We start from the raw sequence: 57,671 nt of genomic DNA, 5'->3' as shown, positions 1-57,671 counted from the left end.
CATTAACAGGTGGCGACTGTAGATCGGTAATCGCAAAAGTAAACGAAGATTTAACGGATAATTTTTCAGTTACTGCTGAATTGATTCCCAACCCAAAATTGTATTTCTTCAGTTCATTTCCTGGAGTAAAGCCTTCCTCATCAGTGTATCCGAAACTTGCATTGTAACTGGTGTTATCCGACCCCCCAGCAACCTGAATCGAAGTATTGCTGATTAGTCCCTGACGGAAGAACACTTCAGAGGGATCAGCATAAGCCTTGTATTCATATTGAACTGGAGTCCCATCCGCATTGAAGAACTCAGGGAATGCATTTCGGATAGATGCAAGGGATGAGGTAGCATAAGGATGATTAACAGTTAATCCCTGATCCATTCTTGGTCCAAAATTGGAAAAGAAGAATCCTGGTGCCTGCTGAAATCCATTACCGTAAATTTGACCGTAGGTAGGCAAAGAAGCTGCCTCATTGGTAAATACAGATTGATTGATGGTTACTTCGGCAGCTTTTCTTTTAGATGCACCAGACTTGGTGGTAATTAAAATTACACCATTTCGTCCTTGGTCACCGTAAAGAACCGTAGCAGACAAGCCTTTCAACACTGACATGGACTCGATATTATTCGGGTCAATATCCAAGAAACGAGAGGAGGTCGTCGCTCCACCTGTAGTAAATCCATTCTCAGCATTAGTACTGGTGTTAAATGGCACTCCATCCACAACGAATAAAGGCTGATTGGAACCGGTTGCAGAGGAATACCCTCTGATCACCATGTTCGTTCCCGAACCTGACATCCCGTTAGTGGAAGTAATGTTAACACCCGGCACCTTTCCTTGCAATACGCGGGCAACGTCTTGCTCTGGACGATTCTCGAGTTGCTCGCTACCCACAGAGGTAACTCCATAACCCAAGGCTTTCTTTTCCCTTTCGATCCCAATCGCTGTTACTACCACCTCGGATAGTTGAGCCGCATCGGCGGTAAGGGTAACATTGATCACGGTTCGATTTCCGATCACCTCTTCTTTAGGCTCTAGGCCCACAAAAGAGAAAATCAGGACATCAGAACCCGCAGGTACTTCAAGAGAGTAATTACCATCCAAATCGGTGGTAGTACCCACTGTCGTACCTTTTACGAGGACAGTTGCACCTGGCAAGCCTAGTCCATCTTCGTCGGAAATTACCGTTCCGGTAATTACCCGCTGCTGCGCAGACACCTCATAACTGAGTGTCAGGGTGAAAAGCGCAACAACAAAGAGTAAAGCTTTTCTCATAAGGTATTTAGTTTAGTTGATACGTAAATAAAATCCCTTTCAATTGAATTTCAAAATGAGCTCATATTCTCAAAAAAATATTTTTAATACTAATTTTTATATTTTTATTTATATTTTTTTAGATAAAAAATTGATTAAGTTATATCATGTTACCCCTATATTACTTTATTAAGATTTTTTGCAGGCAGGCGGTTAAAAGTTTGTTTAAACGGCGAGAGTAATTGATTATTCTGAATAAACTGGATTATTAACAAAAATTAACTGAATCATCCTTATAATTTAACTTTCACAGAATATTATTCTGTATTAAGGAGAATCGTAAATTATTTCAAAAAAAAATTTTCCTTGGTATATCTTTATTTCATTTACCAAAATTTACATCTTACTTGAAAATATAAAATTTCATCTAAGAAGAAGGTGTTTTTAACAAAAAAAATTTTGTAATTCAACCTCTCAAAAAGATCTTTTTTGAAAAAAAATTAAATTTTTCTCAATCCTGATAAAAATTCAAACAGTAAAATCGCAATTCATTGAAAAAATCAGAATTTTTGGGCTCATTTCTAACCATTATTACCAATTTAAAAGGAATATCTTAAAGTAAAGGCTGCCTCATCTTCCCAAAGTGTAGTAAAGTCTTCAAAATTATATGCGGGTTTCCAGTAAAAACCTACATAAAAATTACTTCGATTAATATTATATTCTAGCCCCACGATCGCATCTACCCCAAATACTTGATAATCCTGATCAATTTTATACACCCAAGGTGGTTCTCCTTTACCATCCTTCCATATCCCGTAATGCGCTCCTCCCCCTAAATACCATTCCAACCCTTCAAACTCCCGAATGTCCATGTGATGCTCATATAACAGAGCTCCAACCCAGCCTTTCCAGCGATTGTAAACCAAAAGATCAATAGCCCCCTGCTCAGAAATAAATTGCTTTACGGTGCCTCCTACATTGGTGCCACCGGTGACTCCAACCATCGTGTTGTATGCGCCTACTTGAGCTTTTGCCTCTTGGCTATTCCAAAAAATAAGGAAACTGACTGCAAATGATAGATATAAAACTCGTTTCATAAAGCTTGATTTTTCACAATTTGGTCAAAAAGTAAAAACTTTTTCCGGGCTTATACAATAGTCCAGAGAAATATCATGTGATTCTTTAGGAAGCCGATCCTCTGGGGGGAAAAAGCTTAAACCGATTTTTAAGACCTTTGGGCTTAATTTTGCTAAAAACACATCATAATAACCTTTTCCAAAACCAATTCTTCCCCCTTCTAAATCATAGGCGAGCAAAGGGACAAATACCAAATCGATGGCCTCAATACCCACCACATCAAAGGTTTCAGGAATCGGAATTCCCCAATGATCTGGGATCAATTTCACCCCCCGTGGAATCGTCAATACTTCCATCTCCAAGCTTCCCCGCTTTACTTTAGAAGTGAAAAGCATCAAGCCTTTATCCCAAAGAAACTGAAGAATTGGCAGCGTATCTACTTCCACTTGTCGCTCAATGGGCAAAAAAATATGAATCCCACTGACATCAGGTCGTTTATTCAAAAAATCAAAAACTTTTTCCTGAATTCTTTTGTTCCTGGCCGCCCGGTCTTGCCCGGAAAGCATCGCGCGCTGAAGGGTGTATTTTTTACGGACTTCCGTTTTATCCATAGTCAATATTCCAAAACCACCATTCTAAAGTCCAAAGGATCAAAACTTGCTTGTAATTTTTCGATCAGCTGCTCATCTGCCAAATAAAATTGCATCATATTTACCACCCGCTCTTGAGGAGATCCGTCCGGTTTGATGTATTCTTCTACTGCGACAGATCGATCCAGCATAACTTTTTGCTTTCGCTCCTCTGCTTTTCGGATTTTATTCCCCATCTGGTCCAAAATTTTAAAGGCTCGCACTTTGGCTGCCTCAAAAGACTCTTTCAAACTTTTTTCCAACAGCGCAGCACTTTCACCTCGGGCATCAAACAAGGATTCGATCGCCTCCCGCTCCACAGTCATTGCCAAGTCTTCCTGAGCGTGTTTGCAGACAAAATCCCTCCTCCAGCGATCCATATCCCCAAAGAGGTCCTCAGGAGTGAATTCCAATTGTTGAATTTTTCGCTGAATTTCAGTGCCTAGAATTAAAGCAAAATTTCGAGGTAAAAGAATGGGAAATGCTTCCTGAAACAACTCAAAAACACCGCGCAACTGCAACCAATATACCACTTCAGCTGGTCCCCCCAAATAAGCTATGTTGGGTAGAATCATTTCTTGATATAACGGTCTCAGCACCACATTAGGACTGAATCGCTCGGGATGGTTTTCGATTTCCAAATTCAATTCTTCCTTAGAAAAGGTCCAATCAGAATTCAAGACATAATACCGATCTTTCCGTTTTTCAATCCGTTCACGAATGCCTTCTTTCAAATAGAAAAAATTAATCTCCCTGGGAAAAATTTGACCTCCGTAACCAAGAGATTCCAGGGATTCGGTCTTTTGGATAGCCGCTTTGTAAGGACCGTGATTCAATAGATCCTCCTTCATCACTTCCTTAAACTCTGCTTTGAGGGGAAGGTCATGTCCGTCAATGATGAGCAATCCTTTTTCGCCGAACAATTCATGGATATATTTCCTAACCGCTTCTTTGAGTGTTTTTGAATTCGAATAGGCATTCCTAAAAACCTCTGGTGCAAAAGAAACCGTCTTTAGAAATTCCTTAAACGATTCATCCAATTTAAAATCTCCCACTGCCCCGGCCTGATCACTTTGCCAGCGGTATTTTTTTCCATCCAGTTTAAAATAATTAATCTCGTCAAAATCATGGTCCTCAGATGCCATCCAATACATGGGGACAAAGTGGTAGTCGGAGTATTCGTGGTTGAGTTTTTCAGCTAAATTTATCGTAGAGACGATTTTGTATATAAAATAAAGCGGCCCAGTAAAAAGATTAAGCTGATGCCCTGTGGTAACGGTAAATGTATTTTCGGAAGCCAGTCGGGAGAGCTGCTTTTTTTCTGCTTCAAAAAGAGAAATACCCTCATATTGATTTTCAAGACTTCGACAGAGAATCATTCGGTTTTGAGAAGTAAATTTTTTCTCCTTTATCGCATCCGGAAAACTCCCGAGTTTTGGCAAATGACGATAAAACGGCCTGAGTTCTTCCTTACCCTGGATGTAATCCAGAAAAAACGAGGAAAATTGGCCGGTTTTCTCAAAGTCAATCAAGTGCTTCTTCATGCGAATAGGGGGAGGATGATGGTCTTAGCTTCAAACTTTTTGGTTTTGACCAAAGTTCGACTTTTTTCTTAAAAATCGGGAATCTTCCACCAACGGGAAAAAATAAATGACAAATCCCATATTTTTGGAACAAAAGAGCCAGAAACGCATTTCTTTTTCAGCATGCTTAATTTCAAAAAACTTAGCTTTGCCCCCTATGATGTTACCCTACCAACGCTTTTTTCTGGAGAATGGACTCGAAGTGATTGTCCATGAAGACTCCAGCAGCAAAATGGCCGTTTTCAATCTTTTGTACAAAGTAGGTTCTAAAAATGAAGTTCCCGGAAAAACCGGCTTGGCGCACTTTTTTGAACACTTGATGTTTGGTTCGTCCAAAAATGTCCCCGTATTTGATCGGGAACTGGAGCGGGTTGGAGGGAGCTGTAATGCTTTTACGAGTCCAGACATTACCAATTATTACATGAGTTTACCTGCAGCCAATTTGGAAACGGCTTTTTGGCTGGAATCAGATCGCATGCTTCAGCTTACCTTGAGTGAAAAAACCATAGAAACCCAGCGAAAAGTCGTTATTGAAGAGTATAAACAGCGCTACCTCAACCAGCCCTACGGAGATATTTGGCATCACCTCCGCGATTTAGCTTATCGGACACATCCTTACAGGTGGCCGACCATCGGCGAAAAACTTGCCGACATCGAAGGCTATTCCCAAGACGATGTATGGGATTTTTATCAGAAAAATTATGGCCCGAACAACGCTATTTTAGTCGTAGGTGGAGCCGTAAACACAGAACAGGTAAAGATACTAGCCGAAAAGTGGTTTGGTCCTATTCCACCAATCCAAATACACGCACGTTCGGTTTTGAAAGAACCCACTCAGGAAAGCAAGCGAGAAAAAGAGGTCTTTTATCCCGTACCCACCGCTGCTCTGTATAAGGCGTATAAAATGCCCGGAAAAAACGAACCTGGCTATCTACAAGCGGACTTGATTTCTGATGTTTTGGGATTTGGAAAATCTTCTATTTTAGAGCAACGATTGGTCAAGTCTGGAAAACTCTTCGCCTCGGTGGGTGCCTATGTTTTGGGTTCTATTGACCCGGGATTATTGGTTTTTTCTGGGAAAATGGAAAGTGGCATCGATGCCAGGGAAGCCGAAAAAGCACTGGATGAAGTAGTTGGTGAGTTTTTGACAAAAGGAGTCGCCGGGCATGAGCTCGAAAAAGTCAAAAATCAAGGTGAAGCCATGAAAACCTATGAATCCATTCAGCTAATCAACCGGGTGATGAATTTGGCATTTTATGCTAATCTGGGTCATCCCGATCTGTACTGGAGAGAATACCAAACAAAATCAAAAATCACAGCAGAAGAAGTTAAAACCTGGGCTGATCAATTGATCCGGGAAAATCAAGCTTCTGTCTTGTACTATCAACCCAAGCACTCATGAACACATTTCGAATAGGATTTGGATATGACGTCCATCAACTCAAAGCGGGTTACGATTTTTGGCTCGGGGGAATCAAACTCGACCATGAAAAAGGAGCAGTGGGGCATTCGGATGCAGATGTGTTGATTCACGTCATTTGTGACGCCTTACTTGGGGCAGCGAACATGCGGGATATTGGCTATCATTTTTCAGACAAAGATCCCAAATACAAGGGAATCGACAGTAAAATTTTGCTAAAAGAGGTCATGAAATTACTCCGAAATGCAGGTTTTGAAATCGGAAATCTCGATAGTACCCTTTGCCTACAAAACCCTAAAATCAACCCCCACATTCCCGCAATGAAAACTTGCCTAGCCGAGGTAATGAAGGTAAGCGAGGACCAACTATCCATCAAAGCTACCACCACCGAATGGCTTGGTTTTGTGGGTCGAGAAGAAGGCGTTTCAGCCTATTGTACCGCCTTAATTTATAAGCCATGACCATGCCGCTAAAGATCATCACCACAGAAGATGGCTCACACTCTCTTTACCATGAGGAACTGAAGGAGAGCTACCACAGTTTTCACGGCGCGTACCGAGAATCCCTCCATGTGTTTTTGATTTACGGGCTTGATTCTTGGCTTGCGCAAAATCCCAAAAAATACCCGATCCGTATATTTGAAGTCGGTTTTGGCACCGGGTTAAACGCCTGGCTAACCTTGGTTTGGGCAGAGCAAAATCAAATCCCTGTGCTCTATCATACGATTGAGCCGTTTCCGATTTCAAAAGACATCTATTCTCAGCTCAATTATATTGATCAAAATGATGCGATTTGGCACTACCACAAGTATTTTCAAGCCCTCCATGAGATAGCTTGGAATCAAGGCGGTCCGATTTCGGAATATTTCAATTTCAAAAAAGATCAAGTCCCCCTAGAGGATGCACAACTTTATCAATCGGATGTAGTTTTCTTCGATGCCTTTGCTCCAAGTAAGCAGCCCGAACTTTGGCATATCGATTCGATTCGAAAAGTAACCGATGCCCTAAGACCGGGGGGAGTACTTACCACCTATTCGGCCATGGGGCAATTCAAACGGGATCTGAAAGAACTGGGACTTTTTGTAGAAAACCCTCCCGGCCCTCCCGGCAAAAAAGAAATGACCAGAGCTTGGAAGATCAATCCAATCCATCCGAGGGGATAATTTTAGTTTTTATTGCAAAATCCTAAGCTTGGCTTAGGATTTGTTTTTCTTCCCCAAAAAGAACAACCATGACGTTTTTATTGATTTTACTCTTGTTTTTCAGTCCATTTCAGGAAGAAAAATTAGGTGGCGCTAAACTGGAAAAACTGGTTAACGAACGGGAAATATTGATGAAGCAATGGCAGTCTTCTGAATCAAAAAAATCAGGCATTTTTGGTAATCGCACCAAAAAAGACATGACAGAGACGAATGAATGGCTCAAACGAATTTTAGCCAAAGACACCCAAATCATTGAAGAACTCAAACTCAGCGGAAGAATCGAAACTGCGGTCATCGGCCAGGAAAAGGATGATTACAAAACAATTACCTTAAGTCTGGAGCAGGATGTACAAGCACTCAAGCGAGCCCTAAATGAGCGCGACAAAACCATAGAGAAAATATCCTCCTCAAGAAGAACCTTTGAATGGAGTACGCTGATATTGTTCCTCAGTACAGTAGGGCTGGGTTATGGAATCTACAGAAATAGAAAAAACACTTAATTAATCCGAATATACTCTCTGAGTGGAAACTCCGTACAATCACCCTCAGAATTTGCTCGCAAACATTCCTCCTGAAATTCGAATTTTCTATTATCCTGAGAAAAAATTAAATCTCCTTTTGGTATTCTAAAGAAATCTACAATCCCAGCACTCAATTCTTCTTTGGGAGCGTAGGGAAGCACATCTGAGTCTGATCCTTCCCCAAAATAAATTAATGCATCGGAGTAATAATATTGAAAGGTATTCCCTTTCAAATTGTACCAACCTTCGGAGATCATTCGGTAGCCTAGTGTCGGGCCAGTTTCTGTTTCTCTCACCGTGTGTTCAACACCCATGATGCTGTCATTCCTGAAAGTCAAAGACTCCACAAACCAAAGTTGATGAGTTTGGTCAAAAGTTCGGTGTTCCCAGGTTCCCAGTAAAGGAGATCTCGGCAGCTCATCTTCTTGGCAAGAGAACAAACCGAAAAGTAGAAATACGAGCGCAAAGGATTGAAAAGTTTTCATAAACGAATAATTGGTTGACATTACGTATTACGCAACTCACTTCTAAAACGATACATTCTCCTCAAATTTTAATTTTTCAATCGTGCCAATCGCGTTTTTCCAGCCTTCGTTTTTTGATCCATCTCACAGAGAATTTCTGCATCCAGGGGAAGGTAAACATCCACCCGTGAGCCGAATTTAATAAAGCCAAACTCTCCTCCCTGCTCCAAAATTGAGCCTTCCTTTACATACCATTTGATCCTTCTTGCCAATGCCCCTGCTATTTGACGGACAAGAATTTTGACTCCATTTTCTGTCTTTAAAACCATAGTGGTTCGCTCGTTTTCCGTACTTGATTTCGGATGCCAAGCCACTAAGTATTTACCGGGATGATATTTGAAAAATTCCACGACCCCTTTAATCGGAGATCGGTTGATATGTACATTGACCGGAGACATGAAAATCGAGATTTGCTTTCGCTTTTCCTTCAAATATTCATCCTCATAAGCCTCCTCAATGACCACAATTTTCCCATCAGCAGGAGCAAAAATCACTCCCTCCTCATTGGGCAGCTGTATGATCGGATTTCTAAAAAACTGGAGAATCAATAAATAAAAAATAATACTAGCAAGCATGCTGACATTAAGCCAAAGCCGCTCATCGGGTAAAAAATAATACAGTAGGTAATTGCCGGCAACCAAAATGATCATCAGCCAAAACAACAAAACACGTCCTTCGCGGTGAATAGTCATAAGCAGATAAATAAGAAAAGGCGTGAAATCACTTTCACGCCTCAAAGATAAGGTATTCTTTCGAATGCTTCCCGATTAGAATCCTCCCCGGAAGGTATAAGTTTTGGCCACTTTATCGATGGCCACGATGTAGGCTGCTATCCGCATGGGCACATCGTATTTTTTGGAAGCTTCATAGACATGCTCAAAGGCATCTTTCATGATTCGGTCAGATCGTCTGTTGACTCGGTCAGCAGTCCACTTGTAGCCGAGACGGTTTTGTACCCACTCAAAATAGGACACGGTCACTCCGCCTGCATTAGCCAAAATATCAGGAACAGCCATAATTCCTTTTTCATTGATGATCGCATCTGCTTTGGCAGAAGTCGGTCCATTAGCTCCTTCTACGATCAGTTTGGCTTTAATTTTATCCACATTCCGAACAGTAATCACATCTTCCACAGCTGCAGGAACCAGCACATCCACATCCAATTCCAAAAGTTCTCCTGGATCATCCAATCGGTCAGCACCTTTAAATCCATCTAAGGTTCCATTGTTTGTGTCGCGATATTCGATTGCTTCTAGGATATTGATGCCATTTTCATTGTAAAATGCGCCTGTATGGTCTGAAATAGCCACAATTTTAAGCCCTCTTTCCTCCAGTAATCGAGCGGCCCAAGACCCTACGTTTCCAAAGCCCTGGACAGCACAGGTGGCTTGGAATGGATTGATTTTAAGCTTCTGCATTGCAGCAAGCGCTGATACCATTACGCCTCGTCCGGTTGCTTCCGTTCGCCCTAAAGAACCTCCCAGAACCAAAGGCTTACCTGTCACGACTGAATTTACGGTCATCCCTCTTGCCCTGGAATATTCATCCATCAACCAGGCCATTTCACGGGGACCAGTTCCCATATCAGGAGCTGGAATATCTTTATCCGGACCAAAAACGTCTATCATTGCCATGGTATAGGCTCTCATCAATCGCTCGATTTCACCTTTGGACATTTCACGGGGATTGCATCGCACCCCACCCTTTCCTCCACCATAGGGAATATCCACTACGGCACATTTCCAAGTCATCCAAGCGGCAAGTGCGCGAACCTCATCAATGTGCACATCCGGGGCAAAACGAATTCCGCCTTTGGCCGGGCCAAGAATATTGGAATGAATTACTCGGATACCTTCAAAAACTTGAATTTTACCATTATCCATCGTTATCGGAAGCGAAACGATCACTTGCTTTGCCGGATTCTTCAAAACATTGTAAACTTCATCCGAAAGTCCCAGCTTTTCCGCTGCAATGTTGAATCGTTCCATCATTGACTCCAAAGGATTTTCTTTATCCTTAATTGGAGCCGGTTCAATGTAAGCCATATTGGGTTTTTATTTGAGTAGTGAAATGCAATGCGAAATTAAGTAGTTTTTCAGATAAGGCAGGATAGAATTAGAAGATTTTCAAAAAAGCGGTAATAAAAGGTGCCGATAATAACAATCCGTCAAATCGATCCATAAATCCTCCATGACCTGGCAATCCCTGACCGGAGTCTTTGATCTCGATCGAACGCTTAAACAAGGATTCAATGAGATCTCCATAGGTACCCGCGATGATAATAATTCCTGCGATAACCAACCACTTCCAATCCTGTATGGTGTGAAAATATCGTGCCACCAAAAATGCCACAGCTATCGCAGAGAAAGCTCCCCCCAGGAAACCTTCCCAGGATTTTTTGGGAGATACCCGCTCAAATAACTTGGTCTTTCCAAACTTGGTTCCTGCAAAATAGGCTCCGGTATCACTAGCCCACAAAATCAATAAACAGCCTAAGATAATTTCATAATGATAGGTCTGATCTACTGAAAAAACCGCCAGATTGATGAGCGAAAAAGGAACCGCTACGTAGAATATCCCCAGGTAGGTAAAAGCCACCCCCGTAAAGGGCTTTTTATCTGTTTTTTTGTAAAGTTTGATAAAGAAGGTTAGTGAGACAATCGGGAAGATCAGATACAAATATTCATTGGGAAATTGCTCCTTTTCAATCAAGAAGGTCAAAGAAAAAATCATCAGGCCTAAAATGGTTCCAAAACTTTTTAGCGGCAACATACCATCTAAGCCACAAAGCTTGTAAAATTCCATTTGAGCAAAGCCCAAAATTGCAGCAAATACCAAAAAATAAGTCCAGTCGGAAAATAGGATTGAAGAAATCACCACCACCGCACCCACTGCCGCAGTAATGGCCCGCTGACCCAAGTTGCTGTAGTTGTTGATATTAAAACGAGATCTCATTCTTGATCAGATTATTGGCTTCTTCGATGGATACTTCATTCACCAAAACTTCATATTGACCCAAAAATTGATAAGCTACCTCTTTTTTGCTTAAAACTACCGCAGCAATTCCATGCTCTTCCAACACGCCCCTGACAATTTCGCAGCGGATTTGCTGAGGACTTTCAAAAACTTTAATCCAATCGTTCATATTCTTGAGGCTTGTTTCTCTTAAAGTAATAGATTCCTCCCAAAAGAACCAAAAATCCCAAAATTGAAAGCGGGTAGGAAAAGGAATCACTTGATTCGATATCAAAGTCAACCATCCCCTGACCCGCTGCATAAACCAAAATTACGGTAAAGGAATTATTGAAAATATGAGCCAATATCGGATAGGTTAAACTCCCGGAGTACACATATAAATATCCAAACAGCGCCCCTAAAAACATCCGGGGGAAAAACCCATAAAACTGCACATGAATCGCAGAAAAAATAATTGCGGTAAGCCATATCCCCAAATGGACAGATCCAGTATATCGATGCATTTTAGGCTGCAAAAACCCTCTAAAGAACACTTCTTCTCCAATGCCTGCCAATACTCCAATCACGAGCACTCCCATAAACAATTCGGGAATGGATTGAAAATCGGTCAGAAACTTGGTCATTTCCATCAACTGATCTTCCATCGCTTTCATCCAACCTTCCAGTCCAGACATAAAACCGGGCAAACTCATTTGCGAATTCCAATACACCAGCAAAGCATTAAAAAACATGGCTCCTAAAGTGATTAACACGGTCAACCCCATTTTTTTGGAATCATAACGTTTCAATTGAATTCCCCATTTTAGATCAGCTCGATCGATCCAACGGATTAAAATCCAAGCTGCCACCCAAAATCCAATACCAGAACCAACTCCCTGCACAAAAAGCATGGCCATTCGGCCATTGGGAACAGAATAATCTCCTGAAAACAAGCCTAGGACCTCATTAAACTCCATATTGAACAAAAATGGGGTCAGTGCTAAAGCTATCCCCTGAAGCAGAATCAGGACTCCAAATGCAACTAAAACTGTGACTACCAGTGACAAAAGCCAATTCTTTCTTTTGGCTATTTCGGATTGGGTTTCGTAAATCTCCATATTTGAGCGTAAATTTACGCCAAATTTAGAATAAGCAGTGGTAAAGATCGGAAAGTTAGAGTTAGGAGAGTTCCCCCTTTTGCTGGCACCCATGGAAGATGTGAGTGATCCTCCCTTTCGTGCAGTTTGCAAACAAAATGGTGCGGATTTAATGTACACCGAGTTTATCAGTTCGGAGGGACTGATACGGGATGCGGCCAAAAGTGTGCAGAAGTTGGATATTTTTGACTATGAGCGCCCCATTGGAATTCAGATTTTTGGAAACGAAATTGAATCCATGCGGGAGGCAGCTGCTATCGCCAAGGAGGCTGGACCGGATATTTTAGACATAAATTATGGCTGTCCCGTACACAAAGTTGCCTGCAAAGGGGCGGGTGCAGGAATCTTACTGGATATCGAAAAAATGGTCTCCATGACCGCTGAAATCGTCAAGGCTGTCAATATTCCCGTGACCGTGAAAACCCGTCTAGGCTGGTCACAGGATACCATCCGCATCGTAGAAGTTGCCGAGAGACTTCAAGATGTGGGAATTCAAGCCATTTCGATTCATGCTCGAACTCGACAGCAGATGTACAAAGGAGAGGCTGATTGGTCTTATCTTAATCTGGTCAAAGAAAATCCAAGACTTCATATCCCTGTTTTTGGCAATGGAGACATCGACTCCCCTGAAAAAGCAGCTGAATACAAGGCAAAGTACCACGTAGACGGCATGATGATTGGAAGAGCATCCATTGGTTATCCTTGGATTTTCAATGAAATCAAACACTACCTCTTGACGGGAGAAAAACTTCCGGGACCAGACTTGGAGGAGCGGATCGCCATAGCAAAAAAACATTTGGACTTTTCGGTAGAGTGGAAAGGGGAAAAGCTGGGAATTCTGGAGATGCGTCGACACTATACCAATTACTTCAGAGGGATGCCCAATTTCAAACCATTCCGAACCGAAATGGTCACTGCAGAAACCTATGAACAGGTCTGTGAAATCCTAGATCAAGTGGCCCATATTTATGCGGATTATGAATTTTAAAATCAGCTAATGACCAAACCTCAGGAATTATTACCTGAGGTCTTTTTTTAGAAAACTTTTATTCTTCTTTGCGCTTTCTTTTACAAAGCTCTCGAATAGTCAACCCAAGCCATGCACAGCTCTGAGAATACCGCTAAAAACTGGGGATTTCTGATCATCCTTGCCCTGATTTGGGGAAGCTCTTTTATTTTGATCAAACGTGGCTTGGGAGTCTTTTCGCCCGGTGAACTAGGAGCATACCGGATTGTAGCTGCAGCGACCTTTCTTTTGCCCCTTTCACTTCCTAGGGTCAAATTTCTAAAAAGTCAGCAAGTCCAAAACTTGATTTTGGTTGGATTGGTAGGCAGCTTTATTCCTGCTTTTTTATTTGCGAAAGCTCAAACCCAACTCAGCAGTTCACTCACTGGAGTACTCAATGCCTTGACTCCACTTTTTGTAGTTATGGTCGGAGCAGTTTTCTTCAAAGCCAGAATCACCCGAAGGAATGCTTTGGGGCTATTGATCGCATTTCTAGGGGTGATCGTACTGGTGATGGTAAAAGAAGGAAACGGGTTTGGTGGTTTCGGGGATATTAATACTTACGCGTTTTTTGTACTGTTGGCCTGTTTATGTTATGGCTTTAACCTCAATCTGATCAAATACCGGTTTGTCGAACTCAAGCCCGTGGAAATCACCGCCATTTCTCTGCTGATGGTCCTTCCCGTTGCCTTGATTTATCTGATGGCAGGAACTCAGTTTGCCTACAAATTAGCCGCAGTAGATGGGGCATGGCGCGCGTTAGGTTACGTGACCTTGTTGGGTGTCTTGGGAACTGCACTGGCCCTAATTTTATTTAACATGATGGTCAAAGTGGCAAGTCCGGTTTTTGCAAGTTCGGTGACCTACCTTATTCCCATTGTCGCTATCCTGTGGGGAGTTTGGGATGGGGAAGTTCTGCTCTTAGGACACTACCTAGGTATCGCAGCGGTAATTTTTGGAGTTTGGATAGGCAATCGCAAAAAATAATCAGTTCGCTTTACTTCTATTTTTCAACTCTCGTTTGCTCATTTCCATAGTAATCACCTCCTCAGGATGCGTCACGGTAGCCTCAACTGGTTTACTTAGCGTGCTGAAATTTTCTTCGATGACAAAGGTTGACGGGAAAATTTCAGCATAGATTTTCCCTTGACTGTTTTTGCTTACTCGGGTACAAATTACGCGGATATGTCTGCCATTTTGGTAATTTTCTCCCGCCGAAACAGCGAGGGGATCGCCTGGAAAAACCTCCTGACCGATTTTTACCAATTGAGAATTGGCTTTCAAAACTTTGAGTTGGGTAAGGGTACCGTCCTGATGATAAATCTCAATAAAATTCTCTGACCTGGAAAAATCCAGGTCATTTTTCCCAGCCGTATAATCCATCTTCATATCCGAAATGTAGCCTTTCCTCGGGGCCAGGATGGTCAGCTCCTCAGGCATAAAAAAGGACACACCAACATGCGCATCATTTTGCTCATCGGGCTGGAGGCGGTTTTCTATGTGAGTCATTGAAACACCCCTGACTTGGGTGCCCGCCGGAAGTGGTATTAGGTAAATGGGTTCCTTTGTTCGCTTTCCATAAATATTCCCTTTGATATAGGCATATCGGAAGGAAAAATTAGTGCTTTGAGAAGAACTTACTCGCTTAAGAGTAGCTACTCGGCTCGTACCTGGGTTTGCAATGCCTATTGGACTACTTCCGCCCACAGGAGTCAGATTCTGTAAATTGGAAAAATCAAACTGCAGCGTGTAAGGAATCGAACTCGTATTTGTCGCAGTGATGATCACATTTCCTTCGTTATCCCGTTCACTTTCAACTTGGATTTGGGCAAAGGAATGAAGAGAAATGAAAATTAAAACAAGTGAAAAAAAAGACTTCATGATAATTTGATATTTTAGCTAAAAATATAGACAGGTAACTACCAATCCAAAAATACCTCAGGTTATTTCATGTGTTTATAATTGATTTTCAAAGGTCACATGGAATCTCGCAATTCTAATCATCCCGGTGTGTGACGGGTACGTCGTGCTCGATTTCATCAATTATTCATGCGCTCCCTCCAGGCATAGGCAAGCATGGGAAGCTGTTGATAGCTATTGATTCCTGCTTTGACACCTTGTGATTTCAAAAACACATCGTTGGTTTTTCGACTAAGTTCGATCGAAAAAGGCTGGTATTGTGCCGTTCGCATCTGAATCGCCTGAATGTCATTTCGGATTCCGATATCAAGATTTTTCAACCAGTCTTTATACCCCTCGGAGTCCATGCGGTAAAAATCCCGAATCTGATACAACAGCAACCTCAAATGCCCCGAATAGCGTAACAGTGGATCTGGAGAATTGGTACTGATTACCCAAGCGATGAAATTGGCTTCCCCCTCATCAGTGACTCCGTAGCTGTGCGCCATTTCGTGAGCGACCGTAAAAGGCTGCTCTAAAGGATGAAGTGTGGGATCAATATAACTTTCTCCTGTAAAAGGAAAATAAATACCTAAAATTCCCATTTTTCGCATGAATCCCGGTGGAGGAAAAAGTTTGGTCCTAGGATTCCCTGTGAAATTCAACCCCAGCAACTCCAAGTTTTCATGCATATTTTCCCTGACCACCTGCTCCAAATCCGAGTAGCCTAAAATCTCCTCAATGGCGATTGTATCCCTGGTCAATTGATAGCGATTTTGTCGTGCCAATCGATGGGTAATTTGAATTTCTTGGGTCAGTTTATCCAAATTCAAAGCTTTTGGCTCCAACCCTAACTGTCTAAAAACTGGCACCCTATGGTAATTATACCCCCACAAGACCAAGAAGAAAAAAATCAATCCTCCTGCGAAATTCAAAAAAGCCCGAAGAGTGAACAGGGACTTTCGTTTCAAACTGTTCTTTTTTCTTAGAAGAAGGATAAACCTCCCCAACAAAAAAAAGATCAAGAAAATAAATAAATAGACGCTGGGAAAAGGAAGATTTCCCAGCGTCAAATCAAACACATTCCTGATCACAGGAAAAAAAGTGTGTGAATAGATTTCTTCGGTAGCTTCAGGGTGACGAATGGCTAGCCATCGAATTCCCAGGGCCAAAAGTCCTAAAATGGCCCAAGACCAGTCTTTTTTGGCCATAATGCTAGGATCAAACTCCCTCGGCCTCTACCTCTTTAACCTCAGGAAGCATTCGAGTCAATAAATTCTGAATGCCCGCTTTTAAGGTAATCGTACTGGAGGGACATCCCGAACAGGACCCCTGCAATAATACTTTTACCACGCCGTCCCTAAACGAATGAAAGACAATTGCTCCACCATCCTGCTCTACTGCCGGACGAATATATTCATCAAGGATACCTTTGATTTTCTTCACGACTTCTGAGTCACTTTCGTCAAATAGTGGATCTTTGTCAAACTTAGCTGTCACAGCTTTCTTGCCACTTTCCAAATATTGTTTGATATGATCTCTGATAATGGTCTGGATTTCTGGCCATTCGACCTCATCTGACTTGGTCACCGTAACAAAATTGGAAGCGATGAAAACGCGCTTAACAGCGGCAAAATTAAACAGCTCCTGAGCCAAAAGACTGTTTTCAGCACTTTCCAAATCAGGATAGTCGAAACTTACCCCGTCTTCTGTCAACATGAAATTAGCTACAAATTTCAAGGAATTCGGGTTGGGATTTGCCTCCATATAGAGGTGAACAGGTTTGGCTTGAGCTTGAAGCATAATCAGTTTCTTTTTTGATGATACAAACCAAAGTTGTGGTCGAAAGTTCCTATTCCGACTTCCTTTTTTTTATTGAGTTGGGTTTTGGCCGGTTGCCGCATACCAAATTCCCCCATAAAGATGCTTTAAAAAATCCGCGTCCTGATACGCCGACTCTACGTGCCCCAAAGCGGTATAAAAGACTCGACCGCCATCAAACTCATGGTACCAAGCCATCGGATGGCTTGCACCCATGGGTCTTGCAGCCTCATAAGTTGTTTCATCGGCATTGATCAGCACCTTGATATTGGGATTAATATCACGGAATTCATAAAGCTCATCAGTCCAAAGCCAATTTTTGGGAAGATGCCATGTGGAAGGGTGACTTGGATCCATCACTTGAAGCCTTAGGGTCTGCTGCTGAGGATGTGCCAAAAAATACGCTCCGATCAATTGATTGTACCAAGGCCAATCGTATTCGGTATCGGTCGCAGAATGGATCCCTACTACGCCTTTCCCACTCTGAACAAATCTTTGAAATGCAGCTTTTTGCTCCTCATTTAGAATTGTTCCGGTTGTACTCGCTAAAATAATTACATCAAATTTCGATAGATTTTCATCCGTAAAATAACTGGCATCCTCGGTAGTATGAACCGAAAAAACCTGATCCTTTGCCATTTTTTTTAAAGCAACCACAGCATCTGGGATGGATTGATGACGAAAGCCAGCTGTTTTACTAAACACCAAGGCTCTAAATTGTTGAGCTTGAAGGTCAGTCATGAAAAAAAAGCCGATCATGGCTAGGATCAAATTGAATTTTAGTTTCATAGGTTTATTGGGTTTGATGTTAGAATCAAAAACCAAAGTACAAAATGGATAGGGTGAAAACCAACTTTTTATGTAATCGGCAAACAGAGGCTACTGATCAAACCACCATTCTGGGATTTCGTTGCTACTGTTGCCAAATGCATTACAATTTCTACAGGTTTGCGGATAGTCTATCACAGGTTTGTTTGGGTCATAGAGACAAACCTCCTCCAGCTCAAAAGGAACATCGGCCAAGGTGGTATAAATCCTCTTTTGGGATACTCTCGCTACCTCGACATAGCCCAAAACCTGCTCGTTTTCATCCTCGACATTGACAATATTTCCCCGGATAGGGGCAGGCGGCGTATCGAAAACAGAACCCGTATTATTAACCAATTCCCGAACATTTCTCCAGTATTCAAAAGCAGATTCGCTTAAACTAACCTGCCTGATGGTAAAATAATGCCTGCTGAGAAAAGATTGATCCACCTGTCTTTTGGCCAAAAGTTGCCGCCCTCCTAGGGCAGTTTCACTTAAGGACTCTCCATTTAACAGTGGGATTCGCTCCGGATCTGGGGTTTCAAAAACAAAACAAAGCGGAGGTGCTTGATTAAACGGGTTGGGAAAAAAGGTTAACTGCCAAAAATAAGCCTCCGAGACTTCCCATTTCAAATAATAGGGTTCTGAGGTATCCGGTAAGGTAACCTCTGAGTAAATTGAGATCATAGCCAAATCGGGAGTTCCATCCAATTCCCCACGACTAAATTCATAACTCAATTCATCCGAACCTACCGCCGAAGGTAATTCTTCTGGGCTACTTCGGTAGATTTTTCCATTTACTCGGATCTCGACCCCATAAGCGACCCCGTTCAAAATCGGAACATTCCGATCCAACTCATACCTTCCTTCTGATCGATGAATAAAGGGCACAAAAGAATTATCACTCCCTATTAAAAAAACTTGGGCATTGGTTACCGGTCTGGGCAAATCATTCAAAACCAAGTAATCTCCCGAAGGAAGCGGCTGACGGTCTTCCGAGGTAGTTGATGAAAGGTAAATGGTCTTTTCCTCGGCAAGATTGGTAATTTGCCCAAAAACAATTAGTTTTCCTACTTGACGATTTAAAGGAAAACTGATTTGCTCTACGCAGGCAAAGGGAAAACAAATCAATACCAGCAATAATCCAATCCAAATTTTCTTAGTCATTACCATCTCCCCCAAAATTTAAAGTATACGTAATCGATGGGAATATCGAACCCAAAATAGCCAAACGATAAGGCCGGAGCTGTCTGCTATCCCCATCTTTTTGCCAAAAAACGGAATAAGCATTTCTTCTCCCCAGCAAATTGTAAATGCTAAAATTCAAACTGTCCCCCTTTTTGGCAAAAACCTTTTCGACGGTATAGGATAGATCGATTCGGAAATAATCGGGTATTCGGTATCGGTTTCGTTGACTATATTCTGGGATAATCAACTCATTAATAATATAGCTGCTATTAACTGCACTTACAGGTCGTCCCGTACTGTAGTTTACCGTAAAATTAAACAGGCCTCTTGGGTAGATTTTATGGCTTAAAATAAAATTAACTTCGTGCGGTTTGTCATAATTAGAAGGAAACCAAGCTCCCCCATTAATTTGCTTGTCTGCGAACTGTTCCTGACTTCTAAAAAATGCCCTCGAATAGGTATAAGCCAGCCAACCGGTCGTTCGTCCAAAATTCTTTTTAATCAAAAACTCACCACCGTAGGCTTCGCCCTCCCCAAATACAAGCTCGGTTTCTAAATGCGGATTGAGAAAAATCTGGGCAAAATCCCGATACTCTACCTGATTTGCTGATTTTCGATAAAAGAAATCCATTGAATATTCCCATCGGTTTTCCCTGCTGTTTTTAAATATTCCCAAAGAAAAATTATCCGACCGTTGAGGAGCAATATATCGGGTACTCAGCTGCCATAAATCAATGGGGGTAGGACCAAATGTATTACTAATTGATTGAATGTATTGAAATAGGCGAGAATAGCTACCTTTGATCGAAGTGCTACCAGTGATCGAATGGCGAACGGAAATGCGTGGCTCCAAACCGGAATAACGCTGTATAATTCCGGTTTCTGGGGAAGAACCAGTAATTTGGTCTGCTGTCAATCGGTCGACAAACCGATATTGATACACCGTATCAGGTCCAAATTGCTGGTAATTACTCCAGCGTAGACCCGCAACCAATCCAGTTTCTGGACTTAAATCCCATTCCAAACTTGAAAAAAAAGCAATTTCTCCGCCCTGCTCCTTTCCTACTCGCTCCGGTAAGATGGAAGATTGGGAATGGTAAGGGCTTCGGCGCTCATCTTTTCCTCGGTATAAAATCCCCTCAATTCCAGATTGAATTGAAAGTTCTTCGTTAGCCCAAGTGGCGGAGATCTTTCCCTGCTGATACCGCATTCCATTGCTGACACTTGCTGCATCCAATCCCTCCGGGTCAAAAAAGGAATTGTCAAAATCCCCATCTGCAAATAAGGCCTGGAAGGCCCAGTTTTCTCCAAGAATCCCTCGGTAGCGCAGCGAACTCACTCGGTTGGCCCAATCATACCCAAAATTATCCGAGAACTTGAAATAATCTCCTGTCATCAAAGTGTTTACCTCCAAACTGTGACCTTGCCTAATTCTCCAACTCACCCCCAAATAACCATCATAAAAATCCAGTTGGGAGTTTTGAATATCAAAATCCTGCACCTGCCTAAGTAGCCAATTGGTATTGGAAATTCTTCCTCCAAAAATCACACTTACTTGGTCTTTTTTCAGCGGTCCTTCCAAGAGTAATTTACCATTGGAACTACCCAAGCCGACTTGGCCTCGCCAGTCTTCCAAATTTCCTGGACGCATCTGAATATTCAATGCCGAACCTGTTCTTCCCCCAAAGCTTGAAGGAAGATTCCCTTTGTACAAAGTGAAGTTTTCTGTAACATCGGTATTAAATCCAGAAAGAAACCCCAGCGCATGGTTGGAACTGAGCACGAGTGCCTCATCCATCAACAGCAAGTTTTGATCAGTTTTGGCACCGCGAACATTGATACCTGAAGTACCTTCCCCTACCGAACTGACCCCTGGTAACAGCTGTAGTCCTTTAAAAATATCAGCTTCTCCAAGAAAGGCAGGAATAGCTTTTAATTCCCGAGTAGTCAATTTGGTGATTCCGGTAATGGGATTTCTTACGTTTCGGTCCGGCTCCTCGGACATCACCACCACCCCATCCAATTCAAAGTTTTTCTCCTTCATTTTCAAATTGACTACCCCATTGTCAAAAAGGAAAATAGTCGTGGCTACGGAAATTTTGGAAACATGCCTAAAAGTAACGCGATGTTCACCAGGGGTTAAAGCCAAATAATATGTTCCAAAGCGATCCGAGCTAACCCCAGTATAGAGTCCATCTACATGGATCCCCACCCCTTCAACTGCGTCTTGGCTGTCGATATCCAAAATTTTCCCCGTCAAAATATAGGATTCCGGATGAGGCCCTTCGATTTTGCCGAAAGTAAACCGAAGGGAATCTGAGTCAGTCTGTGAAAAGCACATGCCTGCATTCAAAAGAAAAGCCGAAAGAAAAAAAATTCGCTTAAAACACATAAAATTCATATTTGCTTGAAATATTGGAATTTTAAGCTTCTAAATCAACGTTTTATTGAAGTAGAAAGAAAACAGGTAGGCCAAAACGGCCGCTTTTCTTAACGGGTTCTAGTTAGTTCAGAACAAAAGAATGGATTTTTTTAGGACAAAGTCTCTTAATTTAACATCTCCCGATCAACTCAGTCATTATTTTTGCCATGATAGGTTCTGCTTTGGCTGCGGCTTCGAGCACATCCTTAATGCTGACTTCTTTGATTTTGCCTTCTACCCCTAGATCTGTAATGGCCGAAATCCCAAAAACTTCCAAACCAGCCTGTTTGGCCACGATCACCTCGGGAATAGTGCTCATGCCAACCGCATCTCCTCCTATAATTCGAAGGTATTTGTATTCGGCGGGAGTCTCTAGATTGGGCCCGGTCACTCCCACATAGACACCAGTATGCAACTTTAAACCTAATTCTGAACCGATTTCCAATGCCATTTTAATCAGTCGTTTCGAATAGGCTTCGCTCATATCCGGAAATCGCGGACCAAACTCCTCCGGACTGGGACCTCGAAGTGGATTTTCGGGGAAAAGATCAATATGATCACTCAAAATCATTACTTCTCCGACCTCCTGTGCCGGGTTGAGTCCTCCGGATGCATTGGAAACAAAAAGTCGTTTGGCACCCAACTCCTTTGCCACGCGAACGGGAAAAGTTACTTGCTTCATTGCATATCCCTCATAATAATGAAACCTTCCCCGCATGGCAACCACACTTTTTCCATTTAGCTTTCCAAACAATAATTTCCCAGAATGGCTCTCCACAGTAGCCACTGGAAAATGTGGAATATCTGCGTAATCCACCTCTAAATCCACCTCAATTTGGTCCCCCAACCTACCTAATCCAGTACCTAAAATGATTAGGTTTTCTACGGCTTCAGGATGAAGATTTTTTAAAAAATTGCTGGCCTCGCTGATTTGAGTCAAATAGTTCATAGGATATCTCAATTTTGGACGGTAAAGATAGGAATCTTGGACTATCTACGAACTTTTACCCCACTTAGCTTGTATCACTTTCAAATTATTTTGAAAAATGATCAAAATCATCGTCGGGACAAACCGAAAAAATTCAGTCTCCAGAGTAATCGCCTCAATCTACCAAGAGGTTTTGAATGAAAAAGGACAAGAATCGGAAATTTTAGAATTGAAAGACTTGCCAGAGGATTTCTCCCACACAGCATTGTATGAAAACTCTGGAAAAAATAAAGATTTTAATGATTTTCACGACCGAATAGCAGCAGGGAAAAAGTATGTTTTCATAGTCCCTGAGTACAATGGATCTTTTCCGGGAATACTGAAAACCTTCATTGATGGGATGACCTATCCCAATACTTTTAGAAATAAGAAGGCCGCTCTGGTTGGCCTTTCTTCAGGTATCGGAGGAGGTGGCATCGCATTGAGCCACCTCACCGATATATTTCATTACTTGGGAATGCATGTTCTTGCTCTCAAGCCAAAGCTTGCCAAAATCGAGCAAAATATGTCAGATAACCTGCTCACCAACAGGCTGTATACAGAACTACTGCACACCCAAGCTGAAATGCTGATTGAATTTTAACCTTAATCTACGTTGTCGTGTAGAAATCGGTTATTCCCCAGAATTTCATTGTCATCGCTGACATTGAATTTACTGATATTATTCTCTGAACTATGGGTAGGCTCACTGAGAGAAACATTTTTCCTCAAGTAGGCAGGCACTTCCAGTTTTTCTTTCAATTCCTCAGGGGTAGGATTAATGGACCTGCTACCCTTCAGTTTTTCAAATCGCTCATGCGCCCGCTGAATAGCTTTCTGCTTCATCTGCTCGTAATAGTCATTGGCATATCCGGGCTTGACTGGTTCTGATTTTTCAGATTTGGCAGGCGTGGTATTTTCTTCAACTTCTTCTTCATACAGGTCATGGACAATCTTCTCCGGAGCACTTGGCTTTGCCTCAGGCTTAGACTCCACTTTTTTGAAATCGAACGTAAATGACTCTTGCTTTGGAGCAGGCATGGTAGGTTCCTGCTCCATTTTTGCAGGCGCTGGATTTTTTGGACTATTGAAAATAAAGGTATTTCCAATCGGTTCCTCTTTGACTTTTTCAGATTTTCCCGAATCCAAATTGATTACTGTTTTCACATCCCCCTCTTCCACTTTTGGTTCAGGTTTTGGAGTTGCTGGAGCGAGAGCAGCTTTTGTTTCTTGCTCTACTTTGGGAAGCGTACCCGAAAGTCTATCCATTTCAAATCCCGTCGCAATGACAGTCACCCGGATAGCCTTACCTAGTTCAGGATCAATACCCTGGCCAAAAATCACCTCAGCATTGTCTCCTGCTTTTTCCTGAATGTATTCTGTGATCTCACTTAACTCATCCATTGAAAGTTCTTCATCCTCGCCAGACATAATAGAAAGGAGAATTTTCTGAGCACCTTTGATATCGACATTGTTAAGAAGAGGAGAAGAAATCGCAGCTCCAGCTGCCCGAATTGCACGACCTTCGCCTTCCTCGGTTGAAGAACCCATTACCGCCGCTCCAGCTTCCTTCATCACAGTCTTCACATCTTCAAAGTCCACATTGACATCCTGATGAATCGTAATGATCTCCGCGATCGATTTAGCCGCTGTGGTCAAGATATCATCCGCTTTTCCAAAGGCCGTACGGATTGCCAAATTACCGTAGATTTCTCGAAGTTTGTCATTTAAAATAACCAATACCGTATCACAGTTTTCGCGAAGCGCTTCGATGCCGGACTGAGCGACAGACATTTTCTTTTTACCCTCAAACATAAATGGGGCAGTCACAATGCCTACCGTAAGAATGTTGAGTTCTTTTGCAATTTTAGCGATAATAGGAGCTGCACCTGTACCGGTACCTCCCCCCATTCCTGCGGTAATGAATACCATTTTGGTGTTATCGGCCAAAAGCTCCCGGATTTCATCCTGAGATTCAATGGCCGCATTTTTCCCCTGTTCAGGATTAGCTCCGGCACCTAGACCTTCGGTTAGATTTGCACCGAGCTGAAGCCTAAGCGGAACTGGACTGGATTTTAGCGCTTGTGCATCGGTATTGACTACAACAAACTCTACGTCTTTAATTCCCTGAGCAAACATGTGGTTTACGGCATTGGAGCCGCCTCCACCCACACCGATTACCTTGATAATCGATTTTTGATTTTTTGGAAGATCAAATCTGTAATCTTTCATGTTATCTGACATATTTATTGTATTGGTGAATTAGAATTTCGTATTGATAAGGAATGAGTAATAAGGGAAATAAGCAGCAGGACCGCTTATCTCCCCCAATCATAAGCCCTAGTAATCGTTATCGTCTCCGATATCATCGTGAATGATGCTTTTGAGCTTGTCGCCGATGTTTCGGAAAATATCTTTTGGATTAAATTCTTTTTTAGATTTTCGGATGGTATTCCCACCATTGGCGATTCGTTTGTTATAGTTTTCCTCTCGGTCATCCAGTGCCTTGAATCCGGCCAAAACAAGCCCTACAGAAGTGGCATACATGGGACTTTTGACTTCATCGATCACTGATTTTCCAAGGTGTTCATTGGGATATCCGATTCGGGTATCCAATCCAGTGAGGTATTCGAAAAGCTGAGAAATACACTGAAGCTGAGAACCTCCTCCAGTGATGACTATCCCCCCTGCCAGTTTATTGTAATGGTGGCTTTGCATGATTTCATTCTGAACGATCTCGATGATTTCCTCCATTCGTGCCTGTATGATAGAAGCCAAGTTCCGTATAGAAATTTCTTTCGGAGGCCTGTTTCTTAAACCGGGAATAGAGACAATTTCATTGGGATTTGCTTCCTCAGCAATTGCCTTACCAAAGCGGGTTTTCAGCAACTCGGCTTGATTTTGCATCACCATGCAGCCCTCTTTAATGTCTTTAGTAATGATGTTACCACCCAGCGGAATCACAGCGGTATGGCGAATAATATTCTCATAAAAAATCGCAATATCCGTCGTACCTCCACCGATATCCACTAGACAAACCCCTGCTTCTTTTTCCTCATCACTAAGAACGGAAAGGGAACTCGCTAAAGGCTCTAGGATCAACTGCTTGGAAGTTAAATCCGCTCTGCGAACACAGCGATTAATGTTATTTATGGCGGTAGTTTGTGCGGTAATGATATGAAAATCGGCCTCTAGCTTAGATCCAGACATTCCTACAGGATCTTTGATTCCTCCTTCATAGTCTACCGTGTATGCCTGAGGCATCACATGGATGATCCGGTTACCCGGAGGCACAAGGATGTTTTCCATTTCGGAAGAAAGTCTCCGCACATCTTCAACAGTAATCTCATCTTCGGTCGGGGGACGCATGATGCTTCCACTTTGAATTTTGCTTTGGATATGCTGACCGGCAATCCCAACAATTACCTCGGCGATTTCCACATCCGCCATTTCAGATGCTTCTTCCACAGCTTTTTGGATGGCATGGACAGTCTTGTCTATATTGGTCACCACGCCTCTTTCCACTCCATCAGAGACCGCCTTTCCCATACCGAGAACCTCCAGTTTTCCGTATTCATTTTTCCGACCTACGATGGCACAAATTTTTGTGGTACCGATGTCCAAACCGACAATTAATTTTTCGTTTTCCATATCCAAGCTATTATTCACAAACTATTTGATCCTTAAATTTTACACTGACCCGATCATAGGCATCCCAACCTTTTCTCGGGAGAATTTCCTCGTAGAAAATTTTGACTCGATTGAACTTGTCCTCAATATTCCTTGCATCTCCAAAATCGATCACCTGACTGCCTACCTGCTGATACATTCGAATAGTTGTTGGAGAATTGATCTCCAAACTGGTGATTTGGGCCCTCCAAAATTCATCTTCTGAAATGAAGTGAATCAAGTCCATCAACTCTGGCATTTCACTGGCCACATCTCCCTTTTCCATTAATTTTTCGGCATGAGCCCCCTCCAGAATTAATACTCGGCTAGTATAAGAAGGTGAGGTAGGAACCACTTTTCCCTCGCTGGTAATATAACCGTCCGCAGCAGTGGGCCGAGCAATCCGAGCGATTGGCTGATATTGATTGATTCGAAGATGAAGAATCCCCTTCTGCCCGACAGTGGCCTCGGTCAATTTAACGAAGGGGTGACCTGAAATTCGATCTTCTATACTTTTAAGTGGAATGTCCTCCAGCCTCAACCCGACTTTTAATTCTGGAAAAGCCTCTTCGATTATTTTCCTTACTTCGGATTCTTCTACGAAATACACCCCACTTTCTCCATCAATTGATACTTCCAGACCTTGATAGGTCTTGTACAAACTTTGTTTCTCGACAAAGCCAATAAAGCCAATCAATACCAGACTGAGTGTTACGAATGTCACGACCTTTTTTAACCTGGCTTTCTTCATGCTTCATTGAGGTTTGTACGTGAACGTGTCCATTTGGCTATAGCAGGGACCAATCGATCAATATCACCAGCTCCAAGTGTCACCAACAATTCAGGGTCCCTTGCCTCTAAAAGGCCCATCAAGTCTCTTTTTTCTACCACCTGCTTTACTTGAGACTGAATTCCGTCCAAAAGCAAACTAGAATCTACACCTGAAATGGGGAGCTCCCTTGCAGGATAAATTTCTAAGAGAATGACTTCATCGGCCAAGGAAAGACTCTCGGAAAATTGCGGTGCAAAATCTCGCGTCCGAGTAAATAAATGAGGCTGAAAAACCACGGTCAGATACTTAGTCGGAAACATTGCTCGGACAGAACTTAGAAATGCCCTGATCTCTTCGGGATGATGTGCGTAGTCATCAATGAAGATTTTCCCTCCTTCATTTACATGAATTTCAAATCGTCTTCTTACTCCTTTAAATGTGCTCAATGCCTCACGGATCTGATCCGGATGAATTTCATTAGTTAAAGCGATGCTGATGGCTACTAAGGCATTTTCCACATTGTGAAACCCTGGAATGAAAAGCTCCAAGCCTTTGATGCTGACTTTAGGACTAACAAAATCAAAGACAAAAGAACCTGGTCTCGCTTGAATATTATCGGCGTGAATGGCTTCACTTCGTAGGCCGTAAATTGTCAATCTCTTGGATGGAAGGGCTTCCGAACCCATTTTTTGAGCAGCATTTTGTTGAATATACAGACGCCCTTTTTTCTTTAATTTTTTAATGAATTCCTTAAAACCATCGAGCAAATGATCCTCATCCCCATAAATATCCAAATGATCCGCATCAACACTGGTAATGACCGATTCATTGGGATTGAGTCGCAGGAAAGAGCGATCAAACTCATCTGCCTCAACTACCATTACAGGTTCTCCTTTTTGCTTATGAAGAACAAGGTTGGTTTGATAATTTTGGGTAATCCCACCCAAAAATGCCACGATTGATCTGCCAGATGCTTTGAAAATATGGGCAATCATGGAGGAGGTAGTCGTTTTTCCATGAGTACCGGCAACGGCTATACTGTAGTGGTTTTCAGTCAGCAATCCTAAAACTTCCGAGCGCTTTTTCAATGTGAATTGCTCTTCCTGAAAAAATTGCAAAAGTTGCAAATCTTTAGGTACAGCAGGGGTCCATACTACCAATACTTTAGTCTTCTCAGCCAAAAACGACTTGGGCAGCAATTCTGAATTATCCTCAAAACTAATTTCAATTCCTTCTGCAATGAGTTCATCAGTCAATGGCGAAGGTGTTTTATCATAACCAGCGACGGCATAGCCTTCCTTTCGGAACCAACGGGCTAGGGCACTCATCCCGATCCCACCGATACCCAGAAAATAAACGCTATGTATATTTTTAAAACTCACGCTACTAGTTTTTCAATTTCATTTATAATGGCTTCGGCCGCCTCCGGCTTTGCTAGACTTTTTATATTTTTTCCGAGATTTCTTTCGAGCTCAGGATCTCCCATGACTCGGTCAATGGTCGATTTTAATTGCCCAACCGCTTCGGCGTCCTTTAAGAGCAAGGCGGCCTGGTGATTGACAAAAGCCATGGCATTCTTGGTCTGATGATCTTCGGCCACATTGGGTGAAGGAATGAAAATGACAGGTTTGCCGACTAGTGCCAGTTCCGAAACTGACAAAGCACCTGCTCGGGAAATAATTACATCAGCAACCGCGTAAGCCAAATCCATTTCGCGGATAAATTCTCTTAACTGAATATGCGCTAAGCCCGATTTTTCCACTTCTGAGCGCATTTCTTTAAAATAGAATTTACCCGACTGCCAAAGCACTTGATAACCATCTCGGTCAAAATCTGCCATGTCCTTTAGGACTCCTTGATTCAGCGTTCTCGCACCCAGTGATCCACCCAGTATCAAAACCGTTTTACGTTCTGAATCCAGTCCAAAATGTTGCAGTGCTTTTTCACGCTTTCCATCCAACTTCAATAAATCCTTTCGCACAGGATTTCCGGTATAAACCAAATTCTGAATTGGGAAAAACTGCTCCATGTCTGGATAGGCTACGCATATTTTCTTGGCCCTTTTTGCCAGAATTTTATTAGTAAGCCCCGCATAGGAATTTTGCTCCTGAATCAAGGTGGGGATACCTTTCTTTTGAGCAGCATACAAAACCGGTCCGCTTGCATATCCTCCTACACCAATGACCACATGAGGATTGAACTCCTTCACAATCTGGAAAGCTTTTCGAAGGCTTTTAAATAACTTGATCGGAAAGCTGAGATTAGCTACTGTCAAGCTTCGCTGAAGACCAGCCACCGGCAATCCAATAATGGGAAAACCTGCTTCAGGCACTTTTTGCATTTCCATTTTGCCCAAAGCTCCTACAAACTGAATCTCCGTATCCGGATGACGTTCCATCCAGGCATTGGCTATCGCAATGGCTGGATAAATATGCCCGCCAGTCCCTCCTCCGCTGATCAATAGACGATATGTAATAGGCGTACTCACTTAGGCTATTTTCATTTTAGGTCTATGCATGGCAGAACCTGTCTGCATTTCATCTTGGTGATCTCCGCGGCTAACACTGAGAATGATCCCCAGCGAAATCCCGGTAAAGACCAAGGAAGTCCCGCCCATACTTAGCAAAGGCAAGGGTAATCCTGTGATCGGTCCCAATCCTACCGCCACAGCCATATTAATCAGGGCTTGAATCACCAGCGCAAAGCTCAACCCAGCTGAAAGAAGCCCTCCAAATGCTTTATTTGAATTGGCCACTATCCGCATCCCTCGATACAGCAAAGCCAGGTAGAGAAACAAAACTGTCACGCCTCCGATCATGCCATATTCTTCGATAATAATCGCATAGATAAAATCAGAATAAGGGTGAGGTAGTGAATTGCGCTGCTCCGAATTTCCGGGACCTTTTCCTGTCACACCACCGGTTGCAATCGCGATGTATGACTGTTCGGCTTGGAAAGGAATTTTACTTTCATCAGAATAAGAAGCGGTAAAATCTTCAATTCGAGAACGGAAGGTGTCTCCCCGCTGTCCGAGAAAAATAGCAGCGGTCAATCCCAAAACGCCCACCATCACCACCATTACCAAATATTTAACCGGAACACGACCGATAAACATGATCAAAAGGCAGGTACAAAGCAATAAAATGGCTGTGGACATATTAGCCAGCCCGATTAATGCACAAATGAATCCAATAGCGATAATAATGGGCAAGAATGTAGATTTGAAATCTTTGATGTTGTTTTGGCGCTTGGCCAACATGGCAGCAAGAGCAGCGATCAAGGCTAACTTTGCCAAATCTGAAGGCTGAAAAGCTTGATTGATTACCGGAATGGTCAGCCAACGATTGGCTTCATTGATATTAGAACCAAAAAGGTAAGTAATCAAAAGGAGCGGCATGGACAAATACATGGCTAATCGAGCATAAAGCGCATAGCTTCTATAAGGTACTTTATGGGCAAACCACATCACCACCAAAGAGGCAAAAACTAAAGCAGCGTGTCTAAAAAGGTACAACTCGGTATTGCCTCCGGCATACTTGTAAGCCAAAGAGCCCGTGGCCGAATACACGACCAGAATACTGAAAAGAGACAGCAAGATCACGATGGCCCAGATAATCGGGTCACCCTTGAAATGCTCATCTATCCAAGTTTTAAACTGGTTCATGCGTTTAATTCTATTTTTAATTTTTGTACCGCTTCCCGAAACTGATTACCGCGATCTTCATAGTTTTTAAATAAGTCAAAACTGGCACAGGCAGGAGAAAGCAATACCAAGCCTTGACTACCGGCGAGCTCTAGGCCTCGACGCACTGCTTCTTGAATATCCTCTGTTTCGCTGACCTCAGGAATGACCTGCTCAAAAGCAGTTTTTAACTTTTGATTTTCTTTTCCCAAGCAGATCAAGGCTACGACCCGATTTTTGACGAGTTCTTTTAGTCTGGTATAATCATTCCCCTTGTCCACTCCACCGGCAATCCACACGATGGGTTGATCAAAGCTTTCCAATGCATAAGTGGTTGCCTCCACATTGGTACCTTTACTGTCATTGATAAACCGGACACCATCCACTTCACCGACAAACTCCATCCGGTGAGGCGCGTTTTCAAAGGATTGGATTCCAGCTTGGATTTGCTCTTGGCTCGCACCTGCGATGCGTGCAGCCGTGAGGGCAAAAAGCGCATTCAGCTGATTGTGCTTTCCTTTAATGGAGAGTACATTGGCCGGAACCCGTATTTCCTCGCCTTTGAGACGAATCACAAATTCACCATCCTGAACGAATGCTCCATTTTCCACTTCATGTTCCAGCGAAATCCATAATTTCTGGGAGCGAATTTTCTGACGGTTAATCCCCGTTTTACTGCCTTCATCTTGAGCATGAAAAATGGAATAGTCTTTTTGCTTTTGGGCTTGAAAAAGCCTGAATTTAGAAGCGATGTAGTGATCAAATTGATACTCGTATCGATCTAAATGATCGGGGGTGATATTGGTCAAGATGGCCACATCTGGTCGAAAGGCCTGCATTCCATCTATCTGAAAGCTACTACACTCGATCACCCACCAGTCATGATCTCCTTGAATCAGCTGACCTGCCCAGCTTTTGCCTACATTTCCTGCCAACCCCACATCGATTCCAGCAGACTTCAAAAGATGATAGGTAAGTAGTGTAGTGGTGGTTTTTCCATTAGTTCCGGTGATGGCGATGGTTTTTCCATTGGAGAAATGATGTGCAAATTCCAATTCATCAACCACCGCAATTCCTTTGTCTAGTGCTTTGCTGATAATTGATACTTGATTGGGGATTCCCGGACTTTTGATAATCATATCTGCGTCGAGTACTTTTTCTTCCGAATGCCCCCCCTCTTCATAAGGGATACCATTCGCTTCAAGGAGGTTTTTACGTTCCGCTGATATCATTCCCTTTTCAGAAACAAAAAGGCCATACCCCACCCGCTTGGCTAGCATTGCTGCTCCCAATCCGCTTTCTCCGGCTCCTATGATGGCGATGGTTTTCATTTGTTTCTTATCTCAATTTTAACGTGGCCAAGGTGATGACTGCAAGGAGTATCCCTACGATCCAAAACCGCGTGACAATTTTTGCTTCCGGTATATTTTTCTTTTGATAGTGGTGATGAAGTGGTGACATCAGGAAAATCCGTTTACCCTCCCCGTATTTTTTCTTCGTGTACTTGAAATAGCTCACTTGCATCACGACGCTGAGATTTTCGATGACAAAAATTCCGCACATGATCGGAATGAGAAGTTCCTTGCGCAGGGTCAACGCCAAAACCGCAATCACTCCTCCTAGCATCAGAGATCCCGTGTCTCCCATAAAAACCTGAGCCGGATAGGCATTGTACCAAAGAAACCCGATACAAGCTCCAATAAAAGCAGAGGCAAAAATCACTAGCTCCCCAGAGTTGGGGATGTACATGATGTTGAGGTATTGGGAGAAAATGGCATTTCCGCTTAAGTAGGCAAAAATTGCAATGGTCAACCCGATAATTGCCGAGGTACCCGCTGCCAATCCATCGATCCCGTCAGTGATGTTGGCGCCATTGGAAACAGCGGTAATGATGAAAATTACCACCAAAATGTAGAGTACCGGAGTCATGCTTTCTCCTAAAAAGCCCAAAATAACTTCGTAATCGAGCTCGTTATTTTTGACAAAAGGAATGGTAGTCCTGGCGACTTTTACATCTTGGTAGGCCGGAGTTTCAACCACCCCTTCCTCAATGGAGACAGGATTTTGAAATTCCCTAATTACCACATCTTCATGGAAATAGAGTGTTCCTCCGACTATAATCCCAATGCCTACCTGACCGATGATTTTGAATTTTCCTGCAAGTCCTTCTTTGTTTTTACGGAATACTTTGATGTAGTCATCCAAAAAGCCAATTCCGCCTAACCAAACCGTAGTCACTAGGAGCAGAATAATGTAGATATTATCTAAATCGCCAAAAAGTAAGGTCGGGATCAAAATTGCAGCAATCATCATCAAGCCTCCCATCGTCGGAGTGCCTTTTTTCTGATTTTGGCCTTCTAAACCAAGATCCCTGACGGTTTCACCGATTTGACGATTTCGTATCCAATTAATGATCCGATGACCAAAGGTAATCGTGATAATCAACGATAGAACCGCGGCCATTCCTGCTCGGAAGGAGATATAGCGAAACACCCCCGCACCCGGGATGTCCAGTACTCGATCCAAATAGTTAAAAATCGGCTCTAGCATATTATTTTTTTGTCAATTGGTTTAAAAATTCACTAACCACTTCTGCATCATCAAAGTGGTGTTTTATTCCTTTTATTTCTTGGTAATCTTCATGCCCCTTTCCCGCGATTAAAATGATATCACCCGCTTGAGAAAGCATGCATGCAGTTTTAATGGCTTCTTTTCGATCTACAATGGTCAGCATTTTACGGAAATCACTTGGACCAACGCCAGCTTGCATATCCTCAAGAATGGCCTCAGGCTCCTCAAACCGAGGATTATCAGAAGTCAAAATAGCTTTGTCACTTTCCTGCACCGCCAGCTTCGCCATGATTGGACGCTTGGTCTTGTCCCGATTTCCCCCACAGCCAATTACTGTAATCAGCTGCTCTCCTCCGGTGCGAACCCCATTAATGGTTTTAAGCACATTTTCTAGGGCATCCGGCGTATGCGCATAATCCACGATCGCAGTCACGCCACCAATAGAAATCCGATCAAATCTTCCTTTGGCCCCTCTGATTCCCGATAATACTTGCATCACATCCTCCTCATCTTCGCCCAAAAGGACAGCCGTACCGAGTACTCCGAGAATATTATAGGCATTAAATGCCCCGATCAGCCGAAACCAAACTTGACGTCCGTTGATATCCAATTCCAGACCTTCAAGCGTATTGGATAGGATTTTTGCTTTAAAGTCTGCAGGACTTTTCAAAGCAAAGAATTGACCGGCTGCCTTGCAGTTTTGCAGCATGACCGCCCCCCGCTTATCGTCACCGTTGATTAGAGCGAAAGCATCTTTGGGCAGTTCGTCGAATAACTTCTTTTTAGCCTTGATGTATTCGTCAAAAGTCTGATGATAATCCAAGTGATCGTGGCTGATGTTGGTGAAAACCGCACCGATCAATTTCAGTCCAGCGATCCGCTCTTGAACAATTGCATGAGAGCTTGCTTCCATAAAACAATGCGTGCAGCCAGCATCAACCATTTTTCGAAGCAAGGCCTGCACACTGATGGCGTCCGGAGTGGTATGGGTCGCAGGAATCACTTCTTCCTTAATTTTATTCTCAACCGTTGAAAGCAAACCTGTACTGTAACCCATCGCAGTAAAAAGTTGATGAAGCAAGGTGACGGTAGTGGTTTTACCATTAGTACCGGTGACGGCTACAACTTTAATTTGATGAGATGGATTGTCGTAAAAATTGGATGCCATGATACCCAAGGCTTGTGCCGCTGACTTCACCTGCACCCAGGTGACAGAGGTTGATTTCTCCTCAGGTAGCTCTTGGCATACAATCACTTTGGCACCATTTTCAATAGCCTTTGGAATAAATTCATGCCCATCTACCTGTGTACCAGGAATAGCGACAAAGAGCGAACCCTCTTCAACCTTCCTGCTGTCGAAGACAATATTTTTGATCTCCACCTCCATATCACCGGTGGTAGAAATCAAGGATACTTTGTATAAGATGTCTTTGAGCACGGTCATTATCCTAAGACGAGTTTAATGGTAGTATTTGGGACCAAATTGGTCCCCGGAAGGATTGACTGACTACGAACCAGCCCTTTTCCACTGTAATTCACATTTATTCCTTTGTTTTCGAGAATGAAAAGCGCATCTCGGAGCGGCAATCCTGATACATCGGGAACGGTTGCCTGGTCGGTATCATTGACCTTCCACTGCACCTGGTCATTTTGAGCGACCGTTTTAACCCATTCTTCGGACTGGACTGGACTGGATTTAATCCCCAGCTGATCCAAGATTTGGTAAAGTTCTTCCGCTCGTCCAGCCTTTACTTGCGGCAAAGTCGATAGGGAGGCTTCTGCACGAAGGATTCCTTCCTGATTGCTTGGATTCAACTCGATGTCCAAGGCATAAATTCGATCCGCGATTTCTTTGAAAACCGGAGCCGAAACATCTCCCCCATAGGCAGCAAAACCGGTAGGACTATCAATCACGACGATCATGGAATACTTAGGCCGATCCGCTGGAAAGTAGCCTGCAAAACTGGTGTAGTATTTTTGGGTGTACTTTCCATTGCTAATTTTTTGAGCAGTTCCTGTTTTCCCAGCGATTTTGTAATTGGCATTTGCAATATTTTTTGCAGTACCATTCTCCACTACCCCGACTAGCAAATCCTGAAGGTTTTTAATCGTTTTTTCAGAGGCTATTCGCTTGCGGATGTATTCTGTACCAAATTGCTTTTCGATTGTATTTCCTTTGGCAATTGCTCTAACAATGTAGGGTTTGACCATCACTCCATCATTGGCTACAGCATTGTAAAGTGCCAGCGTATGAATTGGATTGACTTTGCTTTCGTAACCTATAGAAATCCAAGGAAGTGATGTTCCATACCAATCTTTGGCTCCTGGTTTTTTGAAAAACGGTTTCCCTTCACCAGCCAATTGAAATCCAAAAGGTTGATCGAGCCCAACCTTTTCGATATAGGCCATAAACTTGGATGGACTGGAACCAAAGTGGGCATCTACCAATTTGGAAATAGCCACATTAGAAGATTTTTCGAAAGCCTCACGAACAGTAATTGTTCCAAATCCTCCATTCTTGGCATCCCGCATGGTTTGATTATAAAATCTATGAGAACCGTTACCCGTCTCTATTTTTTCCTCCAAACTCACTTTATTTTCTTCCAAAAGTGCCAGCATCGACAAGAGCTTAAAAGTGGATCCAGGCTCGGTATTTCCCTGATCTCCGATGGCAAAATTGTAGTTTTCACCGTAGGTATTGCTGCCCTTATTTTTCTGAAGATTCGTAATCGCTTTAATTTCACCGGTTTTCACCTCCATGACAATGACGGATCCAAAAGCTGCATCCCGGTCCATCAATTGGCGAAGCAGAGCTTTCTCTGCTACATCCTGAATATTGACATCCAACGTAGTAAGGATATCATAGCCATCCTCAGGCTTGACATCCTCTGCGTCAAACACCGGTTTCCAAACCCCTCCAGCCAAGCGCTGGAAAAGTGCTTTCCCATCCTGACCTTGAAGGTATTCGTTGAAGCTGTATTCGATTCCTGCCCCATAGTCATTTTCATTCAAAAAGCCCACTGTCCTACTTGCCAACGAACTGAAAGGCCGGTAGCGTTTTTCAACTTTCTCAAAGAGAACCCCTCCTCCCAATCGGCCATCGCGGAAAATCGGCCACTGGGACATTTTCTGCATATCCTGATACCCCACCTGCTTACGATTCAGGACAATGTATCGCTTATTATCCCGACGGGCATCGGTAATCAAGCGCTTGTACGCGCTAGCCGATTTGTCTTTGTAGTATCCGGATAATAATCTGGCCAAAGAATCAATTCCTGCATTGTAGCGCTCAGCCTTAGCCATGGTGGGATCCATCGCCACACGATAAAAAGGAAGACTAGTTGCCAGTAAACTTCCGTCACCGGCATATATGTTCCCTCGGGTGGCTGGAACCTCTCGATATTGAAAGTTTATCGTTTCGGCTTTTGCCCGCCATTTATCTCCCTGCTCAAACTGAATCGTGGCAATACGCATCGGTATTGCCGCTGTCGCAAGCGCAATCAGGATAAAAACTATCCTTACTCGGAGCACTATGGAACGCTTAATATTCAATCTTTCAGAGTTATTTTTATTGGTGGTTGTTCTAATTCGACGATTTCTTGATTGGCTACTTTTTTGGCCAGCTCGGATTGCATGCTGCTCAGCATATATTCTGCCTCCAGCGTAGTGACGTCAGCCCGAAGATCTTCCACTTCTTGTTGTACTATTTCAATTTTGCGGACCATATTATCCGCCCGATGATTCCCCCAGATATAAATGAGTCCCAAAAGCACCACGAATGAAACAGGTGGAACAAACTGCACGGGAACGCCCTCACCAAGAAGTTTAGTCACATCGAGTTTCTCCTCGATCCAGGTGAAAATGGTTTTCCCAGACCCAGCTTTGGGCTTGTTTCCAGTTTTCAGTTTCTTACGAAAGGTATTTTGACTCATAATTTTACCTTTTTTGCAATTCTCAACTTGGCACTACGTGCTCGCGGATTTGCCTCGATCTCCTCAGCATCTGCAACTAGAGCCCCACGACTGATCGGCTCTAATGGGCGAATTGGATTTCCGTAAAAATCTTTTTCCAATTCCCCATGGAATTTGCCTTTTTGGATCAGATTCTTGACCAATCGATCCTCTAGGCTATGGTAACTCATCACCACCAGCCTTCCTTCCGGTTTCAATACCTCCACTGCCCCCAAAAGCATTTCTTCCAACGCTCCCATTTCATCATTTACTTCAATTCGTAGGGCTTGAAAAACCTGTGCGAAGTATTTGAATTCTTTTCCTCGTGGAGCAAATTTTTTCAGAAAAACCGTGAAGCTTTCCGTTGAGGAAAAAGGCGATTGATTCCGCTCAGAGACAATAGCCTGAGCTAAAGTCTTCGCATTTTTCACCTCTCCATACATTCCTAAAATGCGATGAAGCTTTCCTTCATCATAAGTATTTAGCACCTCCTTGGCACTTAATGCGGCCGACTGATTCATCCGCATGTCCAATTCACCTTGAAATCGGGTCGAAAACCCTCGACTGGGTTCGTCAATCTGATGTGAGGAAATCCCCAAATCCGCTAAAATTCCATCCACTTGCTTCACCCCATAAAGTCTGAGGTACTTTTTAAGATCTCGAAAATTGGCCTGAACGAACGTGAATCTCGGATCATCTGGCACATTGGCCAAGGCATCCTCATCCTGATCAAACCCATAGAGATGTCCTCCCTCCAATTGATTCAAGATCGATCTGGAATGTCCTCCTCCTCCAAAAGTCAAGTCCACATAGATTCCATTGGGATCAATAGCCAAGCCTTCAGTGCATTGGGCAAGCATCACTGGGATATGGTAAACAGCTGCTGTCATGGCTTATGAGAGGTATTTTTCCATCAATGCAGACAAATCAGCCGGATCCGGCATGACGTGTTTTGCATGATTTTCAGGATTCCAAATTTCTATTCGGGTTCCGTTTCCGGCAACTACAACTTCCTTTTCCAGACCTGCATAAGCCTGAAAAGTCTTGGGGATTAAAAGCCTTCCTGCACTATCCAGCTCCACATCGACTACCGTATTGAAAAATGCTCGCTGAAGAGCGCGCTGCTCAGGATTGTTAATGTTCAGGGATTTGATCTGATTCTCCAGCTTTTTGTATTCCACCATGGGGTACAGCGCCAAACATCGATCCTCTGCCATCCGAAGCATCAAAGCAGTCCCATTAGCCTCTGGAATCGCTGCCTTAATTTTTGCCGGCAGCGCCAGACGACCTTTCGGATCTAGCTTACAATCGTAATGGCTATTGAACATTTCTCCTTCGTGCTTTTTCGAGTTTTAAGTAAAAACAAAAGTAATAAAATGATTTTCACATTCTACCACTTTACCCCACTTTTTCCCACTTTTGACTAAAAGTAGCCAAAAGATTGATTCTACCCAATAGTTTTAAAAAAATTTATTGGATTTTTTACTTGGTTCTCAATTGCTTAGAATCAAGGCAAGGCAAAAAAAAATCCCTGATTTAACGTGGATTTCAGGGCTTTTGAGAAAGAAATGGATTTCAGGTAATAAGCTAAAAAAAGGATTTGAAAAAAAGTGGGAGATTTTCCCAAAAAATTCACCAAAAGTCACAAAAAAGCCCCGGTCATTGACCGAGGCTTTTTCAAATGCATCAACACACAAATTAATTATCTTTTTCTCTCTTTATTTTTTCAAGTTCGGCTTCGAGTGATTTTTTAAACTCCGCCATCTTTTCGGCATTTTCCTTTTCCCAGGCTTCCATTTTTTTTCGGAATTCCTCCATTTTCGGTTCGTTGGCTTCCTGCCATTCTTTCATTTTGGCCCGAAACTCCTCCATCCGAGGCTCTTGCTCTTCTTGCCAAGCTTTCATTTTTTCTTCCCACTCTTTCATTTTTGGAGCCATTTCGGCTTCCCACTCTTTCATTCGGGCCTGCTGACGCACTTGGAGTTCCGCCATTCGTTCCTTCCATTCGGCAGACCTTTCTGCCATTCGCTCGCTGAATTCCTTCATGCGCTCCTCATGCTTTTTCTGCCAATCTTTGCGTTCTTCGGCAGTCATTTTGGTAGTGTCTGAAAAGAAAAACACACCGGGTGATTCACCTTCAAACTCGAAAATAAAAGGTGCATCAGGGGGAAAGAAATCCATATCAAAATCCGGCATAAATTCTTCCGGGAAAGGAGGCATTGGCGGCATTGGTGCCATGGCGATCTCAGGAAAATCTTCAAAATCCACCGTCGGAATTTCATCCAGCTTCATCATTTTGCTGAAATTGTTCATCATTTTGCTGAAATTGAAGGTAGTGTCACCATTTACGATAAGCGTATCTCCATTAATCCGATATACAAAGGAATTATTGTTTCCACGCTGACGGATGACCACCTGGTTTCCATTTTCATCCGTCCATGCTTGATTCCCGTCTTCTTTACTGATGACGACGATTTTTTTCTTTTCCTCGGATGTCGTGTCCGATGGAATAGCAGCTTGCAGGGGAGCTATGCTGGAAAACGCCTCCAACATGGGATTTTCCAGAGCAATCTCGGGAAGGATTTCATTTAGGGACTCGTGGTCCACTTGCTGCGCTGCTGTAATCAAGCTCGCACTGATAATCAAAGACAAAATCATAGGAATAGTGATTATAGGGTTTTGTGGATAGTTTTGGGCTGGAAGTCCCAGCATTCTTCGGATTCGATTTAGGGTTGGATTTCTTTTTTTGGCTGCCGCCAAAGCCAGTTCGGGATTTTGTTCCTTCGTATAATTAAGCACTTCTGCCAATGCCTCTGCCAGCACCCGAGGCGCTACTCCACAGGAAATGGCCAAGTCATCCGTGGCATTTTCGCGAAGCTCCTTGACGGTCTGATTGACCCACCAAAAGCAAGGATGGTAGAAAAACACCACTTCCAGTATCGACTGAATCAGGTTAATCAGATAATCATTTCGCTTGATGTGGGCGAGTTCGTGCGCCAAAATAGCTTCCAAATGCATTGGCGAAAGCTGAAAAATCAAACCCGCCGGAATCAAAATCATCGGCTTAAATACACCCATGGCCAGGGGAGAAAGACCCTCGGCGGTGATTTTCAATTGCGGAATTTGAACCATCCCCATTTTAGAGGAAATATCCGAAACCAATTTTTGAAGTCCTTGATCTTTATTGGTTTGACTACTGAGCCGGAGATTTCTTACCGCTGACAAATTGGTAAACAAACGGACTAAAAATAGCACCGCCCCAAAAAACCAGACATTGACCAAAAAGGGCAATAAACTTTCTATCCTAGCGGTAAAATCCGAAAGCAGTGATGGGCTATCAGAAGCTCCCAATTGATTATTCCAATCGATCAAAACAGCCACCGGAGAAGCACTGCTCAGGGAGTTTAAATTCAATTCGTACCATAGCGTGCCCACACTTGTCAAAAATCCGACACCTAGACTTGCCAAGGCCAACTTGTATTTGAATTGCGGGGATTTGTGGGCAAAGATTTTCAATCCTCCCCAGAGCAATGCGGCTAGGACAATCCATTGCCAGACGGAATGCACTAAAGTCCAACCCAGGACCTGCAGCAAACTTTCAGGTAACCAGTCGTTCAATAAATTCATGATTTCTTTTGTTCTAAATCATCCAAAAACGCGCGAATTTCGTCCAGTTCCTCACGAGAAGGATTATCCTGACCCAAGGCCTGCATGACCAAATTTTTTGCAGAGCCTCCGAAAGCGGTGGTCATCAGATTTTTCAGCAGGGACTTTTGAGTGTCCCCTTTTTTGATCTTGGCCCGATAGATGTGAGATCGACTCTGATCATCTCTTTCCAGCAATCCTTTGGCATGCATGATTTGCATGATTTTCAAGGTCGTAGTGTAACCGGTCTCCTTAGTTTCAGCCAATCGCTCGTGGACTTGCCGGACACTGGCTTCTTTCATCTCCCAGAGGAGTGAAAGAATTTCTAATTCTGCTTCGGTGGGTTTATTCATAACGCATTATACGATAGCTTTCGTACAAAGTTATACGAAGCATATCGTAATTTCAAAAAAAGTACGATAATTATCGTATTAAAAAATCTTAAATGCCTGAATAACATCTTTTATGCATCACATTTATTCTATTTTATCCTTTTTGATGGAACTTTTCCTTAAAAACATCAGCCCTAAGGGGCCAGCTTCCGGCAATTTTAGCCAGCCAACCTCTCCTTTTTGGGATACACGCCAGAGGTTGTGGCTTTTTCATCAGTTTTAGTATCGCATCCGCACTTCTTCTACCCTTAGAACCTTTGAGGAGCCACTAAAAGACAAGGCTGCCTCATCCGAAAACTGAAGCTGCAAATCCAGCATAGGTGTATCCACCAAGTCAGGACAAAGAAATGATACTTCCACGCCATAATCTTTCAGCTCCTAAGGGATGACCATCGAAAATCCACGAACTGCAAACTTGGAGGCTGTAGCCAAATTCAAACCTGGAATTGGAGCCAAGCCCGCCAAAGAAGACATGGTAATAGTTATGTCCAAACTCTTGATTTTTCATCTGTTTATAATTTGTTTCTCAGAGGTCATATGGAATCTCGCAATTTTAATCATCCCGGTGTGTGACGGGTACGTCGTGCTCGATTTCATCCGATTATAATTTGTTTTTAGTGGTCGGATGGAATCTCGCAATTCTAATCATCCCGCTGTGTGTCGCTTTAGTCATGCTCGATTTCATCTCCTTACCTAGCAACGTACTGCCTAGCATACATGCCTTGGCATTGATGTTTAGATGAAAGTCAATCGAGGATAGATCAAAATCAGTCATAAAACCTGGTTGCAAAACGGCGGCAGCATGAATCAAAGGAGAAACCGGCTTATGCATTTCTTGAACAGAAATTTTCAGCGTGTGATTGCTCGGAGCGATCGATGAGAATCATAGAAAATCCTAAGCCCTGAAAATAGTTCGCAAGAGCTTTGCCGATGCCACTACCGGCACCAGTGATGAGGATTAGGGTTGGGTTCATAGTTGGGGTGATCAAAAATCAAGTTCGTAAAAAATATGAAAGTCCATTTTTCCTAGATAAAAAACCAAAAAACGTAAATGAAAACATTATATAATTCGTCAAAATAATTTTAAACATATTTTTATTTCATTTTTTACCTTTTTCTCAAAATTAAATATAAATTACTATCCTAAACCATCAACTTAAAACAAGATGAAGCATTTTAGAAATTTCACCAAGACCAAATGGTTCTTCCTCTTTGGTCTCGCATTATCAGTTTTTGCCTGTACGGATACGGAGCAGACGGTTAATTTGACGGATGCTGACTTGGCAGTAAACAACCAAGAGTCAGAGCTTATTCCGGGACGATACATTGTGGTATTGAATGAGAGTACCATTCAGTTTAGAAAAACCAAAGACTATGAAAGTGCCCAAGCGGGGATGAGAGTAGTAGCCAATGATTTTGCAGCCCGATATGATTTGGAAGAATCTCAAATTGATCGAGTTTATGGAAGTTTGATTTCTGGCTTTGCCGCTGAGCTTGATCAAGAACAGCTGCGAAGGATGGAAAGTGACCCAAAAGTCAGCTACATCGAACCAGACGGAATAGTCAGAAAATCTTCTACCACACAAAATCAAGCCACCTGGGGAATCGACCGGATCGATCAAACCAACCTCCCCCTTGATGGATCCTACACCTACAATGCCACAGGACAGGGAGTTACCGCTTACATTATTGACACAGGAATCCGTACCGATCACGTGGAATTTGGGGGGCGTGCTCAGCGAGGTTTTGATGCCTTTGGAGGAAACTCCGAAGACTGCGACGGGCATGGCACTCACGTGGCAGGAACAGTAGGGGGCACAGTTTTCGGCGTCGCCAAAAATGTCAATCTTGTAGCAGTACGAGTATTAGACTGCAATGGATCAGGGACATTCAGCGGAGTGATTGCTGGAATGGATTGGGTGGCAGCTAATGCCAACGGGCCATCTGTCGCTAATATGTCTCTGGGAGGCGGAGCAAGCACTTCGGTAAATGATGCCGTCACCAAAATGTACAATGCTGGGGTTCCAGTCATGGTCGCTGCGGGCAATTCAAATGCAAATGCATGCAATTACTCCCCTTCCAGTGCAGCCAACGCTTACACGGTGGGATCATCTACCAATACCGATGCACGGTCTAGTTTTTCTAATTATGGAAGCTGTGTGGATATTTTTGCACCAGGCAGCGGTATTACAGCCGCTTGGTACACCAGCACAACTAGTACCAATACTATCAGCGGTACTTCTATGGCTTCTCCTCATGTAGCTGGGGTAGCGGCTTTGTTTTTGGAAACCAATCCAAATGCAAGCGCCCAAGAAGTTTATGATTTTATCAGCACCACTTCTACCAAAGGAGTAGTGACCAACGCAAATTCTGCAAACAATCACTTGCTTTATTCGCTAGGCACCACCGATGGCGGAGGAGGAACTGATCCTCAACCAGACCCAGAACCGGAAAATCCTGCCTCAATCGATTTAGCTGCCAATGGATTTAAAGAAAAGGGTCGCTGGGGAACCAACCTCTCTTGGTCTGGAAACACCGGAAATGTGGACATCTACAGAAATGGAAGTAAAATCGCTACGGTATCCGGTACCAGTTATACCGACCAAACCAATAATCGTGGTGGCGGCACCCTCACTTATCGAGTATGTGAAGCAGGAACTTCGACTTGCTCTAATGAAGTGACGGTTAATTTCTAATTCCATTCAAAATTTCATTACAAGCCATCGGGAATTATCCTGATGGCTTTTTTATTTTTCAATTCTCGAACTATCCCCGGACCAAATTAGTTGTATAGACATAGATTCTACAAAGCTAAACCAACATAGATTTTATGAGCAAGCAAGCACTTTTATCTCCGCTAGTGATGGGAGATTTGAATTTACGAAATCGGGTATTTATGGCGCCCATGACCCGAAGTCGGGCAGATAATCCAGAAAATGCCCCTTATGACATACATGTCGACTACTACCAACAGCGGGCATCTGCTGGCTTGATTATCACTGAAGGATCGCAGATCTCAAAAAAAGCAGTCGGTTACATCAATACGCCAGGTATTTACTCAAAAGCCCAAGTTGAGGGTTGGAAAAAAGTAACCGAAGCTGTCCACGAAAAAGGAGGACATATTTTCATTCAACTTTGGCATGTGGGTCGGATTTCGCACCCTGACTTTCACAATGGTGAATTGCCCCATGCCCCTTCGGCAATTAATCCTAATTCCAAATCCTACACTCCGCAGGGGTTCAAAGAGACAGTCGCTCCGAAAGAAATGACCTTAGAAGAGATCAAGCAAACCATTGAAGATTTTAAAAATGGAGCTAAAAATGCGATGGAAGCTGGTTTTGACGGAGTGGAAATTCACTCTTCTAATGGCTATTTACTCCATCAATTTTTCAATAACTCTTCCAATCAGCGGAATGACCAATATGGGGGAAGTATCGAAAATAAGGCTCGAATTTTATTCGAAGTCATCGATGCAATCAAAGAAGTCATGCCCGAAAACCGCATTGGTTTACGTCTAAACCCATCACTTCACGGGGCTTTTGGAATGGAAGCCGATGAGGAGACCATCCCCACTTTTGATTATATCGTGAATAAACTCAATGAATACAATCTGGCTTATTTACATTTATCTGAGCCATTTACAGATGTTTCTGACGTAGCGTTTTTGGAATCCAATATCGCAAAACGCTACCGCCCGATGTATAAGGGAACGTTGATTATCAATAGCAATTTTGATCAGCAAAGCGGAAACCAAGTAATTGAAGACGGTTTAGCTGATGCAGTTGCGTTCGGAAAACCCTTCATCTCCAATCCAGACTTGCCGGAACGCTTTGCGCAAAATGCATCGTTGGCAGATTGGGACCAAGAAACCTTTTACACTCCCGGTGAAAAAGGATATACCGATTACCCGAGCCTCGAAGAGGCAAAAGTTGATTAATTCACCTCAAAGGCCGGTTTTTCCGGCCTTTATTTTATCTTTAAGCCATGTGCCTTGTAGCCTTTTCTTGGAAAGAACAATCTGACTATCCCTTAATCATCTCGGCCAATAGGGATGAGTTTTTTGAGCGGCCTACGGCAAAGGTGCATCAGTGGGAAACTGGATTTTTTGGTGGAAAAGACCTAAAAAGCGGAGGCACTTGGATGGGTTTTCATCCCAATGGGCGCTGGTCTCTGCTGACCAATTTTCGGGATTTCCGAAAAATGGGTTATGGTGAAATTAGTCGGGGCAAACTGGTGAAGGATTTTTTGGAGGACTCCATCGCTCCAAAGGATTATTTAAAGGAGATCGAAAAAGAAAACGATCGCTACGAAGGATTTAATCTACTCGTTTCAGATGGGCAAGACCTTTTCTATTTGAGTAATTTTGGAACCGGAATAAAAGAGGTTCAGCCTGGACTTTATGGCTTGAGCAATGGACTGATGGATGAGCCTTGGCCAAAAACCGAATTGGCAAAAAACCAACTTGAAAGGACTCTGGATACTGAATTTTCTCATGCAGCCCTGTTAGAAATCCTAAAGTCGAAAGAAACCTATCCTCTAGAAAAGCTTCCCAACACCGGAGCACCCAAAGATCTGGAAATCGCACTTTCTGCCCAACTCATTCGAGCCAATGGAAACTACGGGACACGCTCGGCAAGCTCGATAATTTGGAACAAATCGGGAGATATTTCTATTACTGAAAGAAGCTATGAATGGAACGAGCAAATCTTCAGCGACGCGCTTGAGCAATTTAAATTAGAAAAGAAATGAGCGAAAAAATTTTTGATGTCATTATCGTGGGCGGAGGTCCCATCGGACTCGCCTGTGGTGTGGAAGCCCAAAAAAACGGCTTGGATTATTTGATTTTGGAGAAAGGTGCTTTGACCAATTCCATTTACAATTATCCGATCAATATGCGATTTTTTTCCACTTCGGATCGCTTGGAAATGGCAGGGATTCCGTTTATGTCCATCGAAAATAAGCCTACCCGCACGGAGGCCTTAGAATATTACCGTCGCATTTATTCCCATTTTCAGCTTAAAGTCAATCTCTACGAAGGGGTAAAAACCTTGGAGAAATCTGGGGAAAATTTTCTGATCACCACAGAAAAAGGTAATTACCAAACCCGGAAAATCGTCCTGGCCACCGGTTTTTATGATTTGCCCAACTTAATGAATGTTCCCGGCGAAGATCTCCCCAAAGTGATGCATTATTATAAGGAGCCCTGGCCATTTATCGCCCAAAAAGTTTTAGTGGTCGGTGGGGCCAATTCGGCCGTGGATGCCGCATTGGAAACTTGGCGCAAAGGAGCTAAGGTAAGTATGGTTTTGCTCGGCGATGAAGTGGATGATAATGTAAAATACTGGGTTCGCCCTGACATCATGAACCGCATCAAGGAAGGAAGCATCAAGGCCTTTATCCGCTCCAAAGTCAAGGAAATCCGGGAAAAAGAAGTAGTCATCTCGACTCCCGAGGGTGAGGTCACGATCGAAAACGACTTTGTACTGGCCATGACGGGCTACAAACCCAATTTTGCACTTTTGGATCAGTTGGGCGTAGAATTGTCGCTGGACGAAAAGCGCCAGCCTTGCTACGACCAAGCCAATCAGGAATCCAATGTGCCCGGCGTTTATCTTGCAGGAGTGGTCTGCGGAGGATTGAATACACGGGAGTTTTTCATCGAAAACTCCATTGTGCATGCCGAGTCGATCATGGGAGATATTGCAAAAAAACTAAGCTAAATCACTCAATTCGAAGCTTTCCCCAATAGACCGTAAATTCTTCAGCTTCTTCTTCGGGATTGGGCTTTTTCATCCAATAAATATCGTCTCCAATTACTTTAAAGCTTCCGTAATGCATGGGAGGAAAGTCCACAGGAATAAGCTCCCCATCAGGCCGCAAGAGCATAATTCCAGCAGGAGTTTCATTTCTCAATTTAGTCATTGTTTCATTAGAGGCTTCACCATTCACAACCCTTGCAATAGCTGATTTGTCCTGAGGAGTCCCAGCGTAGCTAATCAGCAAATTGGGCCCATACGTTGTTAAATTAAGAATGCTGGAAGGAAATGGCCTTTTCTTAAAATCGGAAAACTTTCCAAGCTGAATAGAACCAGGCTCAAAACCCTCAGCTCGTTCAAAACCTTCAAGTTGTAGATCCTTTGACTCGACCAGTTGTGGCTGATCTCCGGACCAATCATAGGTATAAAGAATATTTTCACCTTGAAACATCAAATACAACTTTTCTTGCTTTTGATCATAATGAAAAATCGGTCTGAAATCCCGAAAATAGAAGACTTGTCCATTCCGAAATTGAGAGTCCTCAGGAAAAGAAATAAGTTTTTCTGTTTCATTGGTTTTCAGATTAGTCAGCAAGAGATTTTTTCTTTCTTTCAGAAACTCCGGATTGTATTCCCCATCGTATTCTTCGATGATATCTAATGAATAAAGCAAATATTCTTGGCCATTTTTCTCCATTAATTGTTCACTATCAAAAAGTGAAAATCCCCCAGCAAGACTAACTTGATTTTGGTAGATATTAAAATCCTGCACCACATCTCCATCCAATTCCAAGACTTTTAATCCATGCATGATATCCAGTACCACGGCACGACCTTCTCGGTCAAAGTGAAAGTTCCCAGAAGACATGGAAAACTTGCCTGGAACATCACCTTCCTTATTCCACTGATTCAAAAACGTTCCCTTTTCATCAAAAACATAAACTTCGGAAGATGCCAGATCTCTAAAAATGAAACGATTGTCTATCTTCCCCTGAAATAAAAATACAGTCGCCAAAATATCCTTGACAACAACAGAGTCAGTCTTTTCGAGCGTTACCTGAGGTGTGCGGAGATTCGTGTTTTCTTCTTTTTGTGAAGGTGAACAGGAAAAAATCAAAAAAAGGGCTGAAATAATCAATAGTAACTTCATAGAGTCCTGGATTTAAACGACTAACATACAAAATAATAATTAACATTTCTTGGGTAAAAAAGAAGTCTGTCAATTACTCCCCCACAAATTCCCTACCTTTGCAAAAGTTATGAAAAAGAAGCCCTTCAACGTCGTTTACGAAGACAATCATTTACTCGTGGTCAATAAAGCCGCGGGAATTCTGGTCCAAGGGGACAAAACCGGAGACAAAACGCTCACCGATTATTGCAAGGATTATATCGCCAAAAAATACGATAAGCCTGGAGCGGTTTTTTTGCATCCCGTACATCGATTGGATCGGCCGGTAAGCGGTTTGGTGGTTTTTGCCCGGACCAGCAAAGGCTTGGAGCGCATGATGGAGCTTTTCCGCAAGCGGGATATTCATAAGGTTTACTGGGCGGTGGTTAAAAAACGTCCTCAGGAGGAAATGGGCAAACTCACCCATTGGTTGACCAAAGACGAAAACAAAAACATCGTCACGGCGCATGAGCGAGAAGTACCGGGTTCACAAAAAGCCGAACTCAACTACAAGACTCTCGGCAAACTCAACGACCACTGGCTACTTGAGGTCCGGCCTGTCTCCGGTCGCCCGCATCAGATTCGCGTGCAATTAGCCTCGATGGGATGTCCGATCCGAGGAGATCTAAAGTATGGGTTTGCCAAGCCCAATCCCGACGCCAGCATCAATCTGCATGCTTTTAATTTGGTTTTTGTCCATCCAATCAAAAAGGAAAAGCTGTATTTACGGGCTGCACTTCTGGAAAATGAGTTTTGGGAGCAGTTTTTGGAATTTGAGGAAATCAAAGCCAAGGATCAGCATTTGGACAATACTTTCTCGGGATAATTTATTTTCTCCCCTAAAGCATGGAAAAGACAAAAATTACCCGCAATAGTACCACGTCGCAAAGGGTGTTTCTTGGAGCCTTTCACTAGAGACCTAGCCAAACAGAACACGAATAAAGCACAATTCATTTCTACTATATTTCGCAAAGCAACCATTTCTTCCTCATGAAAAACTTAATCGTCTTTTTCATCCTGATCGGTTTACTGGCATCCTGCACTTCCCAAAATAATCCCAAAACCCTATACATTGTCCGGCATGCCGAAAAGCAACTCGTAAATGATCCAGACCCTGAATTACTACAAGTGGGTCAGCTCCGAGCAAAAAAACTAGCCCAGATTCTCGAAAACCAAGAAATCAAGCATGTCTTTAGCACGGATTACAAGCGAACCCGATTGACTGTGCAGCCTACTGCTCAGCAAGCTAAAGTGGATATTCAGTTCTATGACCCCAGCAACCATGATTCGCTCGTGGAGCAATTGCGAAGCTTAGAAGGCAATATCCTGGTGGTCGGACATAGTAATACGGTTAGCCGACTAGCCAATTACTTTGTGGATGAGGGCGAAAAATTCAAAGATCTCCAAGACATCGAATATGATTTTATCTATGAGGTCCGCTTGGAGAAAAATGGTAGCTCCGTGGTGAGGAAGCTATATAAAGATTATTAAATTACCCAGACTTCTATCCCCTTCTCTTCCAGCTTCTCCCGGTAGATTTCAGGAATCCCCAAATCGGTGATAATAACATCGATATCCTCAAGTTCGCAAATTTTTCCAAAGCCTTTCTTCCCAAATTTCTGACTATCGGCCAGCACAATGGTCTTCTGCACCGACCGAATCATCTCGACATTTAAATGGGCTTCCATCATATTCGAAGTGGTCAAGCCATGCTCCAGACTGATCCCATCCACACTTAAGAAAAGCTTGCTGCAGGCAAAACTCTTCAGCATCTCTTCTGCAAAATATCCTACGGCCGAACTGCTGCTCTTTCGTACCACCCCTCCGAGTTGCACGAGTTCGAGCTCAGTGGTATCGATCAGTGCCAAGGCCACGTTCATCGCCGACGTCAGTACAGTAAGCGGATAATTTCTGGGGATTGCCTGTGCAAATGCCCCAACCGTCGTGCCCGAGCCAATGATGATCGCCTCATTCGGCTCCAAAAAATCCAAAGCTTTCTGTGCAATTTTTCTTTTTTCTTCCACCTGTTCCAACTTTTTGACTTGAACAGAGCGGTCCGACACATAAGGTGACACCGAAGTGGCACTTCCATGCGAACGAAAAAGTAAACCTTTATCTTCCAACAGCTTAAGATCCTTTCGTACGGTCACCATCGTGACATTCAGTTCCTTAGCCAAATCCGAAACGGTCACCATCCCCGTTTTGGCCAACTGATCTAAAATGTAACGATGTCGCTCTGCTAGGGTCATTCAGCTAGAATTTTTTTACTAAATTAAAAAAAGAAAGGAAAAGTGAAGAAAAAAATAAATATTCACTTTCTTTTTATTTCTTTTTACTTTCTTTTATTTCTATTTTTGATTCAAATGAATAGAGAAGAAAACTTAAAACAACTAGTTGACAGTTCTAAAACTTGGGATATTGCCGTGATCGGCGGAGGTTCTTCCGGCTTGGGAGTAGCCCTCGATGCAATTTCCAGAGGACTTTCAGTAATTCTTTTAGAAAAAGCGGATTTTGCCAAAGGTACCTCCAGCCGAAGTACCAAACTGGTCCATGGCGGCGTACGCTACCTAGCTCAGGGCGATGTAGGATTGGTATTCGAGGCTCTCAAAGAGCGAGGAAAACTACTCCAAAACGCTCCTCACCTTACCCAAAACCAACCCTTTATTATTCCGATTTTTTCCTGGTTTGATCGGGTTCAGTACAGCGTAGGTCTGAAAATCTACGATTGGATGGCCGGCAAATTAAGACTTGGGAAAAGCCGCTTTATATCAAAAGAAGAAACGATCAAACGTCTTCCCGCGGTAAAACAAAAAGGACTCAAAGGCGGGGTAGTCTATCACGACGGACAGTTTGACGACGCCAGGCTCGCCTTGGCCATCGCCCAAACTGCCGATGATGCAGGAGCTTGTATCCTCAATTATACAGCAGTAAAAGGATTGGTCAAAAACGAAAATGGGAAAGTCACCGGACTGAAAATTCGTGATGAACTCGATCGAAAGAACTATACCCTCAAGGCAAAAATGGTGGTCAACGCTACAGGAGTTTTTGCAGATAAAATCCTCCAAATGGATAAACCGGGATGTGACAAAATGATCCAGCCCAGTCAGGGAATCCACCTGGTGATGGACTTGGATTTTTTAGGAGGAAAAGATGCGCTAATGATCCCCAAAACTAAAGACGGCCGCGTCCTTTTTGCAGTTCCTTGGCATAACAAATTGGTTGTGGGTACCACGGATACCCTGCGAAAAAAAGCCAAATTGGAACCCGAAGCTCTGGAAAAAGAAATCGATTTTGTGCTCGAAACGGCGGCCGGCTACCTAACCAAGGCCCCGACAAGAGCGGATGTGAAAGCTGTTTTTGCCGGACTTCGCCCCTTAGCACGACCCAAAGAGGAAGGAGCAAAAACCAAAGAAATATCCCGGTCTCATAAGGTAATCGTCTCCGAAAGTAACCTAGTAACTCTGACTGGAGGGAAATGGACCACTTTCCGAAAAATGGGTGAAGACACGGTGAACTATTTTCAACAAATTACCGAAGCGTATCTTGCCCCCAGTGCATCACTTGATATGAAACTGCACGGACATACTACGAAGATCCCAACTGGGCATTGGGCCGGTTACGGTTCAGATGCAAAAGCGATCCAAGACTTGGCAAAAAGCCAGGCAGAATTAGCTGAAAAAATTCATCCGGATTTTCCCAATTTAATGGCAGAGGTAGTTTGGGCCGTAGAAAACGAAATGGCCGTTAAAGTAGAAGATGTGCTTTCACGACGAATCCGCATGCTGATTTTGGATGCACAAGCCGCTTTGGATTCAGCTGAGAAAATTGCAAAATTATTAGCTCACCTGCTCCAAAAAGATGAGGGATGGATTAAGCAAGAGCTGGAAGATTTTAGAAAAGTGGCCGAAAAGTATTTAATTAAAGGCTGAGTTACTTACAAGATTGAAAGTAGAGTAAGTCAAAACCATCAATTAACCCAAAAAATGACCCAAAGCAAACCCTACATCATGGCCCTCGACCAAGGAACAACGAGTTCGAGAGCCATTATTTTTGACAAAAAAGGCCAGATCGTTTCGGTCGCCCAAAAAGAGTTTAAGCAGCATTTTCCCAAACAAGGCTGGGTGGAGCATGATCCCGAAGAAATCTGGAAAACCCAATCTTCTGTGATGATTGAATGCATGGTAGATCAGGGGGTATCGGTTGATGAAATCGCCGCCATAGGCATCACCAATCAACGGGAAACCACTATCGTTTGGGATCGGAAAACCGGTAAACCACTTTTTAATGCCATCGTCTGGCAGGATCGTCGAACCGCTGATTTTTGCGATAGTTTAAAAGATAAAGGTCATGCGGAGCTTATTGCTTCCAAAACCGGCCTTATCATTGACGCTTACTTTTCGGGAACTAAAATCCGCTGGATTCTTGAAAACGTAGAAGGAGCCCGAGAAAAAGCAGAAGCTGGAGAATTGGCTTTTGGTACGGTAGATTCTTGGCTCATCTGGAAGCTAACTAAAGGGAAGCATCACCTGACCGATATCACCAATGCCAGTCGAACCATGCTTTTCAACATTCATACCCAAGCATGGGATGATGAACTCTGTGAGCTGTTGGAGATCCCAAAATCCATGCTTCCCGAAGTGAAAAGTTGCTCGGAAATATTTTGCGAAACAGCCGGAGATGTTTTGAGAAGCAGGATCCCCATCGCTGGAATTGCAGGAGATCAGCAAGCGGCACTTTTTGGGCAGTTTTGCACCGAACCTGGCATGGCTAAAACCACGTATGGAACTGGATGCTTTTTGGTGATGAATACCGGAAAAGAAGCCGTACGCTCAGAAAACAAACTCTTGACTACCATTGCATGGAAAATCGGAGATGAAATCAATTATGCCTTGGAGGGATCGGTTTTTATCGGTGGGGCAGCGATTCAATGGCTACGCGACGGCATCGAATTATTTGGGCATGCCAAAGAGTCCGAGAAGCTTGCCATGAGCCTACCGGATAATGAAGGGGTATATTTTGTGCCTGCATTAGCAGGGCTGGGAGCACCGCACTGGGATCAGGATGCACGAGGGGCATTTTTCGGCATAACTCGAGGTACGACCATTGCACATTTTACCCGGGCAGCATTGGAAGCCATCGCCTATCAAGTCTATGATGTGCTCAAAGCCATGGAAAAAGATGCTGGAAAAAAAACCAAAGAACTTCGTGTGGATGGTGGGGCTACTGCTAATAATTTTTTGATGCAGTTTCAATCCGACCTTCTGGAATGCGAAATCAAACGACCCCAAATCATCGAGACTACAGCCATCGGAGCGGCATTTCTGGCAGGCTTGGCCGTCGGGTTTTGGAAGGATCTAGACGAGATCAAAGCGCTTTGGAAAGCGGACAAAAGCTTTCAACCCCAAATGGAAGATGAAAAACGGGAAAATTTATTGCATTTTTGGCACAAAGCAGTCGAACGATCTAAAAACTGGGTAGAATAAAATGAATCCATACATAGCAGAAATAATTGGAACCGGACTGCTTATCCTTTTGGGTTCGGGAGTAGTTGCCAATGTCGTTTTGCCTCAAACCAAAGGAAATAATGGCGGTTGGCTAGTCATTACCACGGCATGGGCTTTGGCAGTTTTTACCGGCGTAGTCGTTGCTGGTCCCTACAGCGGAGCGCATTTAAATCCGGCAGTGACGGTAGGATTGGCTTTTGCTGGAAAATTTGACTGGGCCATGGCACCTGGATACATCGGTGCACAGGTTTTGGGAGCTGCCTTGGGTGCATTAATTTCCTATCTTCTGCATATCGACCATTTCAAAGCAACCTCAGACCCTGGAGAAATCGCGGCACCTTTCGGGACCAGTCCTGCCATCCGAAATTTGAAAAATAATTTCCTCTCCGAAGTGATCGGGACCTTTGTTTTGATTTTTGTCATCCTTTACATCACCGGAGCTGAAATCGCCGATGAAAACCAAACACCCATTGGACTTGGCTCCATTGGAGCGATTCCAGTAGCCTTTTTAGTATGGGTCATCGGCCTATCACTTGGCGGTACCACTGGATACGCCATCAATCCGGCTCGGGACTTAGGCCCTCGAATTATCCATCAAATCCTACCTATCAAAGGAAAAGGAGATTCAGATTGGGGCTATGCTTGGGTACCTATTTTCGGCCCGATTGTCGGGGCAGCTTTGGCTTCAGGATTGTATTTTATAGTTGGGTTTTAATTCAAAAGAGGCTCAGAATATTTTCCAATTCTGAGCTTTTTTTTCATGTGTTTGTAATTTTTTTTAGCGGTCACATGGAATCTCGCAGGGTTGAAAGTCATGCCTCTGTGTGTCGCTCGCGTCGTGCTCGATTTCACCTGGATTACTTTTTCCCTCTAGGTCTAAGTGGTCGGCACTCTACATCAGCCACAAAATAATTGGGGTGGGTCTCCAAGGTCTGAAGCATGGTCATCGCCACATCGATGGGTCGCATCATATTTTCATGGGCTTGCATGCCTTCGATATCATCAAAGAAATTGGTCTGAATCGAACCGGGATAGATCGTCGAAACTTTAATTCCAAAGTCCCGCAACTCCATGTATAGCGAATGCGAAATTCCCCGAACCGCGTGTTTGGTCCCCACATATCCGGCAAATTGATTCACTCCATTTAATCCAGCAATCGAGGCGACATTAAGAATATGGCCTTCGTCGGCTTTTTTCATCCCAGGAATCAATCGCTTCGTGGTGTAAAAAATCCCATGTACATTGGTATCAAACATGGCTTTCCAATCGGCAGTGGAAAAGGTCTCAGTCGCTCCAGCCACTCCAAATCCCGCATTATTCACCAAAATTCGGATATCTGAGCCTAACTTTTGAATCGTCTCTTGGTAAGCATCTTCCACGGATTCTTCTTGGGAAACATCACAGGTGAAGAAGTGGAAGTTTGGATGAGCCAATTCAGGTTTGGTTCTACCCCAACCAGCAACAACGACTTCTTTTTCCACCAATAATTTGACCAATTCCAAACCGATGCCTTTGCTGACTCCTGTGACTACTGCTATTTTATTTTTAAGTTCCATAGTAATTTTCTGTTTGCATTAAAAAGCTCAAAAATCCATTTTGGTTCGTTTATCTTCCTTTTTTATCGTCATCCAACTTTACTTCCCCTAAAATCCATAAATTGTATTTTACATTAGTACAAACCACCAACTTTCATCAAAATGAGAACTATTCTCCTTCTCCTGCTATTGCTGTCCTTTTCGGCAGTAGCTCAAAGCAATCTCCGCCCCAAAATTGACGAAAAAGCCAATGAAATAGAATCCAAAGTCATCGAGTGGCGAAGGGACTTTCATCAATACCCTGAGTTGGGAAATCAGGAAACACGAACCGCCAAAATCGTCGCAAATCACCTTCGTTCACTTGGTATGGAAGTCACCGAAAATGTCGCCGTCACAGGAGTAGTGGGCGTTTTGAAAGGCGGAAAACCTGGCCCAACCGTCGCCTTGCGGGCAGATATGGACGCTTTGCCCGTAACGGAACGAAATGACCTCCCTTTCAAATCCGTCAATACTGCCACTTATAATGGACAGCAAACCGGTGTTATGCATGCTTGCGGACATGATTCTCATGTGGCGATTTTGATGGGAGTAGCTGAAGTCATGGCCGGAATGAAAGAGGACCTCAAAGGATCCATCAAATTTATTTTCCAGCCTGCCGAGGAGGGAGTCTATGACGTGGATAGTTTTGGAGCGGAGTTGATGGTCAAAGAAGGCGTGATGGAAGATGTGGATGCTATTTTTGGATTGCATATTTGGTCGCAAATGGAGGCAGGGAAAATCGGCTATCGCTCAGGGCCATTTATGGCAGCTGTGGATAATCTAGAAGTGACCATATCCGGAACCCAGGCTCACGGTGCCTCCCCTTGGTCAAGTGTGGATCCTATTGTCACAGCTTCCCAGGCAGTAATGGGCCTGCAAACTATCCTTTCCAGAAATGTCAATATCACTGAAAACCCAGCTGTAGTCACTATTGGCGCAATCCACGGTGGAATCAGACATAACATTATCCCCGAGGAGGTCGAAATGATCGGAACCATCCGAACTTTCGGTGATGAACAGCAAGCACTAGTCCATCGTCGCATTTCAGAAGTCATTACAAACATTGCAGAAAGTGCTGGAGCAAAAGCTGATGTACGGATCGGAAAACTCTATCCCTCCACGGTAAATCCTCCGGAGCTCACCCAAAAAATCACCCCCTCCATGATCGCTGTGGCAGGACAAGAAAATGTCATTGCCATGCCGCCAGTCACCGGAGCGGAGGATTTCAGCTTTTTCCAACGGGAAAAACCCGGATTCTTTATCTTTCTGGGAGGAATGAAAAAAGGCGGTGATCCACTCAAAACCCCTTCTCATCACACGCCTGATTTCTTCATCGATGAAAGCGGGTTTGTTTTGGGAGTTCGTGCACTGAGCTATTTCGCAGTAGATTATATGGAAGGGTTGGATTAATACTGGGTATTCTCCAAGTACAATTTGAATGTGAAAGGTTTTTAAAAACCTTGCCTTTCCATGCTCATTGTCTATTTTTGCTCTAGACCTTCTCAACCGGGTTTTTGCCCTTTGCCATGCGGGTGAACTCCCGGTTGGTCTCTTTTATCGCCTATGTCCTTAGAAGTCTCTTTATTATGTAAAAATTACGGTTCCCAAAAAGCCTTGGATGAAGTCTCATTCACTGCCAAACCGGGGCGTATTTTGGGATTTCTGGGTCCAAACGGAGCAGGCAAATCCACCACGATGAAAATCATCACCGGCTATGTCCCCGCCGATGGTGGCCAAGTCAACGTTCTCGGAGAAGATGCCCTACTTCATCCCAAAAAAATAGCTCCTTTGATTGGCTATTTGCCGGAGAAAAATCCATTATACTCAGAGATGTATGTAAGGGAATTTTTGACTTTTGCAGGCGGAGTATATGGGCTATCCGGCGCTAAATTAAAAAGTCGTCTAGGGGAGATGCTTGAGAAAACCGGACTATGGCCGGAACAACACAAAAAAATCGGACAGCTCTCCAAGGGCTATCAGCAACGGGTTGGATTGGCCAAGGCACTCATTCACGATCCTAAAGTCGTGATTTTGGATGAGCCCACGACCGGACTCGACCCCAATCAGCTAGCCGATATCCGAAAACTCATCCAGGACGTAGCTCAGGACAAAACACTCATCCTCTCTACCCACATCATGCAGGAGGTCGAAGCCATCTGCAAGGATGTCGTCATCATCAATAAAGGCAAAATCCTAGCGGCAGATAGCTTAGAAAACCTTCAGACCACCAATCAAGAGATCCAATTAGTTTTGGAGACAGAGGAAGAATTAGACTTAGCTTGGTTTGAGCAGTTTGGGCAGGTTCACTATGGTCAAAAAGGAAAAAGAGAAATCCGAATCCAAGTTGAAAATGCGATTCAAGCCCGAAAAGCTATATTGACGCTCTTACAAGAGCGAGACCTAAGCTTGGTTAATCTCGGTCAATCAAGGAAAAACCTGGAAGAATTATTTAGAGAAATCACCAAATGAAATCGAGCATGATGTGGCCATCACACACGGGGATGATTAGTTGCGAGATTCCATCTGATGGCTAAAAAACAAATTATAAACAGATGAAATCGAGCA

General features: G+C 43.3%; 55 protein-coding genes (1 of these 55 running past the window's edge). 18 read left to right on the top strand and 37 right to left on the bottom strand.

Translation table 11 applies throughout. The annotated features are described in order from the left end of the window. The 4 genes from Q0L00_RS13940 to bshC form a co-directional block, all read right to left on the bottom strand. Positions 1-1,267, bottom strand: the 5' portion of a protein-coding gene (locus tag Q0L00_RS13940) for a SusC/RagA family TonB-linked outer membrane protein (protein ID WP_297337495.1). 1,940 nt of this gene lie to the left of the window's left edge; the window shows 1,267 of its 3,207 coding nt (coding positions 1-1,267); the start codon lies at positions 1,265-1,267; its stop codon lies beyond the left edge, outside the window. Positions 1,268-1,845: 578 nt separating this feature from the next. Further along, positions 1,846-2,343: a hypothetical protein gene (locus tag Q0L00_RS13935; RefSeq protein ID WP_297337494.1), complete on the bottom strand. Its 498-nt coding sequence runs from the start codon at positions 2,341-2,343 to the stop codon at positions 1,846-1,848. 24 nt (positions 2,344-2,367) lie between these two features. Then, positions 2,368-2,934 (bottom strand): 5-formyltetrahydrofolate cyclo-ligase, encoded by a 567-nt coding sequence (locus Q0L00_RS13930; RefSeq protein ID WP_297337493.1) that lies wholly within the window; start codon positions 2,932-2,934, stop codon positions 2,368-2,370. 2 nt (positions 2,935-2,936) lie between these two features. Continuing rightward, positions 2,937-4,496, bottom strand: coding sequence for a bacillithiol biosynthesis cysteine-adding enzyme BshC (gene bshC, locus Q0L00_RS13925; protein ID WP_297337492.1), 1,560 nt, complete (start codon positions 4,494-4,496; stop codon positions 2,937-2,939). 199 nt (positions 4,497-4,695) lie between these two features. Between bshC and Q0L00_RS13920 the strand changes: the two genes are divergently transcribed. The 4 genes from Q0L00_RS13920 (at position 4,696) to Q0L00_RS13905 (ending at position 7,656) form a co-directional block, all read left to right on the top strand. After that, complete coding sequence (locus tag Q0L00_RS13920; RefSeq protein ID WP_297337519.1) at positions 4,696-5,937, top strand: pitrilysin family protein; 1,242 nt, start codon at positions 4,696-4,698, stop codon at positions 5,935-5,937. Beyond that, positions 5,934-6,416 carry a 2-C-methyl-D-erythritol 2,4-cyclodiphosphate synthase gene (gene ispF, locus Q0L00_RS13915; RefSeq protein WP_297337491.1) on the top strand — a complete coding sequence of 161 codons (483 nt, stop codon included), beginning with the start codon at positions 5,934-5,936 and terminating at the stop codon, positions 6,414-6,416. The genes Q0L00_RS13920 and ispF overlap by 4 nt, the downstream gene beginning before the upstream one ends. Beyond that, entirely contained in the window at positions 6,413-7,117 is a 705-nt protein-coding gene (gene mnmD, locus Q0L00_RS13910) for a tRNA (5-methylaminomethyl-2-thiouridine)(34)-methyltransferase MnmD (RefSeq protein ID WP_297337490.1), read from the top strand. Before ispF ends, mnmD begins: the two co-directional genes overlap by 4 nt. Before the next feature lie 68 nt (positions 7,118-7,185). After that, positions 7,186-7,656 carry a Clp protease ClpB gene (locus tag Q0L00_RS13905; RefSeq protein WP_297337489.1) on the top strand — a complete coding sequence of 157 codons (471 nt, stop codon included), beginning with the start codon at positions 7,186-7,188 and terminating at the stop codon, positions 7,654-7,656. Here the strand turns inward: Q0L00_RS13905 and Q0L00_RS13900 are convergent. The 6 genes from Q0L00_RS13900 to Q0L00_RS13875 all read right to left on the bottom strand — a co-directional run bounded on the left by Q0L00_RS13900 (position 7,653) and on the right by Q0L00_RS13875 (position 12,274). Next, complete coding sequence (locus Q0L00_RS13900; protein WP_297337488.1) at positions 7,653-8,162, bottom strand: hypothetical protein; 510 nt, start codon at positions 8,160-8,162, stop codon at positions 7,653-7,655. The two genes, Q0L00_RS13905 and Q0L00_RS13900, sit on opposite strands and share 4 nt — an antisense overlap. 68 nt (positions 8,163-8,230) lie before the next feature. Continuing rightward, the gene (locus tag Q0L00_RS13895) at positions 8,231-8,893 is read right to left on the bottom strand and encodes a phosphatidylserine decarboxylase family protein (RefSeq protein WP_297337487.1); all 663 of its coding nucleotides are present in this window, start codon (positions 8,891-8,893) and stop codon (positions 8,231-8,233) included. A gap of 75 nt (positions 8,894-8,968) precedes the next feature. Then, positions 8,969-10,246, bottom strand: coding sequence for a Glu/Leu/Phe/Val dehydrogenase (locus tag Q0L00_RS13890; RefSeq protein ID WP_297337486.1), 1,278 nt, complete (start codon positions 10,244-10,246; stop codon positions 8,969-8,971). Positions 10,247-10,316: 70 nt separating this feature from the next. Then, on the bottom strand, positions 10,317-11,156 hold the full coding sequence (locus Q0L00_RS13885; RefSeq protein ID WP_297337485.1) for a phosphatidate cytidylyltransferase: 840 nt from the start codon (positions 11,154-11,156) through the stop codon (positions 10,317-10,319). Next, entirely contained in the window at positions 11,140-11,346 is a 207-nt protein-coding gene (locus Q0L00_RS13880) for a DUF2007 domain-containing protein (RefSeq protein WP_297337484.1), read from the bottom strand. The genes Q0L00_RS13885 and Q0L00_RS13880 overlap by 17 nt, the downstream gene beginning before the upstream one ends. Continuing rightward, entirely contained in the window at positions 11,330-12,274 is a 945-nt protein-coding gene (locus Q0L00_RS13875; protein ID WP_297337483.1) for a CPBP family intramembrane glutamic endopeptidase, read from the bottom strand. The genes Q0L00_RS13880 and Q0L00_RS13875 overlap by 17 nt, the downstream gene beginning before the upstream one ends. A gap of 37 nt (positions 12,275-12,311) precedes the next feature. Here Q0L00_RS13875 and dusB point away from each other — a divergent pair, with 37 nt between their 5' ends. Both dusB and Q0L00_RS13865 read left to right on the top strand, forming a co-directional pair. Further along, on the top strand, positions 12,312-13,301 hold the full coding sequence (gene dusB / locus Q0L00_RS13870; protein ID WP_297337482.1) for a tRNA dihydrouridine synthase DusB: 990 nt from the start codon (positions 12,312-12,314) through the stop codon (positions 13,299-13,301). Positions 13,302-13,412: 111 nt separating this feature from the next. Then, entirely contained in the window at positions 13,413-14,306 is an 894-nt protein-coding gene (locus Q0L00_RS13865; RefSeq protein WP_297337481.1) for a DMT family transporter, read from the top strand. Here Q0L00_RS13865 and Q0L00_RS13860 read toward each other — a convergent pair whose 3' ends face one another. The 7 genes from Q0L00_RS13860 to Q0L00_RS13830 all read right to left on the bottom strand — a co-directional run bounded on the left by Q0L00_RS13860 (position 14,307) and on the right by Q0L00_RS13830 (position 22,405). After that, positions 14,307-15,200, bottom strand: a complete 894-nt coding sequence (locus Q0L00_RS13860) for a hypothetical protein (protein WP_297337480.1) — start codon at positions 15,198-15,200, stop codon at positions 14,307-14,309. It abuts the gene before it with no gap. A gap of 158 nt (positions 15,201-15,358) precedes the next feature. Then, complete coding sequence (locus tag Q0L00_RS13855; RefSeq protein WP_297337479.1) at positions 15,359-16,429, bottom strand: DUF3810 domain-containing protein; 1,071 nt, start codon at positions 16,427-16,429, stop codon at positions 15,359-15,361. A 10-nt stretch (positions 16,430-16,439) separates the two neighbouring features. After that, on the bottom strand, positions 16,440-17,021 hold the full coding sequence (locus Q0L00_RS13850) for a NifU family protein (RefSeq protein WP_297337478.1): 582 nt from the start codon (positions 17,019-17,021) through the stop codon (positions 16,440-16,442). A gap of 69 nt (positions 17,022-17,090) precedes the next feature. Beyond that, a complete protein-coding gene (locus tag Q0L00_RS13845) occupies positions 17,091-17,828 on the bottom strand; it encodes a ThuA domain-containing protein (RefSeq protein WP_297337477.1) in 738 nt (245 codons plus the stop codon). 90 nt (positions 17,829-17,918) lie between these two features. After that, positions 17,919-19,013: a DUF4249 domain-containing protein gene (locus Q0L00_RS13840; protein WP_297337476.1), complete on the bottom strand. Its 1,095-nt coding sequence runs from the start codon at positions 19,011-19,013 to the stop codon at positions 17,919-17,921. Beyond that, positions 19,006-21,426, bottom strand: a complete 2,421-nt coding sequence (locus tag Q0L00_RS13835; protein WP_297337475.1) for a carboxypeptidase-like regulatory domain-containing protein — start codon at positions 21,424-21,426, stop codon at positions 19,006-19,008. Before Q0L00_RS13835 ends, Q0L00_RS13840 begins: the two co-directional genes overlap by 8 nt. A 160-nt stretch (positions 21,427-21,586) precedes the next feature. Next, positions 21,587-22,405 (bottom strand): purine-nucleoside phosphorylase, encoded by an 819-nt coding sequence (locus tag Q0L00_RS13830; RefSeq protein WP_297337474.1) that lies wholly within the window; start codon positions 22,403-22,405, stop codon positions 21,587-21,589. Positions 22,406-22,502: 97 nt separating this feature from the next. On the opposite strand from Q0L00_RS13830, the gene Q0L00_RS13825 reads away from it, so the two are divergent. After that, complete coding sequence (locus Q0L00_RS13825; protein ID WP_297337473.1) at positions 22,503-23,027, top strand: NAD(P)H-dependent oxidoreductase; 525 nt, start codon at positions 22,503-22,505, stop codon at positions 23,025-23,027. A gap of 2 nt (positions 23,028-23,029) precedes the next feature. Here the strand turns inward: Q0L00_RS13825 and ftsZ are convergent, their stop codons facing one another. From ftsZ to Q0L00_RS19710, 17 genes are all read right to left on the bottom strand, one after another. Continuing rightward, positions 23,030-24,655 (bottom strand): cell division protein FtsZ, encoded by a 1,626-nt coding sequence (ftsZ, locus tag Q0L00_RS13820; protein WP_297337472.1) that lies wholly within the window; start codon positions 24,653-24,655, stop codon positions 23,030-23,032. A gap of 108 nt (positions 24,656-24,763) precedes the next feature. After that, entirely contained in the window at positions 24,764-26,074 is a 1,311-nt protein-coding gene (gene ftsA / locus Q0L00_RS13815) for a cell division protein FtsA (RefSeq protein WP_297337471.1), read from the bottom strand. 10 nt (positions 26,075-26,084) lie between these two features. Further along, positions 26,085-26,843 carry a cell division protein gene (locus Q0L00_RS13810; protein WP_297337470.1) on the bottom strand — a complete coding sequence of 253 codons (759 nt, stop codon included), beginning with the start codon at positions 26,841-26,843 and terminating at the stop codon, positions 26,085-26,087. Then, a complete protein-coding gene (gene murC / locus Q0L00_RS13805; protein ID WP_297337469.1) occupies positions 26,840-28,246 on the bottom strand; it encodes a UDP-N-acetylmuramate--L-alanine ligase in 1,407 nt (468 codons plus the stop codon). The genes Q0L00_RS13810 and murC overlap by 4 nt, the downstream gene beginning before the upstream one ends. Then, on the bottom strand, positions 28,243-29,325 hold the full coding sequence (gene murG, locus Q0L00_RS13800) for an undecaprenyldiphospho-muramoylpentapeptide beta-N-acetylglucosaminyltransferase (protein WP_297337518.1): 1,083 nt from the start codon (positions 29,323-29,325) through the stop codon (positions 28,243-28,245). The genes murC and murG overlap by 4 nt, the downstream gene beginning before the upstream one ends. Before the next feature lie 27 nt (positions 29,326-29,352). Further along, positions 29,353-30,528, bottom strand: a complete 1,176-nt coding sequence (locus Q0L00_RS13795) for an FtsW/RodA/SpoVE family cell cycle protein (RefSeq protein WP_297337468.1) — start codon at positions 30,526-30,528, stop codon at positions 29,353-29,355. Next, complete coding sequence (murD, locus tag Q0L00_RS13790) at positions 30,525-31,877, bottom strand: UDP-N-acetylmuramoyl-L-alanine--D-glutamate ligase (RefSeq protein WP_297337467.1); 1,353 nt, start codon at positions 31,875-31,877, stop codon at positions 30,525-30,527. Before murD ends, Q0L00_RS13795 begins: the two co-directional genes overlap by 4 nt. Positions 31,878-31,884: 7 nt before the next feature. Beyond that, positions 31,885-33,096, bottom strand: a complete 1,212-nt coding sequence (gene mraY / locus Q0L00_RS13785; RefSeq protein ID WP_297337466.1) for a phospho-N-acetylmuramoyl-pentapeptide-transferase — start codon at positions 33,094-33,096, stop codon at positions 31,885-31,887. A gap of 1 nt (position 33,097) precedes the next feature. Continuing rightward, positions 33,098-34,561 carry a UDP-N-acetylmuramoyl-L-alanyl-D-glutamate--2,6-diaminopimelate ligase gene (locus Q0L00_RS13780; RefSeq protein ID WP_297337465.1) on the bottom strand — a complete coding sequence of 488 codons (1,464 nt, stop codon included), beginning with the start codon at positions 34,559-34,561 and terminating at the stop codon, positions 33,098-33,100. Continuing rightward, a complete protein-coding gene (locus tag Q0L00_RS13775) occupies positions 34,561-36,669 on the bottom strand; it encodes a penicillin-binding protein (RefSeq protein WP_297337464.1) in 2,109 nt (702 codons plus the stop codon). The genes Q0L00_RS13780 and Q0L00_RS13775 overlap by 1 nt, the downstream gene beginning before the upstream one ends. Continuing rightward, the gene (locus Q0L00_RS13770; protein WP_297337463.1) at positions 36,666-37,049 is read right to left on the bottom strand and encodes an FtsL-like putative cell division protein; all 384 of its coding nucleotides are present in this window, start codon (positions 37,047-37,049) and stop codon (positions 36,666-36,668) included. Before Q0L00_RS13770 ends, Q0L00_RS13775 begins: the two co-directional genes overlap by 4 nt. Beyond that, a complete protein-coding gene (rsmH, locus tag Q0L00_RS13765) occupies positions 37,046-37,957 on the bottom strand; it encodes a 16S rRNA (cytosine(1402)-N(4))-methyltransferase RsmH (RefSeq protein WP_297337462.1) in 912 nt (303 codons plus the stop codon). Before rsmH ends, Q0L00_RS13770 begins: the two co-directional genes overlap by 4 nt. A 3-nt stretch (positions 37,958-37,960) precedes the next feature. Then, positions 37,961-38,395, bottom strand: coding sequence for a division/cell wall cluster transcriptional repressor MraZ (gene mraZ, locus Q0L00_RS13760; RefSeq protein WP_297337461.1), 435 nt, complete (start codon positions 38,393-38,395; stop codon positions 37,961-37,963). Positions 38,396-38,765: 370 nt separating this feature from the next. Then, positions 38,766-40,694 carry a M56 family metallopeptidase gene (locus tag Q0L00_RS13755; RefSeq protein ID WP_297337460.1) on the bottom strand — a complete coding sequence of 643 codons (1,929 nt, stop codon included), beginning with the start codon at positions 40,692-40,694 and terminating at the stop codon, positions 38,766-38,768. After that, on the bottom strand, positions 40,691-41,065 hold the full coding sequence (locus Q0L00_RS13750) for a BlaI/MecI/CopY family transcriptional regulator (protein WP_297337459.1): 375 nt from the start codon (positions 41,063-41,065) through the stop codon (positions 40,691-40,693). Before Q0L00_RS13750 ends, Q0L00_RS13755 begins: the two co-directional genes overlap by 4 nt. 258 nt (positions 41,066-41,323) lie before the next feature. Further along, a complete protein-coding gene (locus Q0L00_RS13745; RefSeq protein ID WP_297337458.1) occupies positions 41,324-41,464 on the bottom strand; it encodes a hypothetical protein in 141 nt (46 codons plus the stop codon). 464 nt (positions 41,465-41,928) lie between these two features. Beyond that, the gene (locus tag Q0L00_RS19710) at positions 41,929-42,078 is read right to left on the bottom strand and encodes an SDR family NAD(P)-dependent oxidoreductase (RefSeq protein ID WP_363318549.1); all 150 of its coding nucleotides are present in this window, start codon (positions 42,076-42,078) and stop codon (positions 41,929-41,931) included. A gap of 192 nt (positions 42,079-42,270) precedes the next feature. Between Q0L00_RS19710 and Q0L00_RS13740 the strand changes: the two genes are divergently transcribed. The 4 genes from Q0L00_RS13740 to Q0L00_RS13725 all read left to right on the top strand — a co-directional run bounded on the left by Q0L00_RS13740 (position 42,271) and on the right by Q0L00_RS13725 (position 46,824). Continuing rightward, positions 42,271-43,800 (top strand): S8 family peptidase, encoded by a 1,530-nt coding sequence (locus Q0L00_RS13740; protein ID WP_297337457.1) that lies wholly within the window; start codon positions 42,271-42,273, stop codon positions 43,798-43,800. A gap of 134 nt (positions 43,801-43,934) precedes the next feature. Next, positions 43,935-45,041: an alkene reductase gene (locus Q0L00_RS13735; protein WP_297337456.1), complete on the top strand. Its 1,107-nt coding sequence runs from the start codon at positions 43,935-43,937 to the stop codon at positions 45,039-45,041. A 47-nt stretch (positions 45,042-45,088) separates the two neighbouring features. Next, positions 45,089-45,853: an NRDE family protein gene (locus tag Q0L00_RS13730; RefSeq protein WP_297337455.1), complete on the top strand. Its 765-nt coding sequence runs from the start codon at positions 45,089-45,091 to the stop codon at positions 45,851-45,853. After that, on the top strand, positions 45,850-46,824 hold the full coding sequence (locus Q0L00_RS13725; protein ID WP_297337454.1) for a YpdA family putative bacillithiol disulfide reductase: 975 nt from the start codon (positions 45,850-45,852) through the stop codon (positions 46,822-46,824). Before Q0L00_RS13730 ends, Q0L00_RS13725 begins: the two co-directional genes overlap by 4 nt. A gap of 1 nt (position 46,825) precedes the next feature. Here Q0L00_RS13725 and Q0L00_RS13720 read toward each other — a convergent pair whose 3' ends face one another. Continuing rightward, complete coding sequence (locus Q0L00_RS13720; protein WP_297337453.1) at positions 46,826-48,010, bottom strand: 6-bladed beta-propeller; 1,185 nt, start codon at positions 48,008-48,010, stop codon at positions 46,826-46,828. Positions 48,011-48,119: 109 nt separating this feature from the next. Between Q0L00_RS13720 and Q0L00_RS13715 the strand changes: the two genes are divergently transcribed. Further along, complete coding sequence (locus Q0L00_RS13715) at positions 48,120-48,854, top strand: RluA family pseudouridine synthase (protein ID WP_297337452.1); 735 nt, start codon at positions 48,120-48,122, stop codon at positions 48,852-48,854. Between the two features lie 164 nt (positions 48,855-49,018). Next, positions 49,019-49,519, top strand: a complete 501-nt coding sequence (locus Q0L00_RS13710) for a phosphoglycerate mutase family protein (protein WP_297337451.1) — start codon at positions 49,019-49,021, stop codon at positions 49,517-49,519. On the opposite strand, the gene Q0L00_RS13705 is transcribed toward Q0L00_RS13710, so the two are convergent. Further along, positions 49,516-50,277, bottom strand: coding sequence for a DeoR/GlpR family DNA-binding transcription regulator (locus Q0L00_RS13705; RefSeq protein WP_297337450.1), 762 nt, complete (start codon positions 50,275-50,277; stop codon positions 49,516-49,518). The genes Q0L00_RS13710 and Q0L00_RS13705 overlap by 4 nt on opposite strands. 114 nt (positions 50,278-50,391) lie before the next feature. Between Q0L00_RS13705 and Q0L00_RS13700 the strand changes: the two genes are divergently transcribed. From Q0L00_RS13700 to Q0L00_RS13690, 3 genes are read left to right on the top strand one after another with little or no spacing between them, the layout of a single operon-like run. Continuing rightward, a complete protein-coding gene (locus Q0L00_RS13700; protein ID WP_297337449.1) occupies positions 50,392-51,957 on the top strand; it encodes a glycerol-3-phosphate dehydrogenase/oxidase in 1,566 nt (521 codons plus the stop codon). Positions 51,958-52,011: 54 nt separating this feature from the next. Then, positions 52,012-53,511: a glycerol kinase GlpK gene (gene glpK / locus Q0L00_RS13695; protein WP_297337448.1), complete on the top strand. Its 1,500-nt coding sequence runs from the start codon at positions 52,012-52,014 to the stop codon at positions 53,509-53,511. Between the two features lies 1 nt (position 53,512). After that, the gene (locus tag Q0L00_RS13690; RefSeq protein ID WP_297337447.1) at positions 53,513-54,247 is read left to right on the top strand and encodes an MIP/aquaporin family protein; all 735 of its coding nucleotides are present in this window, start codon (positions 53,513-53,515) and stop codon (positions 54,245-54,247) included. A 142-nt stretch (positions 54,248-54,389) separates the two neighbouring features. On the opposite strand, the gene Q0L00_RS13685 is transcribed toward Q0L00_RS13690, so the two are convergent. Next, the gene (locus Q0L00_RS13685; RefSeq protein WP_297337446.1) at positions 54,390-55,088 is read right to left on the bottom strand and encodes an SDR family NAD(P)-dependent oxidoreductase; all 699 of its coding nucleotides are present in this window, start codon (positions 55,086-55,088) and stop codon (positions 54,390-54,392) included. Between the two features lie 141 nt (positions 55,089-55,229). On the opposite strand from Q0L00_RS13685, the gene Q0L00_RS13680 reads away from it, so the two are divergent. Both Q0L00_RS13680 and gldA read left to right on the top strand, forming a co-directional pair. Further along, positions 55,230-56,516 carry an amidohydrolase gene (locus tag Q0L00_RS13680; protein WP_297337445.1) on the top strand — a complete coding sequence of 429 codons (1,287 nt, stop codon included), beginning with the start codon at positions 55,230-55,232 and terminating at the stop codon, positions 56,514-56,516. Between the two features lie 153 nt (positions 56,517-56,669). Beyond that, positions 56,670-57,575 carry a gliding motility-associated ABC transporter ATP-binding subunit GldA gene (gldA, locus tag Q0L00_RS13675; protein ID WP_297337444.1) on the top strand — a complete coding sequence of 302 codons (906 nt, stop codon included), beginning with the start codon at positions 56,670-56,672 and terminating at the stop codon, positions 57,573-57,575. Positions 57,576-57,671 lie beyond the last annotated feature (96 nt).

Origin of the sequence: Algoriphagus sp. (assembly GCF_024305035.1) — a bacterium.
Taxonomy (GTDB): Bacteria; Bacteroidota; Bacteroidia; order Cytophagales; family Cyclobacteriaceae; genus Algoriphagus.
Note: the sequence above shows the minus strand (reverse complement) of the source record. Positions and strands in the feature narration are given on the sequence as shown.

Bases quoted from the DNA above. Each gene is read 5' to 3' on its own strand.
- Q0L00_RS13935 (WP_297337494.1), bottom strand. From the start codon at position 2,343: ATGAAACGAGTTTTATATCTATCATTTGCAGTCAGTTTCCTTATTTTT.
- Q0L00_RS13930 (WP_297337493.1), bottom strand. From the start codon at position 2,934: ATGGATAAAACGGAAGTCCGTAAAAAATACACCCTTCAGCGCGCGATG.
- bshC (WP_297337492.1), bottom strand. From the start codon at position 4,496: ATGAAGAAGCACTTGATTGACTTTGAGAAAACCGGCCAATTTTCCTCG.
- Q0L00_RS13920 (WP_297337519.1), top strand. From the start codon at position 4,696: ATGTTACCCTACCAACGCTTTTTTCTGGAGAATGGACTCGAAGTGATT.
- ispF (WP_297337491.1), top strand. From the start codon at position 5,934: ATGAACACATTTCGAATAGGATTTGGATATGACGTCCATCAACTCAAA.
- mnmD (WP_297337490.1), top strand. From the start codon at position 6,413: ATGACCATGCCGCTAAAGATCATCACCACAGAAGATGGCTCACACTCT.
- Q0L00_RS13905 (WP_297337489.1), top strand. From the start codon at position 7,186: ATGACGTTTTTATTGATTTTACTCTTGTTTTTCAGTCCATTTCAGGAA.
- Q0L00_RS13900 (WP_297337488.1), bottom strand. From the start codon at position 8,162: ATGAAAACTTTTCAATCCTTTGCGCTCGTATTTCTACTTTTCGGTTTG.
- Q0L00_RS13895 (WP_297337487.1), bottom strand. From the start codon at position 8,893: ATGACTATTCACCGCGAAGGACGTGTTTTGTTGTTTTGGCTGATGATC.
- Q0L00_RS13890 (WP_297337486.1), bottom strand. From the start codon at position 10,246: ATGGCTTACATTGAACCGGCTCCAATTAAGGATAAAGAAAATCCTTTG.
- Q0L00_RS13885 (WP_297337485.1), bottom strand. From the start codon at position 11,156: ATGAGATCTCGTTTTAATATCAACAACTACAGCAACTTGGGTCAGCGG.
- Q0L00_RS13880 (WP_297337484.1), bottom strand. From the start codon at position 11,346: ATGAACGATTGGATTAAAGTTTTTGAAAGTCCTCAGCAAATCCGCTGC.
- Q0L00_RS13875 (WP_297337483.1), bottom strand. From the start codon at position 12,274: ATGGAGATTTACGAAACCCAATCCGAAATAGCCAAAAGAAAGAATTGG.
- Q0L00_RS13865 (WP_297337481.1), top strand. From the start codon at position 13,413: ATGCACAGCTCTGAGAATACCGCTAAAAACTGGGGATTTCTGATCATC.
- Q0L00_RS13860 (WP_297337480.1), bottom strand. From the start codon at position 15,200: ATGAAGTCTTTTTTTTCACTTGTTTTAATTTTCATTTCTCTTCATTCC.
- Q0L00_RS13855 (WP_297337479.1), bottom strand. From the start codon at position 16,429: ATGGCCAAAAAAGACTGGTCTTGGGCCATTTTAGGACTTTTGGCCCTG.
- Q0L00_RS13850 (WP_297337478.1), bottom strand. From the start codon at position 17,021: ATGCTTCAAGCTCAAGCCAAACCTGTTCACCTCTATATGGAGGCAAAT.
- Q0L00_RS13845 (WP_297337477.1), bottom strand. From the start codon at position 17,828: ATGAAACTAAAATTCAATTTGATCCTAGCCATGATCGGCTTTTTTTTC.
- Q0L00_RS13840 (WP_297337476.1), bottom strand. From the start codon at position 19,013: ATGACTAAGAAAATTTGGATTGGATTATTGCTGGTATTGATTTGTTTT.
- Q0L00_RS13835 (WP_297337475.1), bottom strand. From the start codon at position 21,426: ATGTGTTTTAAGCGAATTTTTTTTCTTTCGGCTTTTCTTTTGAATGCA.
- Q0L00_RS13830 (WP_297337474.1), bottom strand. From the start codon at position 22,405: ATGAACTATTTGACTCAAATCAGCGAGGCCAGCAATTTTTTAAAAAAT.
- Q0L00_RS13825 (WP_297337473.1), top strand. From the start codon at position 22,503: ATGATCAAAATCATCGTCGGGACAAACCGAAAAAATTCAGTCTCCAGA.
- ftsZ (WP_297337472.1), bottom strand. From the start codon at position 24,655: ATGAAAGATTACAGATTTGATCTTCCAAAAAATCAAAAATCGATTATC.
- ftsA (WP_297337471.1), bottom strand. From the start codon at position 26,074: ATGGAAAACGAAAAATTAATTGTCGGTTTGGACATCGGTACCACAAAA.
- Q0L00_RS13810 (WP_297337470.1), bottom strand. From the start codon at position 26,843: ATGAAGAAAGCCAGGTTAAAAAAGGTCGTGACATTCGTAACACTCAGT.
- Q0L00_RS13795 (WP_297337468.1), bottom strand. From the start codon at position 30,528: ATGAACCAGTTTAAAACTTGGATAGATGAGCATTTCAAGGGTGACCCG.
- murD (WP_297337467.1), bottom strand. From the start codon at position 31,877: ATGAAAACCATCGCCATCATAGGAGCCGGAGAAAGCGGATTGGGAGCA.
- mraY (WP_297337466.1), bottom strand. From the start codon at position 33,096: ATGCTAGAGCCGATTTTTAACTATTTGGATCGAGTACTGGACATCCCG.
- Q0L00_RS13780 (WP_297337465.1), bottom strand. From the start codon at position 34,561: ATGACCGTGCTCAAAGACATCTTATACAAAGTATCCTTGATTTCTACC.
- Q0L00_RS13770 (WP_297337463.1), bottom strand. From the start codon at position 37,049: ATGAGTCAAAATACCTTTCGTAAGAAACTGAAAACTGGAAACAAGCCC.
- rsmH (WP_297337462.1), bottom strand. From the start codon at position 37,957: ATGACAGCAGCTGTTTACCATATCCCAGTGATGCTTGCCCAATGCACT.
- mraZ (WP_297337461.1), bottom strand. From the start codon at position 38,395: ATGTTCAATAGCCATTACGATTGTAAGCTAGATCCGAAAGGTCGTCTG.
- Q0L00_RS13755 (WP_297337460.1), bottom strand. From the start codon at position 40,694: ATGAATTTATTGAACGACTGGTTACCTGAAAGTTTGCTGCAGGTCCTG.
- Q0L00_RS13750 (WP_297337459.1), bottom strand. From the start codon at position 41,065: ATGAATAAACCCACCGAAGCAGAATTAGAAATTCTTTCACTCCTCTGG.
- Q0L00_RS19710 (WP_363318549.1), bottom strand. From the start codon at position 42,078: ATGAACCCAACCCTAATCCTCATCACTGGTGCCGGTAGTGGCATCGGC.
- Q0L00_RS13740 (WP_297337457.1), top strand. From the start codon at position 42,271: ATGAAGCATTTTAGAAATTTCACCAAGACCAAATGGTTCTTCCTCTTT.
- Q0L00_RS13735 (WP_297337456.1), top strand. From the start codon at position 43,935: ATGAGCAAGCAAGCACTTTTATCTCCGCTAGTGATGGGAGATTTGAAT.
- Q0L00_RS13730 (WP_297337455.1), top strand. From the start codon at position 45,089: ATGTGCCTTGTAGCCTTTTCTTGGAAAGAACAATCTGACTATCCCTTA.
- Q0L00_RS13725 (WP_297337454.1), top strand. From the start codon at position 45,850: ATGAGCGAAAAAATTTTTGATGTCATTATCGTGGGCGGAGGTCCCATC.
- Q0L00_RS13720 (WP_297337453.1), bottom strand. From the start codon at position 48,010: ATGAAGTTACTATTGATTATTTCAGCCCTTTTTTTGATTTTTTCCTGT.
- Q0L00_RS13715 (WP_297337452.1), top strand. From the start codon at position 48,120: ATGAAAAAGAAGCCCTTCAACGTCGTTTACGAAGACAATCATTTACTC.
- Q0L00_RS13710 (WP_297337451.1), top strand. From the start codon at position 49,019: ATGAAAAACTTAATCGTCTTTTTCATCCTGATCGGTTTACTGGCATCC.
- Q0L00_RS13705 (WP_297337450.1), bottom strand. From the start codon at position 50,277: ATGACCCTAGCAGAGCGACATCGTTACATTTTAGATCAGTTGGCCAAA.
- Q0L00_RS13700 (WP_297337449.1), top strand. From the start codon at position 50,392: ATGAATAGAGAAGAAAACTTAAAACAACTAGTTGACAGTTCTAAAACT.
- glpK (WP_297337448.1), top strand. From the start codon at position 52,012: ATGACCCAAAGCAAACCCTACATCATGGCCCTCGACCAAGGAACAACG.
- Q0L00_RS13690 (WP_297337447.1), top strand. From the start codon at position 53,513: ATGAATCCATACATAGCAGAAATAATTGGAACCGGACTGCTTATCCTT.
- Q0L00_RS13685 (WP_297337446.1), bottom strand. From the start codon at position 55,088: ATGGAACTTAAAAATAAAATAGCAGTAGTCACAGGAGTCAGCAAAGGC.
- Q0L00_RS13680 (WP_297337445.1), top strand. From the start codon at position 55,230: ATGAGAACTATTCTCCTTCTCCTGCTATTGCTGTCCTTTTCGGCAGTA.
- gldA (WP_297337444.1), top strand. From the start codon at position 56,670: ATGTCCTTAGAAGTCTCTTTATTATGTAAAAATTACGGTTCCCAAAAA.